Source organism: Pandoraea communis (assembly GCF_902459745.1).
GTDB classification, from domain to species: Bacteria; Pseudomonadota; Gammaproteobacteria; order Burkholderiales; family Burkholderiaceae; genus Pandoraea; species Pandoraea communis.
This window is the reverse complement of the sequence record NZ_CABPSJ010000004.1, coordinates 1-57,452: the sequence shown is the minus strand read 5'-3', so window position 1 is coordinate 57,452 and position 57,452 is coordinate 1. Positions and strand designations below refer to the sequence as shown.

51 protein-coding genes, 1 tRNA gene and 2 pseudogenes (1 of these 54 running past the window's edge) are annotated in these 57,452 nt (G+C 62.5%); 18 read left to right on the top strand and 36 right to left on the bottom strand.

The window, feature by feature from the left end; all coding sequences use genetic code 11:
- The 5 genes from PCO31110_RS14905 to PCO31110_RS14885 form a co-directional block, all read right to left on the bottom strand.
- Positions 1 to 1,398, bottom strand: the start of a protein-coding gene (locus PCO31110_RS14905) for a ribonucleoside-diphosphate reductase subunit alpha (protein WP_150585718.1). The gene continues 1,557 nt to the left of window position 1, outside the view; the window shows 1,398 of its 2,955 coding nt (coding positions 1–1,398); its start codon is at positions 1,396 to 1,398; the stop codon falls past the left edge of the window.
- Positions 1,399 to 1,773: 375 nt separating this feature from the next.
- Complete coding sequence (gene ampD / locus PCO31110_RS14900; protein WP_010803943.1) at positions 1,774 to 2,373, bottom strand: 1,6-anhydro-N-acetylmuramyl-L-alanine amidase AmpD; 600 nt, start codon at positions 2,371 to 2,373, stop codon at positions 1,774 to 1,776.
- Positions 2,374 to 2,836: 463 nt separating this feature from the next.
- Positions 2,837 to 3,349 (bottom strand): DUF1269 domain-containing protein, encoded by a 513-nt coding sequence (locus tag PCO31110_RS14895; protein ID WP_010803942.1) that lies wholly within the window; start codon positions 3,347 to 3,349, stop codon positions 2,837 to 2,839.
- Positions 3,350 to 3,524: 175 nt separating this feature from the next.
- Positions 3,525 to 3,830, bottom strand: coding sequence for a PP0621 family protein (locus tag PCO31110_RS14890; protein WP_150690773.1), 306 nt, complete (start codon positions 3,828 to 3,830; stop codon positions 3,525 to 3,527).
- A 6-nt stretch (positions 3,831 to 3,836) separates the two neighbouring features.
- Complete coding sequence (locus tag PCO31110_RS14885; protein ID WP_010803940.1) at positions 3,837 to 4,721, bottom strand: cytochrome C assembly family protein; 885 nt, start codon at positions 4,719 to 4,721, stop codon at positions 3,837 to 3,839.
- 111 nt (positions 4,722 to 4,832) lie between these two features.
- On the opposite strand from PCO31110_RS14885, the gene ffh reads away from it, so the two are divergent.
- On the top strand, positions 4,833 to 6,197 hold the full coding sequence (gene ffh, locus PCO31110_RS14880) for a signal recognition particle protein (protein ID WP_010803939.1): 1,365 nt from the start codon (positions 4,833 to 4,835) through the stop codon (positions 6,195 to 6,197).
- A 107-nt stretch (positions 6,198 to 6,304) separates the two neighbouring features.
- Positions 6,305 to 6,853, top strand: a complete 549-nt coding sequence (locus PCO31110_RS14875; RefSeq protein WP_010803938.1) for a hypoxanthine-guanine phosphoribosyltransferase — start codon at positions 6,305 to 6,307, stop codon at positions 6,851 to 6,853.
- Between the two features lie 99 nt (positions 6,854 to 6,952).
- Here the strand turns inward: PCO31110_RS14875 and PCO31110_RS14870 are convergent, their stop codons facing one another.
- Together PCO31110_RS14870 and PCO31110_RS14865 are read right to left on the bottom strand one after the other, a co-directional pair.
- The gene (locus tag PCO31110_RS14870; RefSeq protein ID WP_010803937.1) at positions 6,953 to 7,546 is read right to left on the bottom strand and encodes a MarC family protein; all 594 of its coding nucleotides are present in this window, start codon (positions 7,544 to 7,546) and stop codon (positions 6,953 to 6,955) included.
- A 128-nt stretch (positions 7,547 to 7,674) separates the two neighbouring features.
- Positions 7,675 to 9,414, bottom strand: a complete 1,740-nt coding sequence (locus PCO31110_RS14865) for a proline--tRNA ligase (protein WP_010803936.1) — start codon at positions 9,412 to 9,414, stop codon at positions 7,675 to 7,677.
- 212 nt (positions 9,415 to 9,626) lie between these two features.
- On the opposite strand from PCO31110_RS14865, the gene PCO31110_RS14860 reads away from it, so the two are divergent.
- Entirely contained in the window at positions 9,627 to 10,274 is a 648-nt protein-coding gene (locus PCO31110_RS14860; protein WP_010803935.1) for an RNA pyrophosphohydrolase, read from the top strand.
- A 228-nt stretch (positions 10,275 to 10,502) separates the two neighbouring features.
- Positions 10,503 to 10,988 carry a CNP1-like family protein gene (locus tag PCO31110_RS14855; RefSeq protein ID WP_174979582.1) on the top strand — a complete coding sequence of 162 codons (486 nt, stop codon included), beginning with the start codon at positions 10,503 to 10,505 and terminating at the stop codon, positions 10,986 to 10,988.
- 114 nt (positions 10,989 to 11,102) lie between these two features.
- On the opposite strand, the gene proB is transcribed toward PCO31110_RS14855, so the two are convergent.
- The 4 genes from proB to rplU all read right to left on the bottom strand — a co-directional run bounded on the left by proB (position 11,103) and on the right by rplU (position 14,295).
- Positions 11,103 to 12,236, bottom strand: a complete 1,134-nt coding sequence (gene proB, locus PCO31110_RS14850; RefSeq protein WP_150690771.1) for a glutamate 5-kinase — start codon at positions 12,234 to 12,236, stop codon at positions 11,103 to 11,105.
- 168 nt (positions 12,237 to 12,404) lie between these two features.
- Positions 12,405 to 13,544, bottom strand: a complete 1,140-nt coding sequence (cgtA, locus tag PCO31110_RS14845; protein ID WP_150690770.1) for an Obg family GTPase CgtA — start codon at positions 13,542 to 13,544, stop codon at positions 12,405 to 12,407.
- A gap of 150 nt (positions 13,545 to 13,694) precedes the next feature.
- Positions 13,695 to 13,955 (bottom strand): 50S ribosomal protein L27, encoded by a 261-nt coding sequence (gene rpmA / locus PCO31110_RS14840; protein ID WP_010803931.1) that lies wholly within the window; start codon positions 13,953 to 13,955, stop codon positions 13,695 to 13,697.
- Positions 13,956 to 13,983: 28 nt separating this feature from the next.
- On the bottom strand, positions 13,984 to 14,295 hold the full coding sequence (rplU, locus tag PCO31110_RS14835) for a 50S ribosomal protein L21 (RefSeq protein ID WP_010803930.1): 312 nt from the start codon (positions 14,293 to 14,295) through the stop codon (positions 13,984 to 13,986).
- A 276-nt stretch (positions 14,296 to 14,571) separates the two neighbouring features.
- Here rplU and ispB point away from each other — a divergent pair, with 276 nt between their 5' ends.
- The 9 genes from ispB (at position 14,572) to yacG (ending at position 22,416) form a co-directional block, all read left to right on the top strand.
- Entirely contained in the window at positions 14,572 to 15,552 is a 981-nt protein-coding gene (ispB, locus tag PCO31110_RS14830) for an octaprenyl diphosphate synthase (protein WP_036664345.1), read from the top strand.
- A gap of 22 nt (positions 15,553 to 15,574) precedes the next feature.
- Positions 15,575 to 15,651, top strand: a tRNA-Pro gene (locus PCO31110_RS14825).
- A 250-nt stretch (positions 15,652 to 15,901) separates the two neighbouring features.
- Positions 15,902 to 17,191, top strand: a complete 1,290-nt coding sequence (locus tag PCO31110_RS14820; protein ID WP_150690769.1) for an HlyC/CorC family transporter — start codon at positions 15,902 to 15,904, stop codon at positions 17,189 to 17,191.
- 113 nt (positions 17,192 to 17,304) lie between these two features.
- Entirely contained in the window at positions 17,305 to 18,531 is a 1,227-nt protein-coding gene (locus PCO31110_RS14815) for a GspE/PulE family protein (RefSeq protein WP_246189853.1), read from the top strand.
- A 117-nt stretch (positions 18,532 to 18,648) separates the two neighbouring features.
- Entirely contained in the window at positions 18,649 to 19,869 is a 1,221-nt protein-coding gene (locus PCO31110_RS14810) for a type II secretion system F family protein (protein ID WP_150690768.1), read from the top strand.
- Positions 19,866 to 20,708, top strand: a complete 843-nt coding sequence (locus PCO31110_RS14805; protein ID WP_010803924.1) for a prepilin peptidase — start codon at positions 19,866 to 19,868, stop codon at positions 20,706 to 20,708. The genes PCO31110_RS14810 and PCO31110_RS14805 overlap by 4 nt, the downstream gene beginning before the upstream one ends.
- Positions 20,705 to 21,319 carry a dephospho-CoA kinase gene (gene coaE / locus PCO31110_RS14800; protein ID WP_150690767.1) on the top strand — a complete coding sequence of 205 codons (615 nt, stop codon included), beginning with the start codon at positions 20,705 to 20,707 and terminating at the stop codon, positions 21,317 to 21,319. Before PCO31110_RS14805 ends, coaE begins: the two co-directional genes overlap by 4 nt.
- 142 nt (positions 21,320 to 21,461) lie before the next feature.
- A complete protein-coding gene (gene zapD / locus PCO31110_RS14795; protein WP_010803922.1) occupies positions 21,462 to 22,217 on the top strand; it encodes a cell division protein ZapD in 756 nt (251 codons plus the stop codon).
- A 4-nt stretch (positions 22,218 to 22,221) separates the two neighbouring features.
- A complete protein-coding gene (gene yacG, locus PCO31110_RS14790; protein ID WP_010803921.1) occupies positions 22,222 to 22,416 on the top strand; it encodes a DNA gyrase inhibitor YacG in 195 nt (64 codons plus the stop codon).
- 121 nt (positions 22,417 to 22,537) lie between these two features.
- Here the strand turns inward: yacG and PCO31110_RS14785 are convergent, their stop codons facing one another.
- The 5 genes and pseudogenes from PCO31110_RS14785 to secA all read right to left on the bottom strand — a co-directional run.
- Positions 22,538 to 22,972: an NUDIX domain-containing protein gene (locus tag PCO31110_RS14785; protein WP_150690766.1), complete on the bottom strand. Its 435-nt coding sequence runs from the start codon at positions 22,970 to 22,972 to the stop codon at positions 22,538 to 22,540.
- Positions 22,973 to 23,059: 87 nt separating this feature from the next.
- Positions 23,060 to 23,941 carry an ATP-binding protein gene (locus tag PCO31110_RS14780; protein ID WP_010803919.1) on the bottom strand — a complete coding sequence of 294 codons (882 nt, stop codon included), beginning with the start codon at positions 23,939 to 23,941 and terminating at the stop codon, positions 23,060 to 23,062.
- Between the two features lie 219 nt (positions 23,942 to 24,160).
- Positions 24,161 to 25,390: a bifunctional glutamate N-acetyltransferase/amino-acid acetyltransferase ArgJ gene (argJ, locus tag PCO31110_RS14775; RefSeq protein WP_010803918.1), complete on the bottom strand. Its 1,230-nt coding sequence runs from the start codon at positions 25,388 to 25,390 to the stop codon at positions 24,161 to 24,163.
- 161 nt (positions 25,391 to 25,551) lie between these two features.
- Positions 25,552 to 25,641: pseudogene (locus PCO31110_RS26275) on the bottom strand (SEC-C metal-binding domain-containing protein); the annotation flags it as partial.
- A gap of 104 nt (positions 25,642 to 25,745) precedes the next feature.
- Positions 25,746 to 28,350 (bottom strand): annotated as a pseudogene (secA, locus tag PCO31110_RS14770) (preprotein translocase subunit SecA); the annotation flags it as partial.
- A gap of 304 nt (positions 28,351 to 28,654) precedes the next feature.
- Between secA and PCO31110_RS14765 the strand changes: the two are divergent.
- On the top strand, positions 28,655 to 29,122 hold the full coding sequence (locus PCO31110_RS14765) for a DciA family protein (RefSeq protein ID WP_010803916.1): 468 nt from the start codon (positions 28,655 to 28,657) through the stop codon (positions 29,120 to 29,122).
- Between the two features lie 146 nt (positions 29,123 to 29,268).
- On the opposite strand, the gene lpxC is transcribed toward PCO31110_RS14765, so the two are convergent.
- From lpxC to coq7, 17 genes are all read right to left on the bottom strand, one after another.
- A complete protein-coding gene (lpxC, locus tag PCO31110_RS14760; protein ID WP_010806903.1) occupies positions 29,269 to 30,183 on the bottom strand; it encodes a UDP-3-O-acyl-N-acetylglucosamine deacetylase in 915 nt (304 codons plus the stop codon).
- A 564-nt stretch (positions 30,184 to 30,747) separates the two neighbouring features.
- Entirely contained in the window at positions 30,748 to 31,938 is a 1,191-nt protein-coding gene (gene ftsZ / locus PCO31110_RS14755; RefSeq protein ID WP_010806904.1) for a cell division protein FtsZ, read from the bottom strand.
- A 104-nt stretch (positions 31,939 to 32,042) separates the two neighbouring features.
- A complete protein-coding gene (gene ftsA, locus PCO31110_RS14750; protein WP_010806905.1) occupies positions 32,043 to 33,275 on the bottom strand; it encodes a cell division protein FtsA in 1,233 nt (410 codons plus the stop codon).
- A 22-nt stretch (positions 33,276 to 33,297) separates the two neighbouring features.
- A complete protein-coding gene (locus PCO31110_RS14745; RefSeq protein ID WP_010806906.1) occupies positions 33,298 to 34,134 on the bottom strand; it encodes a cell division protein FtsQ/DivIB in 837 nt (278 codons plus the stop codon).
- Between the two features lie 56 nt (positions 34,135 to 34,190).
- Complete coding sequence (locus PCO31110_RS14740) at positions 34,191 to 35,174, bottom strand: D-alanine--D-alanine ligase (RefSeq protein ID WP_150690764.1); 984 nt, start codon at positions 35,172 to 35,174, stop codon at positions 34,191 to 34,193.
- A gap of 1 nt (position 35,175) precedes the next feature.
- Complete coding sequence (murC, locus tag PCO31110_RS14735; RefSeq protein ID WP_010806908.1) at positions 35,176 to 36,585, bottom strand: UDP-N-acetylmuramate--L-alanine ligase; 1,410 nt, start codon at positions 36,583 to 36,585, stop codon at positions 35,176 to 35,178.
- 1 nt (position 36,586) lies between these two features.
- Positions 36,587 to 37,690, bottom strand: coding sequence for an undecaprenyldiphospho-muramoylpentapeptide beta-N-acetylglucosaminyltransferase (gene murG, locus PCO31110_RS14730; RefSeq protein ID WP_010806909.1), 1,104 nt, complete (start codon positions 37,688 to 37,690; stop codon positions 36,587 to 36,589).
- A complete protein-coding gene (ftsW, locus tag PCO31110_RS14725; protein WP_010806910.1) occupies positions 37,687 to 38,955 on the bottom strand; it encodes a putative lipid II flippase FtsW in 1,269 nt (422 codons plus the stop codon). The genes murG and ftsW overlap by 4 nt, the downstream gene beginning before the upstream one ends.
- On the bottom strand, positions 38,952 to 40,478 hold the full coding sequence (murD, locus tag PCO31110_RS14720) for a UDP-N-acetylmuramoyl-L-alanine--D-glutamate ligase (RefSeq protein ID WP_010806911.1): 1,527 nt from the start codon (positions 40,476 to 40,478) through the stop codon (positions 38,952 to 38,954). The genes ftsW and murD overlap by 4 nt, the downstream gene beginning before the upstream one ends.
- 162 nt (positions 40,479 to 40,640) lie before the next feature.
- Positions 40,641 to 41,810, bottom strand: a complete 1,170-nt coding sequence (gene mraY / locus PCO31110_RS14715) for a phospho-N-acetylmuramoyl-pentapeptide-transferase (protein WP_010806912.1) — start codon at positions 41,808 to 41,810, stop codon at positions 40,641 to 40,643.
- Positions 41,811 to 41,825: 15 nt separating this feature from the next.
- Positions 41,826 to 43,232 carry a UDP-N-acetylmuramoyl-tripeptide--D-alanyl-D-alanine ligase gene (locus PCO31110_RS14710; protein WP_150690763.1) on the bottom strand — a complete coding sequence of 469 codons (1,407 nt, stop codon included), beginning with the start codon at positions 43,230 to 43,232 and terminating at the stop codon, positions 41,826 to 41,828.
- A complete protein-coding gene (locus PCO31110_RS14705; protein ID WP_150691028.1) occupies positions 43,229 to 44,767 on the bottom strand; it encodes a UDP-N-acetylmuramoyl-L-alanyl-D-glutamate--2,6-diaminopimelate ligase in 1,539 nt (512 codons plus the stop codon). Before PCO31110_RS14705 ends, PCO31110_RS14710 begins: the two co-directional genes overlap by 4 nt.
- Positions 44,768 to 44,799: 32 nt before the next feature.
- Positions 44,800 to 46,575: a peptidoglycan D,D-transpeptidase FtsI family protein gene (locus PCO31110_RS14700; protein WP_150690762.1), complete on the bottom strand. Its 1,776-nt coding sequence runs from the start codon at positions 46,573 to 46,575 to the stop codon at positions 44,800 to 44,802.
- A complete protein-coding gene (gene ftsL, locus PCO31110_RS14695) occupies positions 46,572 to 46,916 on the bottom strand; it encodes a cell division protein FtsL (protein WP_010806916.1) in 345 nt (114 codons plus the stop codon). The genes PCO31110_RS14700 and ftsL overlap by 4 nt, the downstream gene beginning before the upstream one ends.
- Complete coding sequence (gene rsmH, locus PCO31110_RS14690) at positions 46,913 to 47,866, bottom strand: 16S rRNA (cytosine(1402)-N(4))-methyltransferase RsmH (protein WP_036664352.1); 954 nt, start codon at positions 47,864 to 47,866, stop codon at positions 46,913 to 46,915. Before rsmH ends, ftsL begins: the two co-directional genes overlap by 4 nt.
- A gap of 22 nt (positions 47,867 to 47,888) precedes the next feature.
- Positions 47,889 to 48,317, bottom strand: a complete 429-nt coding sequence (mraZ, locus tag PCO31110_RS14685) for a division/cell wall cluster transcriptional repressor MraZ (RefSeq protein WP_010806918.1) — start codon at positions 48,315 to 48,317, stop codon at positions 47,889 to 47,891.
- A gap of 421 nt (positions 48,318 to 48,738) precedes the next feature.
- On the bottom strand, positions 48,739 to 49,386 hold the full coding sequence (coq7, locus tag PCO31110_RS14680; protein WP_150690761.1) for a 2-polyprenyl-3-methyl-6-methoxy-1,4-benzoquinone monooxygenase: 648 nt from the start codon (positions 49,384 to 49,386) through the stop codon (positions 48,739 to 48,741).
- A gap of 318 nt (positions 49,387 to 49,704) precedes the next feature.
- Between coq7 and PCO31110_RS14675 the strand changes: the two genes are divergently transcribed.
- Positions 49,705 to 50,892, top strand: a complete 1,188-nt coding sequence (locus PCO31110_RS14675) for a porin (protein WP_150690760.1) — start codon at positions 49,705 to 49,707, stop codon at positions 50,890 to 50,892.
- A gap of 175 nt (positions 50,893 to 51,067) precedes the next feature.
- A complete protein-coding gene (locus PCO31110_RS14670; RefSeq protein WP_010806921.1) occupies positions 51,068 to 51,547 on the top strand; it encodes a MarR family winged helix-turn-helix transcriptional regulator in 480 nt (159 codons plus the stop codon).
- A 92-nt stretch (positions 51,548 to 51,639) separates the two neighbouring features.
- Here PCO31110_RS14670 and PCO31110_RS14665 read toward each other — a convergent pair whose 3' ends face one another.
- Positions 51,640 to 52,704, bottom strand: a complete 1,065-nt coding sequence (locus PCO31110_RS14665) for an aminopeptidase (RefSeq protein WP_246189852.1) — start codon at positions 52,702 to 52,704, stop codon at positions 51,640 to 51,642.
- Positions 52,705 to 52,822: 118 nt separating this feature from the next.
- Positions 52,823 to 54,898 carry a molybdopterin-containing oxidoreductase family protein gene (locus PCO31110_RS14660; RefSeq protein WP_150690759.1) on the bottom strand — a complete coding sequence of 692 codons (2,076 nt, stop codon included), beginning with the start codon at positions 54,896 to 54,898 and terminating at the stop codon, positions 52,823 to 52,825.
- A 214-nt stretch (positions 54,899 to 55,112) separates the two neighbouring features.
- Here PCO31110_RS14660 and PCO31110_RS14655 point away from each other — a divergent pair, with 214 nt between their 5' ends.
- On the top strand, positions 55,113 to 56,309 hold the full coding sequence (locus tag PCO31110_RS14655; protein ID WP_150690758.1) for a M20 aminoacylase family protein: 1,197 nt from the start codon (positions 55,113 to 55,115) through the stop codon (positions 56,307 to 56,309).
- A gap of 90 nt (positions 56,310 to 56,399) precedes the next feature.
- On the opposite strand, the gene PCO31110_RS14650 is transcribed toward PCO31110_RS14655, so the two are convergent.
- Positions 56,400 to 57,242 carry a DUF3047 domain-containing protein gene (locus PCO31110_RS14650; protein WP_174979580.1) on the bottom strand — a complete coding sequence of 281 codons (843 nt, stop codon included), beginning with the start codon at positions 57,240 to 57,242 and terminating at the stop codon, positions 56,400 to 56,402.
- 52 nt (positions 57,243 to 57,294) lie between these two features.
- On the opposite strand from PCO31110_RS14650, the gene PCO31110_RS25690 reads away from it, so the two are divergent.
- Positions 57,295 to 57,450: a hypothetical protein gene (locus PCO31110_RS25690; RefSeq protein ID WP_174979578.1), complete on the top strand. Its 156-nt coding sequence runs from the start codon at positions 57,295 to 57,297 to the stop codon at positions 57,448 to 57,450.
- Positions 57,451 to 57,452: the final 2 nt, after the last annotated feature.

Here is a 57,452-nt window from a genome sequence, read left to right as displayed (position 1 = left end):
GTCCAGGTGCCACGTTTCCAGGTACGCGCAGACAGCGCCCTTGCGCTTGCCGCCCTGGTTCACGGCCACGGCCGTGTCGTTGACCACCTTCAGGAACGGCACCACGCCCTGGCTCTTGCCGTTCGTGCCCTTGATGTGCGAGCCAAGTGCGCGAACCTGCGTCCAGTCGTTGCCCAGACCGCCCGCGAACTTCGAGAGCAGCGCGTTTTCCTTGAGCGCTTCGTAGATACCTTCCAGATCGTCCGAGACCGTCGTCAGGTAGCACGACGAGAGCTGCGAGCGACGCGTGCCCGAATTGAACAGCGTCGGCGTCGAACTCATGAAGTCGAAGCTCGACAGAATCTGGTAGAACTCGATCGCACGCGCTTCGCGCTCGACTTCATTGAGCGCCAGACCCATTGCCACACGCATATAGAACGCCTGCGGCATTTCAATACGATGGCTGTCGATGTGCAGGAAGTAGCGGTCGTACAGCGTCTGCAGGCCCAGGTAGTTGAATTGCAGGTCGCGCGACGCGTCGAGCGCGGCGCCCAGCTTGGCCAGATCGAACGAGAGCAGTTGCTCGTCGAGCAGTTCGGCCTCAACCCCTTGCTTGATGAAACGCGGAAAGTACTCGATGTAGCGCGCAGCCATTTCGCCCTGCGGCACTTCTTCGCCGAGAATTTCGCGGCGGATCGTGTGCATCAGGATACGGGCCGTGACCTGGCTATACGCCGGTTCCTTCTCGATGAGCGTACGCGAAGCGAGAATCGCCGAATCGTAGACCTGCGACAGCGGCACGCCGTCGTACAGATTCTTGATGGTCTCCGTCAGGATCGGATCGGCTTTGACTTCATCGCCGAGATTCTCGCAGGCGGCTTGCACCACGCCGCGCAGCACGGCCATGTCGAGCGTACGCGTCACACCGTCGTCGGTGACACGCAGCACCGGCGCGTCGGGCGCAGCGGCTTCCTGCGTGGTCTCGACCGCCTGAGCACGCTCTTGCGAACGCTTCTCGCGGTACAGCACGTAGGCGCGAGCCACGTTGTGCTCACCTTCGCGCATGAGCGCGAGTTCGACCTGATCCTGAATATCTTCGATGTGGAACGTACCGCCGTTCGGACGGCTACGCACCAACGCGCGCACGACGTTCTGCGTCAATTGCTCCACGAGTTCGCGCACGCGCGCCGAAGCCGCACCTTGACCGCCGTTCACGGCAAGAAACGCCTTGGTCACAGCGATGGCGATCTTCGACGGCTCGAAACCCACCACCGCGCCGTTGCGTCGAATCACTTTGAAGTCGGCGTTGGTGGCCGGCTCGAATGCGCCCGTCGTCTGGGGCGCCGACGCACCCGCGCCACTGCCAGCAGTTGCGGCGGGCGTGGGGTTCGGGCGGGTGAGGTTTTCGTTAGTCTGCATGTAAAAACTCCCGTTCCAATGAGATGGTGCTGTTAGCGCGTCTCTACCAGTTTTATTGCCGGCAAAAATGCGCCCTGGGGGCGCCGATGGAGCGAAGTGCTGAACACCGCACGACCGACGGACGGCCAAGGGTTCGAGGTGTCCGCTGCACGGCTTTGCTGCTGTGCCGCCCCACTAAACGCCGCGGGACAAGCACGGTATTGATGGTTATTGCATCCTGGGCCGAACCCGACATCAACCACTAGATGTAGTGGTCGGCACTGGAATTGGCACTAAGTATAGTGGAGATGACGCACTCCGCAAACCCAAAAATTTCACGCGCCGGGGACGCCCGTGCCATCGCCCTGTCAAGCAAAACCTGTCCCCGGATGGGGATTAATCGGCCGGCTGAAACGGCAATGCTTCGGGGCTCAGATCCGCCATGCGGCGCAATCGCTGCCACTCGAAATGCGGTCCCGGATCGGTCTTCCGGCCCGGGGCTATGTCGGCATGTCCGGCCACGGCTTGAATCGGATAACGCTCACACAACGCACGCGTTAGCGCCGCCAACGTTGCATACTGCGCCGCAGTGAACGGCAGTTCGTCGGTGCCTTCAAGCTCAACGCCGATTGAAAAATCGTTGCAGCGCGAACGGCCTTCGAACGACGACGCCCCCGCATGCCACGCCCGTGCATCGCACGACACGAACTGCTGCAACGCACCATCGCGTCGCACCAGAAAGTGCGACGAGACGTGCACGCCACGAATCTCGTCGAAGAACGGATGCGCATCGTGGTCGAGCCGATTCTGGAAAAATGCCGCAATTTCATCGCCGCCGAACTGACCCGGCGGCAATGAGATGTTGTGTACCACGAGCAGGTCGGTCGGCATCCCGTCGGGCCGCGTGTCGAAATTGGGCGACGGCAGACGTTCGGCTTCGCGCACCCATCCGTTGGCATCGAGGGTGAGCGACGGACGTTGATCCGGCGCGTTCATGCGCGACCTCGCGGCATCGGCAAGGTGCGCCGCTCAACACGATCACACGACCGAGGCGCAACGTTAGGGGACGCAAATGACTGGAGCATGACGGGCATGGCGAACTCCCGTAGAGCGAGGGGCGCCATTGTAGCCCACTTGGCCCGCGCCTGCCGCCAGCATGCCCGGCATGCCGGATGCGAGCGGTGCGTCGACATATCGCCTGTTGCCGGGTGCCTGCGGGCCACTGGGCGATAGCGATGGCGAATTCCCAAAGAAGAAGCCTCCCGCCGTGCTTGGCCGAGAGGCTTCTGTGGGCGTGACCACGCCCTGGGATGGCGTCGTACTCGTGTCATACGACACGCGCACCACCCCGCGCCGCTCACAGGTGCGGCGCTATTGGCCGTTCCCGGCCGGTGATACTCGTCTCCTGCGTCAATCCGGTATTCGATGTCGATCCGATCGCCTCGTTCGTTGCCATCCATCACGGAAATGCCGGAATTGCCGACTCCACCCCTTCCATATGCGCTTCAGGGTGATGCTCCTTGAGCATGTCGCGAATCTCGTCAACACGACCGTCGCGCACATCCACCATGAGCAGGATCATGCCGCGCTCGAGCGGTTCGCGAAACGCCTTGAGCCGGGAGTTCGGCACCGACACACCGATCATGCTCGACACCCAGGCGCCGAAGAGCGCGCCGAGAGGTGCGGTCACGATCATCAATTCCCATTGGGGACGTGTGCCCACGATGGGGAAAAACGCGGCGACTGCACCGACTGCCAAACCACAGAACCCGCCGATCACGAGTCCGGCTTCTGCGCCGTGCACGATATCGGAAGTCTGAAGCAGGTTAGCCTCGTGCAGTCCCTCCAGGTCCATTTCGTCACGTGCCATAAAGTGGATGTGACGCTCGTCGATCCGGGCGAGCAGCAAATCGCTCATCGTGCGCCCGGCACTGGCCAGATCGGGAAGAAGAAAATACATCCGTCTGCGCATTAGCATGTTGCGCCCTCCTGTCATCTCGTCTCTGTTGTTATGGTTCTTTTATACAGAGCCGGTTACTGTGTTTTAGTGCATGCGACAGGCATGCGCAAGGCGGCCCATTCGAGCGCCATGCCAGAGACGAGGGGGAAATTCGGAATCGCTGCGCAGTCTGGCTGCGCAGCGGGACTCAGACGCGGTGTTCGCGCGTGAGATAGGCGTCGCGGTGCGCAGCGCTGCAAAAATGTTTGCCGCCTGAACCGCCGATGGCTTCGCTCTCGGGAAGGTAGGTATCGCACTCGATGCATTGCACCATACGCTCCGCCGGCGGCAGCGCTTCGCGCACGGTCGGGCGCGGACCGTTCGCCGGCGGCGGACGCCGCTGTTCGTTGCGCTCGTTGCGCTCATCGCGCTCGGTGTTGCGCTTACGCTCGTTGTACCGCATCCACCATGTGCCAGCCACCAACAACACCAGTAACAGCAGGATATTGCGCATCGCGCTTCAAGTCTCCGTTATGCGATGCAGCACCACCTCAAGCACGAAGCGAGAGCCGACATACGCCAGCAAAAGCGCCACGAACGACGCCAGAACCCAACGCAGCGCGACCTTCCCGCGCCACCCATAAAAGTGCCGGCCCAGCAGCACCGCGCCGAACATCAGCCACGACACCACTGCGAACACGGTCTTGTGATCGATGCGCACCGCGCGCCCGAACAGCGCCTCGGAGAACATCACACCGGAAATCAGCGTCAGGGTCAGCAATACGAACCCGGCACCGATCAACCGGAACAGCAATTTCTCCATCGTGAGCAGCGGCGGCAACGTCTCGAGCCAGCGCGAAAGCCAGCCGGTCGCCTCATTGCTGCGCGACGGATGCAGTTGCCGCTCGGCATAAATCATCAGCAGCGCGTGCAGCGCGGCCAGTGCGAACAGCCCGTAGGCCATGTTGGCGATGATGAAGTGCACCTTGAAAATCGGATCTGCGGCAAAACCGAGAATGCGCACATCCGGAAAAATCATCGGCAACAGACACGCAACGGCGGCCACGGGTGTGACCATCAGTCGCAGGCTGTCGAGCGGGAAGAAGAAACTCTCGATCCAGTAAATACCGACCGAGAGCCACAGCATGGCCGAGAGCATGTACGCGAAACCGAAGTGCATGCTGTCCGCGCGGAAGATAGTCTGATGCAGCAACACCCCGTGCAGCAGCAGCGCAGCGAGCAGCGAAAGCTGCATCGGCCAGCGCGACGGGGTGCCCGTGACCGGCACAGGCGCGACCCGCCCGCCCGCCAGAGCGAGCGCGGCATCGCGCCGGTATCCTTGCCACGAACAAACCGCCAGCCCGGCGTAAAGGATGGCGGTCAGCGCATACAGTAAAATAGTCATATTTGAAGTTTACACCAGCCCATGACGGGCGCGCTGCCACACCCACTACGCCCCCTCCGGGGCCGCGGGACAGGCCGCCGGGGCCACTGCGAGTCTTACAGGATACGTTTCATGCTCGACAATCTCACTACGCGCCTCGCCAAAGTCGTCAAGACGCTGCGCGGCGAAGCTCGCCTGACCGAGGCCAACACGCAGGAAATGCTGCGCGAAGTGCGTCTCGCCCTGCTCGAGGCCGACGTCGCCCTGCCGGTGGTCCGCGATTTCATCGCCAAGGTGAAAGAAAAGGCACTGGGTGAGGAGGTGATCTCCAGCCTCTCGCCGGGCCAGGCACTCGTGGGCGTGGTGCAGCGCGAACTGACCGCGCTCATGGGCGGCGACTACGAAGGCCGTGCCGCCGAACTCAATCTCGCGACCACGCCACCCGCCGTCATCCTGATGGCCGGCCTGCAGGGCGCGGGTAAGACGACCACGGTCGGTAAGCTCGCCAAGCTGCTGCGCGCCCAGAAGAAGAAAGTCCTCACAGTTTCCACCGACATCTACCGCCCCGCCGCTATCGCCCAGTTGCAGACGGTGACACAGCAGGTCGACGCCGACTTCTTCCCGTCGCAACCCGATCAGAAGCCCGTGGACATCGCCCGCGCGGCCGTCGACTGGGCCCGCCGCCATCACCATGATGTGCTGCTCGTCGACACGGCCGGCCGTCTGGGTATCGACGAAGTAATGATGCAGGAAATCAGTGCCCTGCACGCCGAACTCAAGCCGATTGAAACGCTGTTCGTCGTCGACGCCATGCTCGGCCAGGACGCCGTGAACACTGCCCGCGCCTTCAACGACGCACTGCCGCTCACCGGTGTGGTGCTCACCAAGCTCGACGGCGACTCGCGCGGCGGTGCAGCGCTGTCGGTGCGCCACATTACCGGCAAGCCGATCAAGTTCGTCGGTGTGGGCGAAAAGCTCGACGGCCTCGAAGTCTTCCACCCGGATCGCATGGCGAACCGGATTCTCGGCATGGGCGACATTCTGGCGCTCGTTGAGGAAGCGCAACGCGGCGTCGACGTGCAGGCCGCGCAAAAACTCGCCGACAAGGTCAAGAAAGGCGGCGACTTCGATCTGAACGACTTCAAGGCGCAGATCGGCCAGATGAAGAAGATGGGCGGCCTGTCGTCGCTCATGGACAAGTTGCCCGCCCAATTCCAGGCCGCAGCCAGCCAGACCAACATGGATCAGGCCGAGAAGCAGGTGCGCCGCATGGAGGGCATCATCAATTCGATGACGCCGGCCGAGCGCGCCAAGCCGGAACTGATCAAGGCGAGCCGCAAGCGCCGTATTGCCGCCGGTGCCGGTGTTCAGGTGCAGGAGGTCAACCGCATGCTCAATCAGTACGACCAGATGCGCACCATGATGAAGAAGCTCAAAGGCGGCGGCATGATGAAGATGATGCGCAGCATGAAAGGCATGATGCCCGGCATGCGCTGAGCCAGGCTTACCGGTCGCGGTCCGGGCATTCCTACGGATTTTCCGTATATACTCCGGGCCGCACTTAGCGACATCCCCCAGCAACACGTTCCACAGGGTCGCCCCATATGAACCGCGAAGAAGCCCTCGAAGTATTCCGTAATTCCGAAGAAATCGTCTCGGCCGACGAGGTGAACCGGTCCGTCGACACGATGGCCAAGTCCATCAGGGACGCCATCGGCGACGAATTCCCGATGGTGCTGTCGGTCATGGGCGGCGCGGCCGTCTTCACCGGCATGCTGCTGCCGCGCCTGGACTTCCCGCTCGAGTTCGACTACATCCACCTCTCGCGCTACAACAACACCACCACCGGCGGTGCGATGCAGTGGCGCGTGGCGCCGCGCGACTCGGTGCGCGATCGCGTGGTGCTCGTGCTCGACGACATTCTCGACGAAGGTGCCACGATGGCGGCGATTCGTGACCGGATTCTGGAGATGGGCGCCTCGAAGTTCTACAGCGCCGTGCTGTGCGAGAAGATCCTGACGAAGGAAAAGCCGTCGCGCCCGGATTTCTGCGGCTTCACGGTGCCGGATCGTTATGTCTTCGGCTGCGGCATGGACGCCAAAGGCTACTGGCGTAACCTGCCGGCCATCCGTGCGCTGACTACGCCGCGCTAAGCGCCGCGGCGGGATACCCTCCCGCACCGCAAGACAGTCCGAAGGGGCCCGTTCAGACGCGGCCCCTTTTTCATGGTTGTCGCGGCACGCACCACGCCATCAGAATTGGTGCACGAAGGTCTTCACGCCCTTGAGGATCATCTCGACCGAGATCGCCACCAGAATCAGCCCCATCAAACGCTCGAATGCCGCCACCACGCGCGAGCCGACCCATCGTTCGATGCGATCGGCAAGAAGCAGCACCACCGCGCAAACGGCCATCGTCACGCACAGTGCAGTGATCCACTCGAGCATGCGTCCCGGTTGCTGCGACACGAGCAGCATGACGGTCGCGAGCGCCGACGGCCCCGCAAGCGCCGGTATCGCCAGCGGCACGATGAGCGGCTCGCCCGCATCGGGCAACGAGCCCTGATCGGGACGGGGAAAGATCATGCGCAGCGCGATCAGGAACAGCACGATGCCCCCGGCCAATTGCAACGACAGATCGGTGAGACTCATCATGCGCAGAAAGCGATCGCCCGCCAGCATGAAGAGCAGCAGGATGACAAACGCAATCAGCACCTCGCGCAAGATCACCCGCGGCCGTCGATGGGCCGGCACATTCTTCAGGGCATTCACGAAGATCGGGATATTGCCGAACGGGTCGGTGATGAGCAGCAACAGCACCGTCGCTGACGCGAACGTATATTCCATACCGATAACGCTTCCAGATATGACAACGGCAGCCGCCAGGGCGACTGCCGTCAGGTATTGCCTCATGCGTCTGCGCTCGCGCGACGTTTCACCGGCAGACGTTCACCGGCGCACCGCGCGCTCCTCGCTCAGATCGCTTTGGCTGCGCGCACCTTGCCTGTGACGACTTCCGCCACGACGGCGGCGTCGAGCAACTGAGCTTGCGCGTCGCGGCGGCCCTGATACTCGATCTTGCCTTCCTTCAGGCCACGGTCGCCGATCACCACGCGATGCGGCACGCCGATCAGTTCCCACTCGGCGAACATCACGCCGGGACGCTCGCCACGGTCGTCGAGAATCACGTCGACGCCGGCCGCCAGCAGCGCTTCGTAGACCTTATCGGTGGCAGCACGCACGGCGTCGCTGCGGTCGTAGCCCATCGGGCACAGCACCACTTCGAACGGCGCGATCGACTCCGGCCAGATGATGCCTTTATCGTCGAAGTTCTGCTCGATGGCCGCACCGAGAATACGCGTGATGCCGATGCCGTAGCAGCCCATCTCCATCGGTGCCGGCTTGCCGGTCTCGTCGAGGAAGGTGCCGCCCATGGCGTCCGAGTACTTGGTGCCCAACTGGAACACGTGGCCCACTTCGATACCCCGGCACAGCGCGATCTCGCCCTTGCCGTCCGGCGAGAGATCGCCCGGCACGACGTTGCGCAGATCAGCCACGACTTCGGGCTCGGGCAGATCGCGGCCCCAGTTCACGCCGGTAGTGTGGAAGTCGACCTCGTTCGAGCCGACCACGAAGTCGCTCATCTTCGCGACCGTGCGATCGACCACGAGCTTGACCGGCTTCTTTGTACCGAGGGGGCCCAGATAGCCCGGCGGCGTGCCGAACCATTCGACGATCTCGGCTTCGCTCGCGAAACGGAAGTCGGACAGCCCCGGCACCTTGCTCGCCTTGATCTCGTTGAGTTCATGGTCGCCGCGCAGCAGGAGCAGCCACACGGTGGTGCCGGCGTCTTCGCTGTCGGTAGCGAGCACGATCGACTTGACCGTGCGCGCCAGCGGGATCGACAGCAATTCCGCGACGGCTTCGCACTTGGCCTTGCCCGGCGTGGCGGTCTTGGTCAGTGCCTCGGCAGGGGCGGCGCGCTCGCCCTGCGGCGCGAGCGCCTCGGCCATTTCGACGTTGGCTGCATAGTCGGACGTCGGGCAGTAGGCGATAGCGTCTTCGCCGGTGTCGGCGATCACATGGAATTCATGCGAACCGGAGCCGCCAATGGAGCCGTTGTCGGCCACCACGGCGCGGAACGTCAGACCCAGACGCGTGAAGATGCGAACGTAGGCGTCGAACATCTTCTGATAAGACACCTGCATGCCCGCGCGGTCCTTATCGAAGGAGTAGGCGTCCTTCATGATGAATTCGCGACCGCGCATCACGCCGAAACGCGGACGGATCTCGTCGCGGAACTTCGCCTGCACCTGATAGAAGTTCACCGGCAGTTGGCGGTAGCTCTTGATTTCGCGGCGGGCAATGTCCGTCACGACTTCCTCGTGCGTCGGGCCGACGACGAATTCGCGGCCGTGGCGATCCTTCAGACGCAGCAGTTCCGGGCCGTATTTCTCCCAGCGCCCCGACTCCTGCCACAATTCGGCCGGCTGCACAGCCGGCATGAGCAGTTCAAGCGCGCCTGCGCGGTTCATTTCTTCACGAACGATGGCTTCGACCTTGCGGATCGAGCGCAAGCCGATCGGCAGGTAATCGTAGATACCGCCGGCGACGCGGCGAATCATCCCGGCGCGCATCATCAGCTTGTGGCTGACGATTTCAGCGTCGGTGGGCGCTTCCTTGAGGGTGCCGATGAAGAAACGAGAAGCTTTCATGCAGATTTCCGGAAAAATGAGGGTCAACGGCGCGCACAGCGCTCAGGTCGGTGACCAGAAGCGAGGCCGGGGCGCGCCAAAACGTCGTCGCAGCCCCTGAGACACCCGCCGGCCGTACACGCCGCCCCGGTCACCCGAGCCGCCGCCGGCCGCCGCGCCGGTGATTATCTGTTTATAATCGAAGCAATTTTAAAGGATTCAAGGGTGGTTGTATGCTTGACCGTGAAGGCTTTCGCCCGAACGTCGGCATCATCCTCTTAAACGCACGCAATGAAGTGTTCTGGGGCAAGCGGCTGGGCGAGCACTCCTGGCAGTTCCCGCAAGGCGGCATCAAGTACGGCGAAACGCCTGAACAGGCCATGTTCCGAGAATTGCACGAGGAAACCGGGCTAAAGCCAGAACACGTCAAAATCATCGGTCGCACACGCGACTGGCTGCGTTATGAGGTGCCGGACAAATTCATCAAGCGCGAAGTGCGCGGACATTACCGGGGCCAGAAGCAAATCTGGTTCCTGCTGCGCATGGTCGGTCGCGATTGCGACATCTGCCTGCGCGCCACCGATCATCCCGAGTTCGACGCCTGGCGTTGGAACGAGTACTGGGTGCCGCTCGACGCAGTCATCGAGTTCAAGCGCGAGGTGTATCAGCTCGCCCTGAACGAGCTATCGCGCTATCTGCGACGCTCGGCCGCACGCGCGCAGCATGACCGGCGGCGGTTTCCGCGCGCCGGCGCCCGGATCGAAGACATGCCGCCCGGCGGCACCGACGCGCATGACGACAGGTGCAACAGCGAGAACTGCGGCGGCCCCGGCGAAGCTGCCGACACCGCCAGCTCGGGCATGCCGCCCCGGGAGCACTGAACCAGGCCGCGGCCGGCTTGTCCCATCATCGGTCGCGGGCGTCATGCCCGCGCCCTTTTTTGACCTGGCGTCCTCCGGGATGCCGCGCGGATTGCCCGCTTTCGTTCATCCGCCGTCCAACCGACTTCTCATCCACATCTCATGCGTCCTTTCTTTGCCCGCCGCGCCCCGCGCCTGGCCGCCCTGGCTCCTCTGGCCGCTCTGGCGCTGATTGCCGGCTGCAGCAGCATGTCGCAACCCGTCCAGGATTTCGACGAATACCTCGCCCAGCAGGAAGCCGCCAAGGGCAAATGGAAGGAAGCGGAGTACGCTCTGCCGACAACGCCGCCGCAAGACGCCGACCTCGTGAGCTTCCCCACCTTGCCGAACGCGACGCTCGACTACGCCATCGACGCGAAGTCGGTGCAGGTGACGGATGACGGCGTGGTCCGCTACATCGCGGTGATTCGCAGCAAGCAAGGCGCGCGTAACGTGTCGTACGAAGGCATTCATTGCTCGTCGTTCGAATCGCGTCTGTATGCCACGGCTCGACCGGACGGCACCTGGATACCGGCGCGCAACAGCGAATGGCGCCCGATCCGGCCGTATGGCTCGACGGCCTATCAGGGCATTCTGTACCGCGATTATCTTTGCCAGGACAAGACGCCAGCAGGCAACGCCAAGGCCATCGTTCAGGGCTTGCGCTTCCCGACGACCAATCCGACCTACCGCTGAGCGCAGCAGGCGGGTCTCACCTGCCACGCTTCATCGAAAAAAACGCCGGTCACGCATTGCGTGCCGGCGTTTTTCACGTCCGATGCGAGGGGGCTTCCCCCCACCCCGGAGCTCTCAGCGCAGAATCAGATTGTCGCGATGAATCAATTCCGGCTCGTTCGCAAAGCCCAGCACCTGCTCGATATCGCTGCTCGGGTGACGGCGAATCAGTCGTGTCTCGGAGGCACTGTAGTTGGACAGGCCCCGCGCGACTTCGTGACCGGCTTCGTCCATGCAGGCAATCACCTCCCCGCGCGCAAACGTGCCTTCGACGTCGATCACGCCGATCGGCAACAAGCTCTTGCCCTCTTCCACCAGCTTCTTGCACGCGCCCGCATCGATCACGACACGGCCGCGCACTTGCAAATGGTCGGCCATCCACTGCTTGCGTGCCGTGAGCACCGCCGTACGGGCGACCAATTGCGTGCCGATCGCTTCGCCGCCAGCCAGACGCAAGAGCACGTCGGCTTCGCGCCCCGACGCGATCACGGTATGCGCGCCGCTCGTGGCTGCGCGCTTGGCCGCAAGGATCTTGGTCAACATGCCGCCGCGTCCGATGTTGGTCCCGGCACCCCCGGCCATCGCTTCCAGACGCTCGTCCCCCGCTTCGGCCTCGTGCACGAACTCGGCGTCGGGATGCTTACGCGGGTCGGCTGTGTACAGGCCGGATTGATCGGTCAGGATGACCAGCGCGTCGCCGTCGATCAAGTTGGTCACGAGCGCGCCCAGCGTGTCGTTGTCGCCGAACTTGATTTCGTCGGTCACCACCGTGTCGTTCTCGTTGATGATCGGCACCACGCCGAGTCGCAACAACGTCAGCAAGGTCGTCCGCGCATTCAGATAGCGTTCGCGGTCTGCCAGATCGGCATGCGTGAGGAGAATCTGCGCGGTTCGCACGCCGTGCTCGGCGAAGCGGGTCTCGTAGACCTGCGCCAGCCCCATCTGGCCCACGGCAGCCGCCGCCTGAAGTTCATCGATGGCCTTCGGGCGGCGCGCCCAGCCCAGACGCTGCATTCCCTCGGCAATGGCGCCCGAGCTGACGAGCACCACCTGCTTTGGCGCACGTCCGTCGCCACCGTGCCGCAGCGCGGCGATCTGTTGCGCCCATCGCGCAATGGCAACATCGTCCAGACCGCGACCGTCATTGGTCACGAGACTGGAGCCCACTTTCACCACAAGCCGCTTGGCATCGGCGATGACCGAACGCATGGACCTGGATTCTCCTGCGGATATATTGGGAAGACGGGCAGCTGCAGTCGCCGGGAGGCGGCGGGAAGTGACGTAGGACCGCCCTTCCCTTACATGGCTACAGCAGCCGGTTCACGAGGGGTGACGCGATCTGGCGCGACAGCACCCCGCATTTGAGTGACGAGAAGTTTACGCCTTCGGCGCGTCGTCCGGGGGCGTTTGTGGCGTGTTCTCGGCTGCCGGCTCGGCCGGGGCGGCACTGCCAGCGCGAAAACGCGGGTCCAATGCGGCATCTTCAAGCGCCTCTTCGACGGCACCACGTTGCTGGTAAAGATATTCCTGCACCGCCAGGCACAATTTCTCGCAGCCTTCGCCCGTCAGCGCGGAAATCTCGAACGTGGGGCCACTCCAGCCGAAGCGCGTCTTGAAGTCGGCCACGCGTTCGGCACGCTCCGCTTCGGGCACCATGTCGACCTTGTTGAGCACCAGCCAGCGAGGCTTCTGGAACAGCTCCTCGTCGTACTTCTGCAATTCGAGAACGATGGCCTGTGCATCGACCACCGGGTCGACGCCTTCGTCGAACGGTGCGATATCCACGATATGGAGCAACAGGCCGGTGCGCTGCAAGTGACGCAGGAACTGGTGACCCAGCCCCGCACCTTCCGCAGCGCCTTCGATCAGGCCGGGAATATCGGCGATCACGAAGCTCTTGCCCGGCGCGGTGCGCACGACACCCAGATTCGGGTGCAACGTCGTGAACGGATAATCCGCAATCTTCGGACGTGCATTCGATACCGATGCGATGAATGTCGACTTGCCTGCATTCGGCATGCCGAGCAGACCGACGTCTGCGAGCACCTTCAGCTCAAGCTGGAGCATACGGCGCTCACCGGGCTTGCCATCCGTCTTCTGACGCGGCGCACGGTTCGTGCTCGACTTGAAATGGAGGTTGCCCAGACCACCTGCGCCGCCTTGCGCGAGCACGACTTCCTGACCGTGTTCGGTCAGGTCGGCGATGGTCTCGCCGGTTTCCATATCGCTGATGATGGTGCCGACCGGCATGCGCAGGAAAATGTCCTCGCCGCCTTTGCCGTAGCAATCTGCGCCGCGACCGGATTCGCCGTGCTTCGCCAGATGCTTCTTCGAATAACGGTAATCGATCAGGGTGTTGATGTTGCGATCCGCCACGGCATACACACTGCCGCCGCGACCGCCGTCGCCGCCGTCAGGTCCACCGAACGGCACGAACTTCTCACGGCGCATCGATGCCGAGCCATTGCCGCCATTCCCGGCGATCACCTCGATACGCGCTGCGTCAATGAATTTCATGTGGGTTCGTTCCGCTCAATCGACCGTCCGCAGACGATCCAAATACTGTTCAATGATCCGGCCGGGCGCGCGATGCTTGCGGCGCACAGGCGGGACAAACAAAAAAGGCTCCGCATGAGAGCGGAGCCTTTTGGTGGCAAAAGGCTTAGCTTACGCTGCCGGCACCACGCTAACCACTTGCTTCTTCGCTGCGCCCTTGACGGCGAACTGCACGTGGCCGTCGGCCAGTGCAAACAGCGTGTGGTCCTTACCGATACCGACGTTTTCGCCGGCATGCATACGAGTACCACGTTGGCGAACGATGATGCCGCCAGCCAGGATTGCCTGACCGCCGTACACCTTCACGCCGAGGCGCTTCGACTCAGAATCGCGGCCGTTACGGGACGATCCGCCTGCTTTTTTGTGTGCCATGACTTAACTCCTTACCTAGCTCGATCGATTAGCCGTTGATGCTGTCGATGCGCAGCTCGGTGTAGTTTTGGCGATGGCCTTGACGCTTTTGGTAGTGCTTGCGACGGCGCATCTTGAAAATCTTCACCTTGGGGTGACGACCTTGGGCGATAACGGTAGCCTTGACGGAAGCCCCACTGACCAACGGCGCACCGAACTTAATCGATTCGCCCTCGCCAACGGCGAGAACCTGGTCGATGGTGATTTCAGCGCCAATGTCAGCCGGTATCTGTTCTACTTTGAGCTTTTCGCCAGCAGCAACTTTATATTGCTTACCGCCGGTTTTTATGACCGCGTACATTGTTGAACCTCACTCATAAACAAGAGAATTTCCGCGCCGGCCGAGGGCCCCAAAAGGACTCGACTTACCGGCCGATCACACCGCTGCGGACCGTCATACCGAAGTATTTTCGGACCTGACGCAACGAATGCGCGCACGAAAACCGGGAATTATACAGACTTTCTCCTTTTGAGTCAAAGACTTCCGTGAAACCAGCCTTTACGCGGGGCTGGTCCCCGAAAGTCGCCCCGCGCACTATATAATTTGGGGCGAATTTTTCCTCACCCGAGCCTTGTCTTGACTGCTTCGACTTCTCCCCAGAACGTACTGGCCGCCATCGCCGACGACATGCGTGCCGTCGACCAGCTTATCCGCCACCGGCTGGCCTCCGAGGTGGTCCTGATCAATCAGATCTCGGAATACATCATCAATTCGGGCGGCAAACGGCTGCGTCCGGCATTGCTGCTGCTCGTCGCCGGCGCGCTCGGCGTGAGTTCGCCGCACCGCTTCGAACTGGCCGCGGTCATCGAGTTCATTCACACCTCAACGCTGCTTCACGACGATGTCGTCGACGAATCCGACCTGCGCCGCGGCAAACAGACCGCCAACGCGCTGTTCGGCAATGCGGCGTCGGTGCTCGTGGGCGACTTCCTGTATTCGCGCTCCTTCGAAATGATGGTGAGCGTGGACAACATGCGTGTGATGCAGATTCTTGCGCGCGCAACCAACGTGATCGCCGAAGGCGAAGTGCTGCAGTTGCTGAACATGCATGACCCGGACGTTGACGAAGCGCGCTACCTGCAAGTCATCCAATACAAGACGGCCACGCTGTTCGAAGCGGCCACGCAACTCGCTGCCGTGCTCGCCAATGCCGACGCGCAGACCGAAGCCGCCGTGCGTGAATACGGCGGCCGTCTGGGGACGGCGTTCCAGTTGATGGACGATTGGCTCGATTACGCAGGCGACACCGACGCGATGGGCAAGAACGCGGGCGACGACCTGCGCGAGGGCAAGCCGACGCTGCCGCTCATTCATGTGCTGCAACACGGCACGGATGAAGAGCGCGCCCTCGTGCGCGAAGCCATCGAGAATGGCGGCACCGACAAGTTCGAGCCGATCCTCGCGGCAATCACGCGCACGGGCGCACTCGACTACACGCTCGCACGCGCGAAAGAAGAGGCGGATGCGGCAGCGCAAACAATTTCTGCACTCCCCTCTTCCCAATATAAAAATAGCCTGCTAGAATTGTGTTCTTACTCGATAGCGCGACGCACTTAACGGCGAAGCAGCAGTATCGAAGCGGGGTGTAGCTTAGCCTGGTAGAGCGCTACGTTCGGGACGTAGAGGCCGGAGGTTCGAATCCTCTCACCCCGACCAGGATTTACTTTGCTCTCAAGCAAAGCAAAAAAACCGCCGGACGTGTCCGGCGGTTTTTTTATGTCCGCCGCATTTGTTGTCCGTACGGTTCGCACCGTGCCGTCCTGGCGAAGCGGGCTCGAATGTCATGCAGTCCGTCGCATTCGATCTGGCGCATCATGCGCCCCCAGCCCATATGACGGGTGCCTCATCCCCTCTGCTATAGTGGCGACTCATTGCCACCCCACGCGCCATTCGCGCGCCCAAACGCTTGGAAGCCTTGCCCTTATGGGCGCAGATTTGCGCCGTCGCCCTCCTGATCGTCTGCTCGGGATTCTTTTCCATTTCCGAGACGAGCATGATGGCACTCAACCGCCATCGCCTGAAGCATCTGGTACGGATGAACGTCCACGGCGCCCAGGCCACTCAGGGCCTGCTCTCGCGCACTGAAGCGCTGCTCTCCACGATTCTCGTCGGCAACAACGTCATCAATACCGTCGTGCCGGTGCTCACCACATCGATTGCGGTGCGCTATTTCGGTAACGACGCCGTCACGCTGTCGATCGCGACCGCACTCATTGCGCTGCTTATCATCATCTTCGCCGAGATCGGCCCGAAGATCGTAGGGGCTACGTATCCCGAGCGCATCGCGTTACCGGCCAGCACGCTGCTCAAGCCGATCGTGAAAGTGGCCACGCCGCTCGTCTGGGTGCTCAACGGCTTCGTGCGCGGCATGCTGCGCGTGCTGCACATCGATACGCGCCGTGCAGCAAACGAAGCTCGCCTCACCACGGAAGAATTGCGCACCATCGTGCTCGAGGCCGGCAATTACATGCCGACCAAGCCGCGCAGCGTGCTGCTCAATTTGCTCGATCTCGAGAACATCACCATTGACGACGTGATGGTGCCGCGCGCGCGCATCGAGGCGCTCGACATCTCGGCGCCGCTCGACACGATCCTCACGCAACTCGAGACGTGCTATCACAACAAGCTGCCGGTCTATGACGGCGACATCGATCGCATCGTCGGCATTCTTCCGGTACGTCGCACGCTTGCCGCGCTACGACACCCCGACGACCTCACCGTCGACACCTTGCGCGCGCTGCTCGTCGACCCGTACTTCATCCCGAGCGATACGCCGGCGCTGCGCCAGTTGCAGTACTTCCAGGAGAACCACCGGCGCGTAGGGCTGGTCGTCAACGAATACGGCGAAGTCGAAGGGCTGGTCACCACCGAGGACATCATCGAAGAACTCATCGGCGAATTCACGACGAGTGTGCCTGGCACGGGCGGCAGTCGCTCAGGCTGGACGACGAACGACGATTGCATGGTCAGCGGCGGCGTGGGACTGCGCGATCTGAACCGGCGCTTGAATCTGCATCTGCCGACCGACGGCCCGAAGACCCTCAACGGTCTGATCCTGGAAGTGCTACGCGAGATTCCCGAAGCCGCCGTCAGCTTGGAAATCGGCGGTGTGCGCATGGAAATCGTGCAAATCGACAATCAGGCCATCAAGATGGTGCGTCTGTTCAAGCCGGCCACACGCTCGCCGCACGATTGAGCCGCACTCGCTCACTGCCAGTGACATCGCCCCATTTTTCGGGCAATTCCGATTGAGCCTCCCCAGGGTTTTGACGAGACTGAAGCTTCACCCAGTCCTCGCCAAACCCTGTCATGTCATTTCACGCATCCGAATCCGCAGACGCGGCGCGCACAGTCGATAGCCACGCGACTGTGCCGGTCACTGCCGGGCCGCTCACCGCACCACTCACCACGTCACGCAGCGCTGCTACGCCGTTACAGTTCCTCGAGCAGATGCTGAGTGAAGCCATTCGGACAGGTGCGTCCGACGTGCATTTCGAACCGATGGCGCAACGCTTTCGCATTCGGCTGCGCATCGATGGCGTTCTGCAAGAGCACCGCGACGTGCCCATGCCGTGGCGCGACATGCTCGTCTCGCGTATCAAGGTGCTCGCCAATCTGGATATTGCACAGAAGCGTCTGCCTCAGGACGGACGTATGGTGTGGCGCGAAGCGGGCGAACCGGTCGAGTGCCGCGTCAGCGCGCTGCCGACGCTGCACGGCGAAAAGGTGGTTGTGCGCTTGCTCGACGGCGCGAAGGTCCCGCTCTCGCTGGAAGGTCTCGGGTACACACCGAAGCAGTACCTTGCACTCGCCCGCGCGATCGCTCAACCGCACGGCATGATTCTGCTAACCGGCCCGACGGGCAGCGGCAAGACGGTCTCGCTCTACAGTTGCCTGCGGCGGCTCAACGACACGTCGCGCAACATCGTCACCATCGAAGACCCGGTGGAAATTCGCTTGCCGGGTATCACGCAGGTCAATCTCAACGAACGTGCCGGGCTCGACTTTGCAACGGCTCTGCGCGCGTTTCTGCGGCAGGACCCGGACGTGCTCGTCGTTGGCGAAATCCGCGATCCGCAAACCGCCGAGATCGCCGTGCAGGCAGCACAGACCGGGCACCTCGTCTTCGCGACCGTTCACGCGAACGACGCGCCCAGCACACTCGCCCGGCTATTCGACCTCGGGGTTGCGCCATTCAATCTTTCGTCGACGCTGCTGGTCATCAGCGCACAGCGGTTGCTCCGAAGACGCTGCCCGGCGGGTTGCGAACCCGGTACTGCATCCGAAGGCACAGCACCGCCCGGACATCGCTGCATGCGCTGTCATGGCACCGGCTTTGCCGGGCGCATCGGTGCCTTTCAGGTAATGCCGATCAGCGCGACACAGGCGATCAACATTGCGCAGGGCCGTAGCCCACATGAACTTGCGGCACAAGCCCGAAGCGAAGGCGTTATGACATTGCGCGAAGCCGGACTCTGGCATGCCTCAGCAGGCACGGTCCGCGAGGAGGATGTCGATGCGACAACGCCTGCCTGACTCACGCTCGCAACATGCGTGGCACCACGCACCGCCTGCCTCGTCATGCACAACGCGCCGGCGTTCAATGGAAGTGCATCGATCTCGGCCGCTCACCTTTTCGAAGAGGAATAGGCCATGCCATCGATGACGCACTCCCGCCGCTGGCAATGGCAAGGTACGGATGCCGATGGGCGGCGTTGCCGCGGAGAAGTGATTGCTCCCGGTGAAGCTGTTGCGCGCCTGATGCTTCGCGACCAGCGTCTGACCATCACGCATATCCGTGCGGGCCGCAGACACACGCCGGCGGGGCGAGTCGGCGCGGCAGACGCCACCGACCTCGTCCGGCGTCTTGCCACGTTACTGGGTACGGGCGTGCCACTCACGGCCGCACTCGATGTGCTCGCACGCGGCGCCCATACACGAGGGCTCAAACGGCTGGCCTCTGCCGTCGGGTCGGACGTCGCGCAAGGGCATCCGTTAGCGCAAGCCATGGCACGAACCAGCCGCCGATTTAGCAGCGTCGACTGTCAACTGATCGCCGCCGGAGAATTGAGCGGTCAACTTGGCCCGACGCTGGCGCGGCTTAGCGCGCAATACGACCACACACGAGCCGTCAAGGAAAAGCTCCAGCGTGCGCTTGCCTATCCGTCGACGGTACTGGTGGTTGCCGTCACCGTCGTGATCGCGCTGCTGCAATGGGTGATCCCGGAGTTCGAGCGGCTATTCGCCAGCGCCGCCGGTGGCGGCGTGCCGTTGCCGCCCCTCACCCGGTGGCTCATCGACATGTCACGCGCCTCGCTGACCAACGGGCCGTGGCTGCTGGCCGGTCTCGGCGCGACGGGGTTAGTCGTCACGGCGGCATGGCGTCGCAGCGCGCGCATACGGCGGCTACGGGATCGTCTGATATTGCGGCTACCGGGCGCTGGCCGGATCATTCGCATGATGAGCGCCGCGAGGTGGGCCAGAACCCTCGGCACACTGGTCGACGCAGGCGTCGCGCTGCCCGATGCGATGGACGCCGCCGCGAGCGCATGCGGCAACCTCGTCATGCAGCAAGCGGCACACGACGTGCATCGGGCGGTTGCCCGCGGCGCACGACTCGCAAGCTCGCTCGAAGCCCACACGCGTTGGCCGCTGGTGATCGCTCAACTGGTCGTGATTGGGGAGGAATCGGGTACACTCGGGCGCATGCTCAACCAGGCCGCCGGCCTGCTCGACGAAGAGGCCTCGCATGCGCTGGTCAGTGCCTGCGCGACGCTGGAACCCATGATGATTACGTTTCTTGGACTGCTGATCGGTGGCATGGTCCTCGCCATGTACCTGCCGATGTTTCAACTCGGATACGGTGTCGCATGAACGGTGACGCAGAACTGCTTCTTGTCGACTGGCTAGCGCAACTGGAACCTCACTGGCGCCTTTTGCTGTTCGCGGCGTTGGGCATCGTCGCCGGGCTCGGCCTCGATGTCGTCGTGCGGCGCGTGCCGCTCGCCGTCGAACAGGCTTGGCTCGAAGAGATGCAGGCCACCGATGCAACCGGCACCCCACCGCTTCACGCCCCCTCGCATCCGGCCGCCCTGCCGTCTGCCGCGATGACGCGGGCGGGTTCTCTCGCCTCGCCACACCTCGCGCGACTTGATACTGCCCCGTCACGCCGCTGGCAGCTATCGCTACTAAGCAGCGTGCTCAGTGCCGCGATCAGTTGGCGCTTCGGCCCGACCTGGCAGAGTATCGGTGCACTCGGGCTTGTCTGGACACTGATCGCGCTCGCCTACATCGACTACGACACACAACTCCTGCCCGACATGCTGACGCTGCCCTTGCTCTGGGCCGGACTGCTCTGCAACCTCGGTCACTGGTTCGCCGCACTGCCTGCGGCGGTCGTTGGCGCCGCCGCGGGCTACATGAGCCTGTGGGCGTTGTATTGGGTGTACTGGTGGCTGCGTCGCCGCGAAGGCATGGGTTTCGGCGACTTCAAACTCTATGCGGCGCTGGGTGCGTGGTTCGGCTGGACGGCGTTATTGCAAATCCTCACGCTCGCTTGCCTGCTGGCGATCGTTGTGGCCGGCGGCGCATGGATCGCCAGACGCCTGCGTGGCGACCAGATGTTTCCGTTCGGCGCTTTTCTCGCAGCGGCGGGCATCGCTACGCTGTTCTGCGGCAACGGTCTGATGATCTGGATCGGAGGAACTCCATGACTTACGCCATCGGCCTGACCGGCGGCATCGGCAGCGGCAAGACGACCGTCGCCAATCTGTTCGCCACCCATGGCATCGCCATCATCGACACCGACGCCATCGCGCACAGCATCACGGCACCGGGGGGCGCCGCCATGCCCGCGATCCGGCGCGAGTTCGGCGACGCCTTTGTCGCCCCGGACGGCTCGCTCGACCGCGCACGCATGCGCGAGGCGGTCTTCACCGACGACGCGGCAAGAGCGCGTTTAGAGGCGATTACCCATCCGCTGATTCGCACTGAGTGTGAGCGTGCCGCCGCCGAGGCAGAAGGGCCATATCTGATTTTCGTCGTACCGCTGCTTGTGGAGTCCGGTACGTGGCGCGAGCGGGTACAGCGGGTGCTCGTCGTCGACTGCACCGAGGAAACGCAGATCGCGCGAGTGATGTCCCGTAACCGCTTCACACGTGAGCAGGTGCAGGCGATCATGGCGCGGCAGGCCACCCGCGCGCAACGGCTCACTGCGGCCGACGACGTCATCGACAACGATGTTCAGCACGCACCGCTGGCGCCACAGGTCGACCGTTTGCATGCGGCTTATCTGAAGCTCGCGGCGCAGGTGGAGGGCAATTAATCGACGTTGGCGGCCGCGTTTCCTGCGTAACTGACGCACATCGCCTTCGATTGAGCGCCCACTCGCGTTGCACCCCGACAGATTCCGGCATTAGAATGTCGCCATTACGCTGAAAAGCGCCAACTCTCTTGGGCCAACGCGCTTGATCCTGTACGAATATCCGCTCAACGAACGCATTCGCACGCTGCTTCGGCTAGAAGAGCTGTTCGGGCGCTTTGCCTTTTTCGTCGGACAGGATCAGCCGCTCGATCACCATGCGGCGCTGATCACGATGTTCGAGATTGCCGACATCGCCGGGCGCACCGACCTGAAGAACGATCTGGTCAAGGAACTCGACCGGCAGCGTCAAACGCTTCATACCTATCGCGGCAATCCCGATATCGCCTCCGACGCGCTCGAGCAGTTCATCGGCGAAGTCGAGCTGGCGATCGCGAACCTCAACCAGATTCCCGGCAAACCCGGCCAGCACCTGAACGACAACGAATGGCTTGCAAGCATCCGTAGCCGCTCGGTGATCCCAGGTGGCACGTGCCGTTTCGATCTGCCGTCGTATTACGCGTGGCGTCACAATGACGCAGAACAGCGCCGTCACGACATCGACAAATGGATCGGCCCGCTGCTTCCGCTGCGTGAGGCCATTGGCATCGTGCTGGGCCTCGCTCGCGAGTCTGGCCACGCCAGCAAGGCGATGGCACAGCAAGGCAGCTATCAGCAAATGCTGACCGGACGCGTCTATCAGCTCATGCAAGTGCGTGTCGCGGCCGATCTGCGCGTCATTCCCGAAGCCAGCGCCAACAAGTACATGCTGTGGGTGCGCTTCACGACGCAGGACGGCGATCTGAAGCCGCGTCCCGTCGACAGCGACGTGCCGTTCCTGCTGACGCTCTGCAATCTTTAAGACCATGACGACGGTCATTAACTGTCCGACCTGCGGCAAGAAGGTGGTATGGGGACCGCAGGCCAAGTTCCGCCCGTTCTGCTCCGAGCGTTGCAAGCAGATCGACATGGGTGCCTGGGCGGCCGAGAAGTACACGATCCCCGCCGAATCGCCGGACGATCCGTCGCAGGACGCACCGCTCGATCCGACACAGCGTTAAACCGGACGGTCACTCGGAAGCGAAATCCGTCGAACCTAATGAAAAAGGCACCCTCACGGATGCCTTTTTTCATTTCTGGAAGCGCCTCTCGTCGCCGGCCCGCCGGCAACGCCCGTCCTCGTTATAATTTCGCCGCCAATTCCTCGGCGAGCCACGTCAACGGCGGTAGCGCGGCCGGTAGCAGCGGCTCAACGCTCACCGGCGGGCGCTCCCACGCCAGCGCCTGACCTTCCTTGCCGTGGGGCTCCCCCTGCCATGCCGTCACCTTGCAGAAATGTAGACGGACATACGCATGCGGGTAATCGTGTTCGAGAACGCGCCACGGCGCGCAACGCTGCACCGTCACGCCGAGTTCCTCATGCAGTTCGCGCGCCAGCGCCGCAGCCACCGACTCGCCCGCTTCGAGCTTGCCTCCCGGGAATTCCCAGTAGCCCGCATACGGCTTCCCCGCAGGACGCTGCCCGAGGAGCACCGAGCCATCCGGGCGCACCATCACACCAACGGCCACTTCCGTGACGGGACGCCCATCGGGCGCAAATCGTTTCGAGTCTCTCATATCACTGCACAATGCCTGCGGAATTTCCTGACTGGCAATCGGACGGGTGCGGCCCTTTGGCACGCCCCCCACCCGTTTGCCGGATCGTTACGATGCGTGCGACGCACCACGCTGTTTGCCCGCCCAATCGCGGGCAAACTGAAACGCCACGCGGCCTGAACGCGAACCACGCTCCAGCGCCCAGATCAGCGCGTCGTGACGCGCACTCTCCGTCTCGCCGGCCGGCACACCGAAGTGCTGCAGCCAGTGGCTGACAATCGTCAGATAGTCATCTTGCTTGAATGGGTAGAAGCTCACCCACAGCCCGAAACGCTCTGACAGCGAGATCTTTTCCTCGATCACTTCGCCCGGATGAATCTCACCGTCTTCGGTGTGGCGATAGCTCTCGTTGTCCTTCATGTACTCGGGCAACAGGTGACGGCGGTTCGACGTGGCGTAGATCAGCACATTGTCCGACTGCGCGGCAACCGAGCCATCGAGCGCGACTTTCAGCGCCTTGTAGCCCGACTCACCGTCTTCGAACGACAGGTCGTCGCAAAACACCACGAAACGCTCGGGACGCTGCGAAATCAGGTCGACGATATCGCCCAGATCGACCAGATCGTCCTTGTCGACTTCGATCAGACGCAGGCCTTCCGAGGCGTATTGGTTCAGGCATGCCTTGATCAGCGACGACTTGCCCGTGCCGCGCGCACCGGTGAGCAGCACGTTGTTGGCGGGCTCACCGCGCACGAACTGGCGCGTATTCTGCTCGATCAGCCCCTTCTGGCGCTCGATGTTCTGCAGATCGCCCAGCGTAATCTCGGATACGTGCGCCACCGGTTGCAGGAAGCCACGCCCCTGCTTCTTGCGCCAACGAAACGCCATCGCGGCGCTCCAGTTGATCTCGGGGGCGGCCGGGGGCAACATCGCCTCCAACCGAGCCAGCACGCCTTCCGCGCGCGTCAGGAATTGCTCCAGTTTGTCCATGCTTCGAAATCCCCGCGCCGCTGATGGGCGCCTGTGTCGATGCTTCGTCTGTTATGGTTTCCCTTCGCTTTGCGCCACGGTGCTTTTGCCACCTGCCGGCGACGCGCCGACACTGCTGGTCACGTCTGCCGGCGCGTGGCCGATGCCGGTCCGGCATCGGCCCTCTGCGCCGACGGCCCACGCCCCCGGTTGGGAGGTGCGCGGCCGTCGCGTCAGGGCTCAGGAACGGTAATCTGCGTTGATGCTCACGTAGTCGTGCGAAAGGTCGCACGTCCACAAGGTCGTGGCAGCGTCGCCGCGGCCGAGCACTACACGTACCGTGATCTCGCTTTGCTTCATCACGCGTTGGCCATCTTCCTCGCGGTAGTCGGCGTTGCGGCCACCCGCGCGGGCGACCAGCACGTCGTCCAGATAAAGGTCGATCTTGCTGACGTCGAGGTCGTCCACGCCGGCATAGCCGATCGCGGCCAGGATACGGCCCAGATTCGGATCGGATGCGAAAAACGCGGTCTTCACCAGCGGCGAATGGCCGATAGCATAGGCGATCTGACGGCACTCGGCCACGTCACGCCCCCCTTCGACCTTCACGGTGATGAACTTGGTCGCCCCCTCGCCGTCGCGCACGATGAGTTGTGCCAGTTCCTGCGAGATCGACAGCAGGGCATCGCGGAATGCGGCAAAGGCCGGGGTGTCCGTGCTGGCAATTTCCGGCAGGTCGGTCTGGCCCGTAGCCGCGACGATGAACGAGTCGTTGGTCGACGTATCGCCATCGATCGTGATGGCGTTGAACGAACGGTCCGCGACGTACTTCACGAGCGCATCGAGCACCGGTTGCGCCACGCGCGCGTTGGTGCCGACGAAACCGAGCATGGTTGCCATGTTCGGCTTGATCATGCCGGCGCCCTTGCTGATACCCGTGAGGACGATGGACTTGCCGTCGATCAGAATTTCGCGTGACGCGGCCTTCGGCAGCGTGTCGGTCGTCATGATCGATTGGGCCGCCTCGTACCAATGCGCAGGCGCCAGATTGGCGATGGCCTGCGGCAGACCGGCAACCAGGCGGTCGACCGGCAGCGGCTCGAGAATCACGCCCGTCGAGAACGGCAGAATCTGGTTCGGCGCGACCGACAGCAACTCAGCCAGTGCGTTGCACGTCGCACGCGTAGCGGCCATGCCCGGCTCGCCGGTACCGGCGTTGGCATTCCCCGTGTTGACGACGAGCGCGCGAATACCTGCATGCGCGGCCAGGTGCTCTTTACACACCGTCACCGGCGCGGCGCAAAAGCGATTCAACGTGAAAACGCCGGAGACCGTGCTACCGGCGGCCAGTCGCATGACCAGCACGTCCTTGCGGTTCGGCTTACGGATATTGGCTTCGGCCCAGCCCAGCTCGACGCCGGGAATGGCGCGCAGTTGGGAGGCTTCGATCGAGGGGAAATTGACGGCCATTAGGGTTCGCCCGCGAGAGGTAAGGGTTGCAGCTCCCGCCCTGGCGATGTCGGCACGACACTCCGCCGGGGCGGCGGTTGATCGGTGCGGCCGGTTGAAAACCCGGCGCTATAAACGACGCGGCGCCGATTGAGTCGGCGCCGCGTCGATCGGTTCACATCTTAAGACAGTTTGCCGTGGCAGTGCTTGAATTTCTTACCGCTGCCGCACGGGCACGGATCGTTGCGGCCGACCTTCGGCAACAACTCGCCATCGACCGCCGCGGCGGCGCTCGCCGCGTGAGCGAGTGCCGCGACCACCGGACGACCGGCGTCCTCGTCGATCTCGCCTTCGCCGCCCACGGTCTCGAGTTCGTCGTGCTTGAACTCGATGTTGATCAGACCGCCGGTACTGTCGTCGAGCGACTCGGTTGCCTGCTCAAGCTCTTCTTGCGACTGAATACGCACGTTCATGATGACGCGCGTGACCTCCAGCTTGATGGTCTCGAGCAACTGAGCGAACAGTTCGAACGCTTCGCGTTTGTATTCCTGCTTCGGATTCTTCTGCGCATAGCCGCGCAGATGGATGCCCTGACGCAGGTGATCCAGCGCCGCCAGATGCTCACGCCAGTTCGAATCCACACTCTGAAGCATGACCGAGCGTTCGAAACCGGAGAACGACTCGCGTCCCACCAGTTCGACCTTGGCGTTGTAGGACGCTTCGGCCGCGTCCATCACTTCCTTGACGATATCCTCGTCGTCGATCTCGTCCGCACCTTCGATGCGCGACTGCAGCGGCAAGTCGAGCTGCCACTCTTCGCGCAGCGTCGTCTCCAGCCCCTTCAGATCCCACTGCTCTTCCACGGTGCCCACCGGCACGTAGGTGCGCGCCAGATCCTCGAACACGCTCTGACGCATGCCCGCGATGGTTTCCGAGACGTCATTCGCTTCGAGCAATTCGTTACGCTGCTGGTAGATCACCTTGCGCTGATCGTTGGCAACGTCGTCATACTCCAGCAGTTGCTTACGCACGTCGAAGTTACGCGCTTCCACCTTGCGTTGCGCCGACTCGATCGAGCGCGTGACGATGCCCGCTTCGATGGCTTCGCCTTCCGGCATCTTCAGACGATCCATGATCGCGCGCACGCGGTCACCCGCGAAAATGCGCAGCAGCGGATCTTCCAGCGAGAGATAGAAGCGCGACGAACCCGGATCGCCCTGACGGCCCGAACGGCCGCGCAATTGATTGTCGATACGACGCGATTCGTGGCGCTCGGTGCCGATGATGTGCAGGCCGCCAGCGGTTTTCACCTGCTCGTGCAGACCTTGCCACTCGTCCTGCAATTGCTTGATGCGAGCGGCCTTGTCGGCGTCGGACAGCGCGGCATCCACTTCGATGAAGCTCGATTGCTTCTCGACGTTACCGCCCAGCACGATGTCGGTACCGCGACCGGCCATGTTCGTGGCGATAGTAATCACGCCCGGACGGCCCGCCTGCGCCACGATCTCGGCTTCGCGCTCGTGCTGCTTCGCGTTGAGCACCTGATGCGGCAGCTTTTCACGCGTGAGCAACTGCGAGAGGTATTCGGACGTTTCGATCGACGTCGTGCCTACCAGCACCGGCTGGCCACGCTCCACGCAATCGCGAATGTCCTTGATGACGGCGTCGTACTTCTCCTTGGCCGTCTTGTAAATCTGGTCCTGACGGTCGATCCGCTTGGGAGGACGGTTCGTCGGGATCACCACCGTCTCGAGACGGTAGATTTCGTTGAATTCAAACGCTTCGGTATCCGCCGTACCCGTCATGCCCGAGAGCTTGGCGTACATGCGGAAGTAATTCTGGAAGGTAATCGAGGCGAGCGTCTGGTTCTCGTGCTGGATCGAGACGCGCTCCTTCGCTTCCACCGCCTGATGCAAACCTTCCGACCAGCGGCGGCCAGCCATCAGTCGGCCGGTGAATTCGTCGACGATGACGATCTCGTCGTTTTGCACCACGTAGTGCTGGTCCTTGTGGAACAGCGTGTGCGCGCGCAGTGCGGCATAGACGTGATGCATGAGCGTGATGTTCTGCGGCGCGTAGAGGCTGTCGCCCTCGGCGATCATGCCCCACTCGGCGAGCAGTTGCTCGGCCTTCTCGTGGCCGCGCTCGGTCAAGAACACTTGACGCGCCTTCTCGTCGAGCGTGTAGTCGCCCGGCACTTCGACGCCCGTGCCGTCCGACTTCTCTTCACCGATCTGACGCTCGAGCATCGCGGGCAGGCGATCCATCTTCACGTACAGTTCGGTGTGATCCTCGGCTTGGCCGGAGATGATGAGCGGCGTACGCGCCTCGTCGATCAGGATCGAGTCCACTTCGTCGACGATGGCGTAGTTGAGCGTACGCTGCACGCGCTGCTCGGTCTCGTAGACCATGTTATCGCGCAGGTAATCGAAGCCGAACTCGTTGTTCGTGCCGTACGTGATGTCGGCCGCGTAAGCCGTCTGCTTCTGATCGTGCGGCATCTGCGACAGGTTGATACCCACCGACAGGCCCAGGAAGTTGTACAGACGCGCCATCCACTCGGCGTCGCGCTGCGCCAGATAATCGTTGACGGTCACCACGTGCACACCCTGGCCCGAGAGTGCATTCAGATAGGCGGGCAGCGTCGCAACGAGCGTCTTGCCTTCACCCGTGCGCATTTCGGCGATCTTGCCGAAGTGCAGCACCATGCCACCGATCAACTGGACATCGAAGTGGCGCATTTTGAGAACGCGCTTGCCGGCTTCACGGCACACCGCAAAGGCTTCGACGAGCAACGAATCTATGGTCGCCCCCTGGGCGATGCGTTGCTTGAATTCCTCGGTCTTGCCGCGCAGTTGCTCATCGCTCAGTTCGGCGATCTGCGGCTCGAGGGCGTTAATCGCCGTGACGGTTTTCTGGTACTGCTTGATGAGCCGCTGGTTGCGGCTGCCAAATACTTTTTTGAGAAGACCGGGAATCATCGGATCACTGGTTAGGGCGGCAAATGTCGATCGCAATCGCACAGCCTGTCATCGGGTGGAGCACGCACTCCGGCGCCATGCCCCGGAAATGCCAACCGCCCGATGCGCCTGCGCGCTGCGGGTCACCGGTGTTTGGCACGCTGGCCTCACTCCGGTTCGATACCTGTACTGAAAAATGGATTCTAGCATGCTGCGGTTACACGTCCCGGCGGTACCCAACGCCGGCAATCCGGTGATTTCACGGGCCGGGCAGAGGTGACGCCCGATGGCGAGGTAAAATATGCGGCGACATCTGTCTCATCATATGAAACGACCCAAAGCAAATCGCGTCGCCCGCCCCCTGACTACCCTCCTGTCCGCATCCGACGGCGCCGGTTCGCTGCTGGTCGCCGCCGAACAGTTGGGCCGGCTGGAGCGGGACGTTCATGCGTTGCTGCCCCCCGCGCTTACCGCCAGTGTGAAGGTCACACCGCCGCGCGAGGGAGCGCTGGTCTTTCTCGTCGCCAACAATGCGCTGGCCGCACGTCTGCGCCAGCAGACGCCGTCATTGATTGACGGCCTCGCCAAACGCGGCTGGCTGATTCGTACGATCCGGATCCGGGTCAGCATCGCCGCCCCCGAACCCCAGAAGCCGCCCAAGGAGGCCCGGCTGCCTCGGCAAGGGCTCGTCAGTCTGCGAGACCTGCGCGACGCACTGGAGCCCTCGCCGCTGCGCGACGCCCTCGCCCGTCTCGTCGCCCGTCATTCATACGGCGGGTCGCGCAAGCCGTAAGAGGCGCCATCGCGACTTTCATGTCCCGATGAATCTCATCGTTGGCACAACGCCGATATTTATTGCGCGTCAAATAAAAAAGCGCCGGGAACCCGACGCTTTCGTTTTGTTACATCCATGCGGCAGCGTGCCGCCATTTGCGCGATTTACGCGAACTGCGTTTGCGGATCGAACTGGAAGCCGCGCGGAGCGTCTTCGGCGTGCTCGAACGTGACGATTTCGTAGGCGTCTTGTGCGAGAACCTCGCGCAGCAACTGGTTGTTCAGACCGTGTCCCGACTTGTATGCGGTGTATGAGGCGAGCAACGGGTGACCAATGACGTACAGATCGCCGATCGCGTCGAGCATCTTGTGCTTCACGAACTCGTCGTCGTAGCGCAGGCCGTCGTTGTTCAGGATGCGGTATTCGTCGAGCACGATGGCGTTGTCCATGCTGCCCCCGCGCGCCAGGCCCAGTTCGCGCAGCATCTCGACTTCATGCGCGAAGCCAAACGTACGGGCGCGCGCAATTTCCTTCGCGTAGGACGTCTCGGCAAAATCGATTTCGAGCGCCTGGCCGGTGCGATCCACGGCCGGGTGGCGGAAATCGATAGTGAACTTGAGCTTGAAACCGTCGTACGGCTCGAGACGGGCGAACTTGTCGCCTTCGCGAATCTCGACCGGCTTCGTCACACGGATGAACTTCTTGGCGGCAGCCTGCTCTTCGATGCCTGCCGACTGAATCAGGAAGACGAACGTCGCTGCACTGCCATCCATGATCGGAATTTCTTCGGCCGTCACGTCGACATACAGATTGTCGATGCCCAGCCCCGCGCATGCCGACATCAGGTGTTCCACAGTGGACACCCGCGCACCATCCTTCTGCAACACCGACGCCAGACGCGTGTCGCCGATCGCCATCGCCGACGCCGGAATCTCCACAGGAGGATTCAGATCGGTGCGACAGAAAACGATACCCGTGTTGGGCGGTGCCGGACGCAACGACAACTCGACCTTGCGACCGGAGTGCAAGCCGATGCCGACTGTCTTGGCGATGGATTTGAGTGTGCGCTGCTTGAGCATGCTATTTATTAAAGCTATCAGCCGCTAATGATCATAGATGCAATTATATCAGATCGATGCCTTCATCGCTGTGCCACAAACACAACGCTTCGTTACTAAACATTCCGAATTTTGCCTCATCGGTATGTCCGCCGCCCATCTCGCGTTACGAAATAGGTCATTGCGTCGTTCTGCCGTTCCATCATTTTGTGCGTCGCCGTCTGGCCACACGCCGGACGTCATGCACTTTCGGGGCACCCCGGCCGCCGCGACGGAGGCATGCCGCAGCGGTCGGGGGACAGATCCGCGAGACCGGGTCCGGGATCACAAACGCTTACCCGTAACGTTCGTTATCTGCGATGCGTTGACGCCTATTGCGACTCTGGTTGTCGCAGCCACAAGGCATTTCCCGCGATCACAACCTTGCCGTATCGCCATTCGGACTCGCATTGCGGCGCGCCTTCCCCACGCCACTTGGCATGGTAGATGGGGCGACGGCGAATCCTCACGACGACCTGCGTAGGTCTCGCGATTCCCAAGGTGCGGCGGCGCCAGGCACTGGCACCCGGCCCGCGCGCAACCCTGTCAGTCGGCTTGCTTGCGCAGGAAGGCCGGAATGTCGTACGTGTCGACACCCTTTTCCTGCAACGCGGCAACGTGCGAAGCTGCGGTCTCGCGCGTGCTGCGCCACACGGCCGGCGTATCGAGCGCGCCGTAATCCGTACCGCCCGCCTGACCAACGTTCGGCACATGGCCGGTCGCGATCGGCATGTTGTCGGTACCGGTCTTGAGCAGCGTCATCGGTGCAGCGGCCTTCTTCGCAACCGCACGGCCCAGGCCGGTTGCCACGACGGTCACGCGCAATGCATCGCCCATCTTGTCGTCGTAGACGGTACCGAAAATCACGGTCGCGTCTTCGGCGGCGTAGCTCTTGATGGTGTTCATCACTTCACGCGTTTCCGACAGACGCAGCGAACGCGATGCCGTGATGTTGACCAGCACGCCACGGGCACCCGACAGGTCCACGCCTTCGAGCAACGGGCTCGCCACGGCTTGCTCGGCAGCCAGACGCGCACGATCGACACCGGCAACGGTTGCCGTGCCCATCATCGCCTTGCCTTGCTCGCCCATCACCGTCTTCACGTCTTCAAAGTCGACGTTCACCAAGCCGTCGACGTTGATGATTTCGGCGATGCCGGCTACGGCGTTATGCAGCACGTCGTCGGCGCACTGGAAGCACTTGTCCATCTCGGCGTCGTCGCCCATGACTTCGAACAGCTTGTCATTGAGCACAACGATCAGCGAGTCGACGTTGTCTTCCAGTTCCTGCGCGCCCGTCTCGGCCACACGCATACGCTTGCCACCTTCGAACTCGAACGGCTTCGAGACCACGCCCACGGTCAGAATGCCCATTTCCTTGGCAATCTGCGCCACGACCGGTGCCGCGCCCGTGCCCGTGCCGCCGCCCATACCGGCGGTGATGAACACCATGTGCGCGCCACGCAGGGCGTCGGCGACGCGCTCGCGGGCTTCTTCAGCCGCGGCGTGGCCCATTTCCGGCTTGGCGCCAGCACCCAGACCGGTCTTGCCGAGCTGAATGGTAACGCTGGCCTGCGAGCGGCCCAGCGCCTGAGCGTCGGTGTTCATGGCGATGAATTCCACGCCTTGCACACCACGGTTGATCATGTGCTGGACGGCATTGCCGCCAGCGCCACCAACACCCACCACCTTGATGATGGTGCCGTTGGTTTCCGTTTCCAACATTTCAAAGTTCATAGCGCCTCCAGTGAATTAAAAGCAGATCCGGTACTGCGGGTCACGTGTGGCTCGGGTAAGCCTCGCGTGTTTTCAATGCCGAATCCGCGCCCCTCAAAAACACCTCAAAAATTGCTGAAGAACCAGTCGCGCATGCGCGTCCAGACTTGATTCGCTTGCCCCGACTGCACGGCGACCTTGCGGCCGCGCATGCGCTGGGAACGTCCTTCGAGCAGCAGCCCCATCGCCGTCGCGTAGCGCGGACTGCGCACCACATCGGCCAGACCGCCTGCGTACTCCGGCACGCCGATGCGCACCGGCTTGAGGAAGATGTCCTCGCCCAGCTCGACCATGCCCGGCATCATTGCCGCGCCGCCGGTGAGCACGATGCCCGAGGACAGCAATTCTTCGTAACCCGACTCGCGCACCACCTGCTGCACGAGCGAGAACAGCTCTTCGACGCGCGGCTCGATCACCGCCGCCAACGCCTGACGCGAGAGCGTGCGCGGACCGCGCTCGCCCAGCCCCGGCACTTCGATCATCTCGTCGGGGTCAGCCAGCGACTGCTTGGCGATGCCGTGCTGAATCTTGATGTCTTCCGCATCCGGCGTCGGCGTGCGCACGGCCATCGCGATATCGCTCGTGATCTGATCGCCGGCAATCGGAATCACCGCCGTGTGACGAATCGCGCCTTCGCTGAAGATCGCGATATCCGTCGTGCCGCCGCCGATGTCGATCAGCACTACGCCGAGTTCCTTCTCGTCTTCCGTAAGCACCGAAATGCTCGACGCCAGCGGTTGCAGAATCAGATCGTTGACTTCAAGGCCGCAACGGCGCACGCACTTCACGATGTTCTGCGCGGCCGAGACGGCGCCGGTCACGATGTGCACCTTCACTTCGAGACGGATGCCGCTCATGCCGATCGGCTCGCGCACGTCTTCCTGACCGTCGATGATGAATTCCTGCGTGAGGATGTGCAGCACCTGCTGATCGGTCGGAATGTTGATCGCCTTGGCCGTCTCGATGACGCGCGCCACATCGGCCTGCGTCACCTCCTTGTCCTTGATGGCCACCATGCCGCTCGAATTGAAGCTGCGGATGTGGCTACCGGCGATGCCCGTGAACACATTGGTGATCTTGCAGTCGGCCATCAGCTCCGCTTCTTCGAGCGCGCGCTGAATCGACTGCACGGTGGCCTCGATGTTCACCACGACGCCTTTTTTCAGGCCCCGCGACTCGCTCTGGCCAAGGCCGATCACTTCATACCGGCCTTCAGGGCGCAGTTCGGCCACCACCGCCACGACTTTCGACGTGCCGATATCGAGGGCGACCAACAGATCCTTGTAATCTTTGCTCATAGCGTGTGTAAGTCCTGAAGTCTCACTGGCTTCGCTTCTGCCGTGCGGCAGGTTGCGCAACTGCCGGCTTTCGCGAATCCCGATTTTGCGCAGGTGTCGCGGCTAGCTTCTTGGCTTGTTCCTCGCTCAAAAAACGCATACCCGCGGCCCGCACCGCAAAACCGTTCGGGTACCGCAGATCGGCATACTCGATCTGATTTCCCCAGCGCGCCGCAACCTGCGGATACGCTTGTACGAAACGCCGGCTGCGCGTGGCGAGGGTTTCGGGCGTACGCTCCCGTCCCAGCGCCAGTTGCACGCCCCCTGCGAGCCGCACGCCCCATGCGTAACGATTCGACAGCGTGACCGCTTCGGGTTTCATATTCAGCGGCGCGAACCACTTCACGAAGTCGTAGTACCGCGCCGTCACATCTTTCTCGCTGCCCGGCGGCCCCGCAAACTCGGGCAACTTGCCCTCGTCCTCGGCTTCCGCCAGATTCGCTGCGAACAACTCGCCGTCCGCACTCACCAGACGGCCGTCGTTCCAGGTGGCCAACGGCTTGTATTCCTCGATTGTGATGGCCAGTTGATTCGGCCAGACACGCCGCACACTCGCATGACGCACCCAGGGCACCGCCTCGAACGCTGCACGCGTCGCGTCCAGATCGATCGTGAAGAAGTTGCCCTTCAGACGCGACACCGCATTTGCGCGCAAGGTCGGTCCATTGATGTGCGACACGTCCCCATCGATCTGGATCGCCTTGAGCGTGAAGATCGGCCGCTGAATCAGCCAATGGCCGCCCGCCGCGAGCGCCGCCAGCACGACGAGCGCGACGAGCGCACTCGCGATGGCGTTGAGCAGGCGTACGTTGTGCCACATGGCGATTTGCTTTCCGTATCAGGGCGTTCTTCAACGCGTTCAAGGTTTGACTCGGCTCACTCTGGCTTCCACTGCGCGTTCGGATGCAGATCGAGCGTCGCAGTTGCCAGAATTTCGACCACCAGGTCTTCGTACGACAGGCCCGCCGCCCGCGCCGAGATCGGCACCAGCGAGTGACCGGTCATGCCCGGCGACGTATTGATCTCCAACAGGAACGGCTTGTTGTCGCGCTTGCGAAGCATCACATCCGCGCGAGCCCACCCACGGCAGCCCAGCACGAGGTAGGCGCGCAACACGAGGCGCTGCACTTCCTCCTGCAAGGACACCGACAGCGGCGGCGGGCATTCGTAGCGCGTGTCGTCCTTGAAGTACTTGTTCTGGTAGTCGTAGTTCGCTTCCGGCGCCACGATGCGGATCACCGGCAGGGCACGCGCGGCGGCAGCCCCCTTCGTGCCGACGCCGAGCACCGGCACGGTCAGTTCGTCGCCGTCGATGAACTCCTCGGCGAGTACGTCCGGGTCGAGCGCGGCGGCCTTCTCGTACGCGGCCTTCATCTGCGACGCTTCGGTGACCTTCGTCAGCCCGATGGTCGAGCCTTCGCGCGACGGCTTGACGATCAGCGGCAGGCCGAGATCGTTCGCCACAGCATCGAAGTCGCTGTCGGCGCTGAGCATCACGAAGCGCGGCGTTGGCAGCCCCTCGTTGATCCACACACGCTTGGTCATTTCCTTGTCCATCGCCAGTGCGGAGGCCAACACGCCACTGCCGGTGTAAGGAATACCCAGATGTTCCAGTGCGCCCTGGAGCGTACCGTCTTCGCCGTAGCGGCCATGCAGTGCGATGAACACGCGATCGAACTTCTGCGCGGCCAATGCGGCAAGGTCATGCAGGCCGGTGTCGAAAGCATGCGCATCCACGCCACGCGAGCGCAGGGCTTCGAGCACACCATTGCCCGAAATCAGCGAGATCTGACGCTCAGCCGAGCGCCCACCCATCAGGACGCCAACCTTGCCGAAACGTTTCGGATCGAAAGCACTCACGTCAAACTCCTTGCTGAACTTGCAACTTGCCGGGCACCGCGCCGATGGAGCCGGCACCCATGGTGATCACGATGTCGCCCGCACGAGCGACCTGCAAAATGGCGTCGGGCAATTGCGCAACGTCTTCCACAAAAACCGGTTCGACCTTGCCCGCCACGCGCAATGCGCGCGCCAGCGCGCGGCCGTCAGCCGCCACGATGGGCGCCTCGCCCGCCGAATACACTTCGCCGAGCACCACGGCATCGGCATCGGACAACACCTTCACGAAATCCTCGAAGCAATCTCGCGTACGCGTGTAACGGTGTGGCTGGAAGGCCAGCACGATGCGGCGTCCGGGGAACGCACCACGCGCGGCAGCCAGCGTTGCGGCCATCTCGACCGGGTGATGCCCGTAGTCGTCGATCAATGTGAACGTGCCGCCGCCGCTTGCCTTCGGCAGCTCGATTTCGCCGTAGCGCTGGAAGCGTCGGCCAACCCCGTTGAATTCGGCCAGCGCTTGCTGGATCGCGGCGTCGGGCACTTCGAGTTCGGTGGCAATGGCAATCGCCGCCAGCGCGTTGCGCACGTTGTGCTCGCCCGGCAGATTCAGCGTGATGTCGAGCGGTGCGGCACCGGCGCCGAACTGGCGCAGCACGGTGAAACGCATTTGCCCGGCGTCGGCACGCACGTCGATGGCACGCACCTGTGCGTCCTCCGACAGGCCATAACGCACGATCGGCTTCGAGACGAACGGCAGGATCTCGCGCACGTTCGGGTCGTCCACACACAGCACGGCAATACCGTAGAACGGCAGGCGCTGCGTGAAGGCCACGAACGACTGTTTCAGACGGGCGAAGTCGTGCCCGTAGGTATCCATATGATCCGCATCGATGTTGGTGATGACTTCGATGACCGGATTCAGATTCAGGAACGAGGCGTCCGACTCGTCGGCCTCGACCACGATGAAGTCGCCGGTGCCGAGCTTGGCGTTCGCCCCGGCGCTGTTCAGGCGGCCGCCGATCACGAACGTCGGGTCCAGCCCGCCCTGGGCAAGCACGCTCGCCACGAGGCTCGTTGTGGTCGTCTTGCCGTGCGTGCCGGCGATGGCGATGCCCTGCTTCAGACGCATGAGTTCCGCGAGCATCAGCGCGCGCGGCACGATGGGAATCTGACGGGCGCGGCCCGCCAGCACTTCCGGGTTGTCAGCCGTGATGGCGGTGGATACGACGATCGCGTCCGCGCCTTCGATATGCTCGGCCGCGTGGCCGCGAGCGATACGCGCGCCGAGGCCCGCGAGGCGCTGGGTCACCGCGTTGTCGCCGAGATCGGAGCCGCTCACCTGATACCCCAGGTTGAGCAACACCTCGGCAATGCCGCTCATGCCCGAGCCGCCAATGCCGACGAAGTGAATGTGTTTGACGATGTGTTTCATTTCAATCCTTGGCCAGAGCCGCGCACACGCGCGCCACTTGTTCGGTGGCGTCCGGCTTGGCGAGCGCCCTGGCTTTCTCTCCCATCGCGAGCAGCGATTCGCGCGTCTGACGGCGCAGCCACTCGGCCAGGGCCTCGACCGACAGCTCTCGCTGATCGATCAGCGTTGCCGCGCCCTTGTCGGCGAGGAAACGCGCATTCGTTGTCTGATGGTCGTCTACCGCGTGCGGGAACGGCACGAAGAGCGCCGCCACGCCAGCCGCGGCCACTTCGGCCACCGTCATCGCTCCCGCCCGGCAGATCACCAGATCCGCCGCCGCGTAGGCCTCGACCATGTTGTCGATGAACGGCACCGCGTCGACCGTCACCCCCGCTGCGGCGTAGTTCGCCTGCAGCGTCTGAATATGTTTGACGCCCGCCTGATGCGTGACCCGCGGACGATCTTCGCGCGGCAGCTTCGCCAGCGCCTTCGGCACGATCTCGTTGAGCACAGTCGCGCCCAGGCTGCCGCCCACCACCAGAATCTGCAGCGGCCCGGTGCGCGCGTTGTAACGCTCGGCCGGCGGTGCCATCTCGTCGAAGTCGGCACGAATCGGATTGCCAACCCATTCGCCGCCCTCGATGGTGTCGGGGAACGCGAGCAGCACCTTGTCGGCCACGCGTGCGAGCACCTTGTTCGCCATCCCCGCCACCGAGTTCTGCTCATGCAGCACAAGCGGACGCCCCAGCAGCGACGCCATCATGCCCGCCGGGAACGTGATGTAGCCGCCCATTCCGAGCACCACATTCGGCTTGGCGCGACGAATCGCGCCAATGCTCTGCCAGAACGCGCGCAGCAAGTTGAGCGGCAGCAGCAGCTTGGTCATGAGCCCCTTGCCCCGCAGGCCGCCGAACGTCACGAACGCCATCGGAATGTCGTACTTGGGCACCAGCGTCGCTTCCATGCCGTTCGGATTGCCGAGCCAGACCACGCGCCACCCCTGCACACGCAGGAAGTTGGCAACCGCGAGCCCCGGGAAGACGTGACCGCCCGTGCCGCCGGCCATCACCAGCAGCGTGCGTGTCTTCGTTTCCGGTGCCGGCATCGCGGTAGCGCGCTCGGTCATACTTTTCCTCCCCGCATCAATACGCGGTTCTCGTAGTCCACCCGCAGCAGAATCGCCACGGCCACACAGTTGAGCAAGATGCCCGAGCCGCCGTAGCTGACCAGCGGCAACGTCAGCCCCTTGGTCGGCAGCAGGCCCAGATTCACGCCCATGTTGATGAAGGTCTGTGCACCGAGCCACACACCTACGCCCTTCGCGAGCAACCCTGCGAACGTGCGCTCGAGCGCCAGCGCCTGACGGCCGATCTCGAACGCGCGGCGCACCAGCCAGTAGAAGAGCAGAATGACGACCAGCACCCCCAGGAAGCCGAACTCTTCGCCGATCACCGCGAGGATGAAGTCGGTGTGTGCTTCCGGCAGGTAGTGCAGTTTTTCGATGCTGCCGCCCAGCCCCACGCCGGTCCATTCGCCGCGTCCGAACGCGATGAGCGAGTGTGTGAGCTGATAAGCCTTGCCGAGCGCATAGTCTTCGCGCCACGGATCGAGATACGCGAAGATCCGCTCGCGACGCCATGGCGACAACCAGATCAGCATGGCAAACGTGCCGACAGCCGTGAGCGCCAGCCCGCCGAACAGACGGCCGTTCACGCCACCGAGGAACAGAATGCCCATCGCGATGGCCGCGACCACCATGAACGCCCCCATGTCCGGCTCGAGCAGCAGCAACATGCCGACGAACACCACGGCGATACCCATCGGCAGGAAGCCCTTGCCGAAGCTCTGCATGAATTCCTGCTTGCGTACGGTGTAGTTCGCGGCGTAAAGCGTGACGGCAAGCTTCATGATTTCCGACGGCTGGAGGTTGAGCACGCCGAACGGAATCCAGCGCTTCGAGCCGTTCACGCCCTTGCCCACGTGCGGGATCAGCACGATCACCAGCAGCAGCAGCGCCAGCAGGAAGACCTTGGGCGCGAGCTTGTCGAGCGTCTTGACCGGAATACGGAACGTGATCGCCGCCGCAGTCAGCCCCATCGTGAGCGACACGATGTGACGGCCCAGGAAGTGATACGTCGAATAGCCGCTATATTTCGGCGAGTCCGGCAACGCGACCGACGCCGAATACACCATCACCAGCCCCAGCGACAGCAACGAGATCACCACCCACATGAGGGCGTGGTCGTACTCGAGCATGCGCGAGCGCGTCGGCTTGATGCTGCCGAGCGTGCGGCTCGCTGCCTGGGTCGCGGCGCCCGGCGCGGTAGCCGTGCCGGCACCGGCAAAGCCCGCCTGACGCTTCTTGCTGAAGAACGACTTGATACGGTTCATAGCATCACCCCCGCGTCGGCGGCCAGATCAACCACGGTGTCGCGAAACACCTGCGCGCGATGCTCGTAGTTGCGGAACATGTCGAGGCTCGCGCAAGCGGGCGAGAGCAGCACCGCATCGCCCGGCTGGGCCAGCTTGGCGGCTTCTCTCGTCGCGTCTTCGAGCGTCGGGGCATCGATCAGCTCGACGCCCGTATCGGTCAGGGCTTCGCGCAGCAGCGGCGCGTCGCGGCCGATCAGCAGCACGGCGCGCGCGTGATGCGCCACGGGATTGGCCAGCGGCGAGAAGTCCTGCCCCTTGCCCTCGCCGCCCAGGATCAGGAGCAGCGTCTTCTGCAAGCCCGTGATGGCCGCGACGGTCGCGCCAACGTTGGTGCCCTTGCTATCGTCGTAATACTCGACTTCGTTGAGCGTGCCGATGAGTTGCACGCGATGCGGCTCGCCCGGATATTCGCGCAGGCCATGCAGAAGTTTGGCCATCGGCAGATCGATGGCGCGGGTGAGCGCGAGCGCCGCCAGCGCGTTTGCAGCGTTGTGCTGACCGCGGATGCGAAGCGCATCGGCAGGCATGAGACGCTTGCCATACACCTCGACCGCCGCTTCCACGGCCCCCGCCTTGCGGCGCTTCGGTGCGGGCGGCGCCTCGTCGCGCGTGATGCCCTCGACGAGCCACCACATGCCGCCTTCCATCTCCAGACCGAAGTCGCCAACGGCCTCGGGCTTGTTCGTACCGAAGGTCACGACATTGGCCTCGGGCGCGGCAAACGCCATGACGCGCGCATCCTCGCGGTTGAGCACGCGTACGGTCTGCTCACCGAAAATGCGCGCCTTGGCCGCCGCGTAGGCGTCCATGCCGCCGTGCCAGTCGAGATGGTCTTGCGTGATATTGAGAATCGCGGCCGCATCGGGCGCGAGCGAATACGTCGTCTCGAGCTGGAAGCTGGAGAGTTCGAGTACCCAGACGTCGGGCAGCGTGGCGTCGGCAATGCACTCGGTCAGACGGTCGAGCGCCGTCGGACTGATGTTGCCCGCCACGGCAGTCCGCTTTCCGGCACGACGGCACAGCAGCCCGGTCAGACTCGTGGTCGTGGTCTTGCCGTTCGTGCCGGTAATGGCCAGCACCTTGGGGGCGTAGCCGCTGGTCGCCTGCATGTGACGCAACGCCTGCGCGAAGAATTCGATCTCGCCCCACACGGGAACGCCGCGCTCGGCCGCTTCGGCCAGCAGGGCCGCGACATCGGGTGCGTTCGGCGAAAGACCGGGGCTGATACCGATCAGTTCGATATCGTCGAGCAATGCATCGACTTGCCCGGCAAACGCGCCACCGATGAACTCGGCCTGCGGCGCGTCGACGCGCAACGTCACAACGTTCGGCGGTGTCTCCGACGACGCAAAGCGCGTATCGGCTGCGCGAACGCGGCAGCCGTAACGCGCGCACCAACGCGCCATCGCCAGGCCGGACTCTCCCAGACCCAGGATCAGGACACGCGGTTGCCAGGATTCACCAAACTTCTCGCCGAACACGTCGCTCTTTCCCTTTTTATCGATTCAAACAACCTACGAATGCATCGCTTCAACGACACCGATATTCCGCTATCGGCGCGAGCGGCCCTTCCTTTAGTGCTGCGCTGCGAGAAGGCGGCTTCTCCCGTGCGCGACGCCGCTCGCTCGTCTTCTTTCGTCCTGTCAGCGCAGCTTCAGCGTCGACAGGCCGATCAGCACCAGCATCAGCGTGATGATCCAGAAGCGGACCACCACCTGCGTTTCCTTCCATCCCGACAATTCAAAGTGGTGATGCAGCGGCGCCATCTTGAAGATCCGCCGCCCTTCGCCGAAGCGTCGCTTGGTGTACTTGAACCACGTCACTTGCAACATCACCGACAGCGTCTCCGCGACGAACACACCGCCCATCACGAAGAGCACGACTTCCTGGCGCACGATCACCGCCACCGTGCCGAGCGCGCCGCCCAGCGCCAACGCGCCGACATCGCCCATGAACACTTGTGCCGGGTGTGTGTTGAACCATAGGAACGCCAGCCCCGCGCCCGACATTGCCGAACAGAACACGAGCAACTCGCCCGCGCCCGGAATATGGGGAAACAGCAGGTACTTCGAGTAGACAACGTTGCCCATCACGTAAGCGAACACGCCCAGCGCCGCGCCGACCAGCACGACGGGCATGATGACCAGGCCGTCGAGACCGTCCGTGAGGTTAACGGCGTTGGACGAGCCGACGATGACAAAGTAGGTCAACGCGATGAAGCCGAACACGCCCAGCGGGTAGCTCATCGTCTTGAAGAACGGCACGATGAAGTCGGCCTTCGGCGGCAAATCGAGCGGGAAACCGTTGCGCACCCAACTGATGAACAACTCGATCACTTTCAGGTTGCTCGTCTCCGACACCGAGAACGCCAGATAGATCGCCGCGAACAGGCCGATGATCGATTGCCAGAAATACTTCTCGCGCGACGACATGCCGCGCGGGTCTTTGTAGACCACCTTCCGATAGTCGTCGATCCAGCCGATGATGCCGAAACCCAGCGTGACGGTCAGCACGATCCAGATGAAACGGTTGCTCAAATCCGCCCAAAGCAACGTGGCGACGGTAATGCCGATGAGAATCAGCACGCCGCCCATCGTGGGCGTTCCCGACTTCACAAGGTGAGTCTGCGGGCCGTCGGTACGCACGGCCTGACCCACCTTCAATTCGGCGAGCTTGCGGATGACCATCGGCCCGAACGAGAGCCCGATCACCAGCGCCGTGAGGCTTGCCATCACGGCCCGAAACGTCAGGTAGTTGAACACGCGCAAATAGCTCGCATCCGCTTGCAGCCATTGCGCCAACGTCAGCAGCATTCCATCAATCCTTTATCACTTGGCCGGGGCGTCGACGCCCCCGCCTTCACTCGTCGCGCGCAACTGCTCGAGCACGCGCTCCATCCGCATGAAGCGGCTTCCTTTCACCAATATCGTGGCCGGCGCACTCAACGTGGCTTTCAACTCGGCCACGAGGGGGGCGACATCGGTCACGTCTGGAAAATGCTCGCCGCCGTCGCCGAAAGCGGCAACGCTGGCTTGCGTCTGCTCCCCGATCGCCAGCAAGCGGTCGACACCGCGCTGCGCGGCGTATTCGCCCACTTCGCGATGAAACGCCGGTCCGTTGCCGCCAACTTCGCCCATGTCGCCCAGCACCAGAACACGCGGCGCCGGCGTTTGAGCCAATACGTCGATAGCGGCCCGAACGGAATCGGGGTTCGCATTATAGGTGTCATCGATCAGGGTGACACCGGCGAGCGGTCCCTTCGAGAGCGTTGACACCTGAAGACGGCCTTTGACGGCGGAAAACGCTTCGAGTGCCCGCACGATCGAACCAATATCGACATGTGCGCCCACGGCACACGCAATGGCGGCCAAAGCGTTGCGCGCGTTGTGCTCGCCGAGCAGCGGCAACGCGACCGAGAAGTCGCCGGCCGGCGACGCCACACGCAGCACACGTGTGGCCACGTCATAACGTCCCGATACCGCGGCGCGCGTGTCGAGCGCGAAGTCGAGCACACGGCGCGTGCCCGCGATCTCGCGCCACATCGGCGCAAATTCGCTCTCGGCCGGGAACACTGCCGCGCCGTCGGCGGGCAGCGCCGCCAGCACGGCCGAATGCTCTTTCGCAACGGCGGCCACGCTCACCATGAACTCCTGATGCTCGCGCTGCGCGTTATTGATGACGGCAACCGTCGGCTGCGCGATCTTCGCGAGATACGCCGTCTCGCCGGGGTGATTCATGCCCAGCTCGAGCACCGCGAGCTTGTGGCCGTCCATCAGACGGAACAGCGTAAGCGGCAAACCGATGTCGTTGTTGAGGTTGCCGGCGGTCGCGAGACGCGCCTCCGCCCCCACCGCCTCGGCGAAGATCGCCGAGATCATTTCCTTGACCGTGGTCTTGCCGTTGCTGCCCGTCACGGCCACCACGGGAATCGCAAAGCGGCGGCGCCACGCGGCAGCCAGCTCACCCAGCGCAATACGCGTATCCGGCACGATCAGTGCCGGCACTTCGAACCCTTCCGGCACGCGCGACGCGACCACAGCGGCAGCACCTGCGCGCGCCACGTCGGTCAGGAAGTCGTGCGCGTCGAACCGCTCGCCCTTGATCGCCACGAAGAGATCGCCCGGCTGCACCGAACGGCTGTCGGTCACGATGCGCATGAAGGCGGTCGACGGTGCCCCCATCACGCGCGAATCGGTGACGGCGGCTTGGGCGTCGCTCAGTTGCCACATCGTCATTCGCCACCTCCGCGCACAGTGGTGGCACGCGCAGCGAGTGCCAGACGCGCATGCTCCTGATCGGAGAACGGCCGCTTCTTACCCATGATTTCCTGTGTACTTTCGTGTCCCTTGCCCGCAACGAGCACCACATCGGCGGCCTGCGCACTGCGCACGGCTTGCAGAATCGCGCTCGCCCGGTCTTCGATGTGCCTTGCGGCGCCAGGGTGCGCAAGCCCTGCGGCGATCTGCGCCATGATGTCGGCCGGCACTTCGGTGCGGGGATTGTCGCTCGTGAGCACGATGGCGTCTGCCAGACGTTCGGCCACGGCGCCCATTTGCGGACGCTTACCCGCGTCGCGATCGCCACCGCAACCGAACACGCAGACGAGCTTGCCGCCGCGCGCTGTCGCCACCGGACGCAGCGCTTCGAGCGTCTTGTCGAGCGCATCGGGTGTGTGCGCATAGTCGATGACGACCAACGGCTGTCCCGGTTGTCCGATCTGCTCCATACGGCCGGACACGGGAGTGAGCGTCGCCAGTCCGGCAATGGCCGCGTCTTGCGGCACACCGGCAGCCAGCGCGGCGCCCAGCACGGCAAGCGCGTTGCTCACATTGAACTCGCCGATGAGCGGCACCGTGATCTGCTGGCTGTGATCGTCGATATGCAGCGTGAAGCGCGTGCCCGCCGTCGTCGCGCGAATATCTTCGGCGCGCAACACTCGGTTACCGTGCGCGGACACCGCATCGCCGTGCACGCCATATTCGTATACCGGGGTCTTCCCCGCCAGACGCGCGAGCAGGCGTTGCCCCATCGCATCGTCCCGGTTGATGACGGCGGCCTTCAGGGTCGGCCAGTCGAACAGGCGCGTCTTGGCCGCTTCATATTCGGCCATCGTGCCGTGGTAATCGAGGTGGTCTTGCGTCAGATTGGTGAAGACGGCAACGTCGAATGCCACGCCGTTGACGCGACCTTGATAGAGGCCATGCGACGACACTTCCATCGCGACCGCCTTCGCCCCCTGGGCGCGCAGGTCGTCGAGGCTGCGTTGCAACTGGACGGCGTCCGGCGTAGTGAACCCCGTCACCGTCAGATGCCCGGGGAAGCCACTGCCCAGCGTGCCGATCACGGCGCTGCGGGTGCCCGTCTTCGACAGCAGTTGCGCGAGCCACTGGCTGCACGACGTTTTGCCGTTCGTCCCGGTCACGCCCAGCATCGTCATACCGGCGCTCGGCTCGCCGTACCACAGCGCCGCCAACGGACCGGCGAGCCAGTCGAGTCGCGGCACACCGAATTCCGGCACGTTTGCCACACCGGCCTGCGACGCCGGCCAGACAAAACCATCGCTCTGCCACAGCACGGCGGCGGCGCCCCGCTCGACCGCATCGGCAATGAAACCACGGCTGTCCGCCCCCTTCACGGCGTACGCAACGAACACGTCGCCCGGCGTCACACGGCGGCTATCCGCGTGTAGCGTTGCGCCGGCCGGCACCGTGCGGCGCAGCCAATCCCATGCCTGCGCGAGCGTCGCGCGCTCGGTGGCGTCCGCGATCATGGCGAGCGTGACGGGGTTCTGAGGCGTCGGGGTCACGGTGCCCATGGCTCGCTCTCCTCCACCTTGTCGCTCACAACGAGCTTCGTCACCGGCGAATCCGGCACCACATTCAACGCACGCAACGTACCGCCCACAATCGCGGCAAACGCCGGACCGGCGGCCACGCCGCCGAAGTGCGAACCGCGGTCCGGCTCATCGAGCGTGACGGCCACGATGATGCGCGGCTCGGACATCGGCGCCATGCCGACGAACGACGCGCGGTACTTGCTCTTGTCGTATCCCTTGCCCGATTGCTTATAGGCCGTGCCGGTCTTGCCGCCCACGCGATAGCCGACCACCTGGGCACGCGTGGCGGTGCCGCCGGGCGAGGTCACCATTTCCAGCATCTTGCGCACTTCGCGGGCCGTCGCCGGCGAGATGACCGGCGTGCCCTTCACGACACCGCCATCCGTCTTGTAGATGGAGATCGGCAGCAGTTCGCCGTCGTGCGCGAACACCGTGTAGGCGCGGGCAAGCTGAATCAGCGAGGCCGACAGCCCATAGCCGTAGCCCATCGTCGCCTGCTCGATCGGACGCCAGCTCTTGGCCGGACGCAAACGCCCGGCCACGGCGCCGGGGAAACCGATTTTCGGCGCCTGACCGAGGCCGACGCTCGTGAACATGTCCCACATTTCCTGCGACTTCATCTGCAGCGCGATCTTGGCCGTGCCGATGTTGCTCGAGTGCTGGATGACGCCCTGCACGGTGAGCAGACCATAGTCGCGCGTATCCGTGATCGTCGCACCGAAGAAGTTGGCCCGGCCGGTGGTCATCACCGTCGACGTCGGCTTCACATAGCCGTTCTCGATGGCAGCCGCAATGGTGATCGGCTTCATGATCGAACCCGGCTCGAACGTGTCGGTGATGACTCGGTTGCGCAGCTGCGCGCCCGTGAGATTCGTGCGGTTGTTGGGGTTATACGTCGGTAGGTTTGCGAGCGCGAGCACCTCGCCCGTGCGAACGTCGAGCACCACGGCGCTGCCGGCTTTCGCGCCGGTACGCTCGATGGCGTCCTTCAGTTCGCTGTAAGCGAGGAACTGGATCTTGCTGTCGATCGAGAGCGTAATGTCGCGGCCGTCACGCGGCTGCGCCAGGATGTCGATGTCTTCGACAACGCGCCCCAGGCGATCCTTGATCACGCGGCGGCTACCGGGGGTTGCCGCCAGATCCTTCTGCATCGACAGCTCGACGCCTTCCTGCCCGATATCCTCGACGTTCGTGAAACCCACCACGTGCGCGGCGATCTCGCCTTCCGGATAGAAGCGCTTGTACTCCTTGCGCTGGTATATGCCGGGGATGTCCAGATCGGCAACCTGCTTGGCCACGTCCGGTGACACCTGACGCTTCACGTAGACGAAGCTCTTTTCCTGATTGAGCTTGCGGCGCAAATCCGGCTCCCCCATTTCGAGCAGACGCGCGAGTTGGCGGACCTGCTGCGCCGAGACGTCGTCGGGCACGTCCTCGGGGATGGCCCAGATCGCCTTGACGGGCAGACTGGTGGCAAGCACTTGTCCGTTACGGTCGAACACTTTGCCGCGCGTGGCGGACATCTCCAGTGTGCGTTCGTAACGGCTCTCGCCCTGACGTTGATAGAAAGCGTTGCCCGGCCCCTGAATCCAGAAGGCACGCGCGACCAGCGACGCAAACGCGCCGAAGATCACGAAGACGAGCATCTTCGAGCGCCACATCGGCAGACGCACGGACAGCACCGGGCTGGCAGAGAACTGCACATCCTTGGTTTTGGCCTTGGCGTCTTTGCGGCGAATCATCGCTTGCCTCCGCTCGCTGGGGCAGACGCGGCGCTCGCGCTCGGCACCGGCACATCCACCATCGCGCCGGTGCTACCGGCCGGCGCGGACAGATATTGCGTGCGGCCCGGCGAGACGGCCTGCATCTTCAGGTCGCTGCGGGCCACGCTTTCGATACGGGCACTCTTGCTCTGCGCGCTCTGCTCGTACTGGAGACGATCCCAGTCCTGCAACAGTTGATGCTCGAGCGCCTGCTCGCGATTGAGTTCGACGAACGTCCCGCGCGCCCGGTACTGGGCATTGATCAGCGACAACGCGCAGCCAATGAGCAGCGCGAGCAGAAGCACGTTGAGCCGGCTCATGTTGCCACCCGCTCCATGACCCGCATGATCGCCGAGCGCGCACGCGGGTTCGCCTCCACCTCTTCGGCGGACGGCTTGATCTTGCGGCTGGATTTGAAGGGCGGCTCGGGAATTTCATGGGCGCGCAAAGGCACGCGGCGATCCACCACCGGCGCACTGGTGCGCGCTTGCATGAAGCGCTTCACGATGCGGTCTTCCAGTGAATGAAAGCTGATCGCCACGAGTCTGCCTCCCGTTTCGAGGACATCGGCCGCCACGTCGAGTGCTATCTGCAAGTCCGCAAGCTCTTGATTGACGTGAATCCGTAGAGCCTGAAAGGTGCGTGTTGCCGGATCCTTGCCCTTCTCACGGGTCTTGACGGCGCCCGCCACGATCGCGGCAAGCTCGCGAGTGCTGACGAGTGGACCGAGGTGTTCGGCGTTTGCCCGGCGAGCAACAAGCGCCTTTGCAATCTGAAAAGCAAACCGTTCTTCCCCATAGTCCTTGATGACCTCCGTCATTTCTTCCAGCGTTGCCCGGGCCAGCCAGTCGGCGGCCGACTCACCGCGCGTGGGATCCATGCGCATATCGAGCGGGCCGTCGAAACGAAAACTGAATCCGCGCGCGGGGTCGTCAAACTGCGGCGACGACACGCCCAGGTCCAGCAATACCCCCGACACCTTGTCGATGCCGCGCCGGGCCAGCGCCTCGCGCAATGTCGCGAAGCTCTCGTGCTCAATCGAAAATCGCGGATCGGCAATTTTTGCCGCCTCCGCGATCGCTTGGGGATCCTTGTCGAATGCGATCAGCCTCCCCCTGGGACCCAGTCGCTCGAGAATCCTGCGACTGTGCCCGCCTCTGCCGAACGTGCCGTCGACGTATACGCCGTCGTCGCGCCACAGCAAGGCATCCACGGCCTCCTCGAGCAGGACCGTGCGGTGCTGCATTACCGTTTCCACCGCGTGCGCCATGCTCGTCGGACCACCTGATCTGTCAAAAAGTGAAGTTTTTCAGCGCTTCCGGCATGCCCTGCGCCATCGCCGCCTGTTCCTTGGCGGCATACGTCGCGGCATCCCAGAGTTCAAAGTGACTGCCCATGCCCAGCAGCATGACTTCCTTATCCATGCCCGCAGCCGCACGCAACTCGGGCGCCACCAGGACACGGCCCGCCGAATCCATCTCGACGTCGGCTGCGTTGCCCAGGAAGATGCGTCGCCACCAGTGCGCGTCCATCGGCAGTGCGGCGATCTTGCCGCGGAAGATTTCCCATTCGGGACGCGGAAACAGCAACAGACATCCGTCTGGGTGCTTGGTGATGGTCACCTTGCCTTCAGCGTCGCCCTGCAGCACGTCACGATGCCGGGCCGGAATTGACATCCGTCCCTTCGCATCGAGTGAAAGTGCCGAGGCTCCCTGAAACACGTGCGCTCCCGTGAGGTTTCGTCCGCCTGCCCGCTATACCGAAAGAGAAAGATTTTGTGCCCTACACCACACAAAAATACACTTTCTCACACTATTTCCCACTTTAGAGGAGAGTGTTTGGCCGGTCAAGCCTTTCGCCCTTTTTTAGGAGCGAATTTGTTAGGCAGAACAATGACTTAGCTCACTTTCCTAAAGCAAGAAAACGGAATTTTGTCAGAAAAATTAAAGACATAACTGCGATAGTGAAAGTGGAACCTCAAACTTTGGGTATCGCCTCGCGGGAGGCCCGTCAGCGCTATCGATACCCGGTAGTGCGCGCTCACGCCGTGACAAAGCCGGGCGATCACCGGCCGGCACGCGTCTCGCAGAGGAAGATCGATCGGTACGTGGGGGGTCGTTCGGGGAGGGCGTTGCAGACGTTCTATATATAGTAGGCGGTCGTCGTCATGACCTTGGCGGCAGCACGCATCACACGCTGCACCGGCACCGGCAGTTCGATACCGCCAGCGTCGCGTGCGGCTTGGCCGTGTTCGATTTCGTCGATTCGCATCTGGTCCACGATGGCTCTCGAGCGCAGATCGTGCGGGGGCAGGTCGTCCAGGTGGCTCTCCAGATGATGCTCCACCTGACGCTCCGTCTCTGACACGAAACCCAGACTGACCTTGTCCCCGCACTTGCCGGCGACAAAACCGATGGCAAATGCACCGGCGTACCAAAGCGGGTTGAGCAGACTGGGGCGCGAACCCAGTTCCGAGAGACGGTGAGCCGTCCATGCGAGGTGATCCTCTTCTTCCTTACCCGCATGCTCGAAGGCGGCCCGCAGCTCCGGGCGCGTCGTCGCCAGCTTCTGCGCCTGATATAGCGCCTGCGCGCAAACTTCACCGACATGATTCACGCGCATGAGGCCCGCCACGTGCCGACGCTCCTGCGGCGTTAACGCATCGTCGCCGACCAGGGCATCACCATTTGAAGCAGATGCCATTACGGGCGTCGGGCGCGAGGCCCGGGTGACGCCGGCGATCGCTCGCAGGCCGCGGTCAAGTTCGGAGATCAGGCTGTCGGAGAACATCGTACTTTCAACTTACCTCGATATTTCACAATGCGGAATAAAGGACAGTTCATTCGCGTCCGCTGCCGATGATACGCCCCTTTATCCGGCGTGCCTTGCGCGGGCACAAACGCACGAAATCCCCGCCGGACGCTGGTTTCCGGGCTGTTGCGTAAACGAAACAAAGGGGGCCGCAAACCCGCGTAAAACCGGCCTTTTCCTTTGCCGCCCACATTGAATTTGTTACATTACGTCCAACTTCTCGCGAAGTTGATTAGCAAGGACGTTATCACTAGTGACCTTGTTAAACAAATCTCACAATCCTTTGGAGATCACTCAATGAAAAAGTCGCTTCTCGCTCTGGGTGTGCTCGGCGCATTCGCAGGCGCTGCTCACGCTCAAAGCAGCGTGACCCTGTACGGTATCATCGACGCTGGCCTGAACTACACCAGCAAGACTGGCGGCAACATCGCTGGCACGGCTACCAACGCCTCCAAGAACTTCCAGTTCGCCAACGGCAACCTGCAAGGTTCGCGTTGGGGCCTGAAGGGCGCTGAAGACCTCGGTGGTGGTCTGAAGGCGATCTTCGTGTTGGAAAACGGCTTCAACCTGGGCAACGGCACGCTGGGCCAAAACGGCCGTATGTTCGGTCGTCAAGCCTACGTTGGTCTGAGCAGCACGACGGCTGGTACGTTCACCATCGGTCGTCAGTACGACTCCGTGGTCGACTTCGTTGGTCCGTTCGCTGTCGGCAGCCAGTGGGCCACGTCGGCGGGCGCTCACCCGTTCGATAACGACAACTTGAACAACTCGTTCCGCGTGAACAACGCTGTCAAGTACACGACGATCAACTACGGTGGCTTCAGCGCTGGCGCGTTGTACAGCTTCTCGAACTCGGCCAACAATGGTACCGCCGGTACGGGCTTCGGCAACAACCGCGCATATTCGGTTGGTGCTGGCTACGCTAACGGCCCGGTGGCATTGGGTGCTGGCTTCCTGTACATCAACTCGGCTGGTAGCAACAACTCCGGCTCGCTGATGAACAACAACCTGCCGGCGCCCGCTACTGTCAACGACACCAACACGCCGATGACGGCTGGTGGTGCCAACGACAAGGCATGGATCGCATCGGCAGGCGGTTCGTACGCCTTCGGTCCGGCAACGGTCGGTCTGGTGTACTCGCACAGCGTGTACCAGTACGTCGGCGGCGGCAGCTGGAAGTTCGACAATGCAGAACTGAGCGCCAAGTACATGCTGACCCCGGCGCTGCAAGTGGGCGCATCGTACGCGTACACTTGGACGACGATCAACGGTACGGTTGGCACCAAGAACGGCACGTCGCCGAAGTACCACCAAGTCAACCTGGGCACCGACTACTTCCTGTCGAAGCGCACGGACCTGTACCTGGTTGGTCTGTGGCAACACGCCAACGACGACGCTCCTGGCGGTGCATCGCTGAGCGGTCTGGGCTACTCGCAAAGCTCGAACCAGTTCGCCGTTACGGCTGGTATCCGTCACAAGTTCTAAGCTGACAGTTTCTGTCACTTAGGCTTTGTTTGACGAAAGGGCACCTTCGGGTGCCCTTTTTTTGTCCCAATCTCCGATTTGCAGGCATGTTACGCGACCTCGTAACGTCCCCAGCTTGACCGAGCGTTTATTTCAAACCTAAAATTTCCATACTGTAAATTTCACTCCTCCGACCATGAGCCTCGCCGACTCCGACTCTCTCGATCTGGAAACGCGAGCCCGCGATCGTGAGCACGATGCACTGCGCCTCTGGTTGCGGTTGCTCACCTGCACCAACATGATCGAGACGGATATCCGTTCGCGCTTGCGCCAGGAATTCGATTGCACGCTGCCGCGCTTCGACTTGCTCGCGCAACTCGACCGCCACCCCGAGGGGTTGAAGATGGGCGAGTTAAGCAAGCGGATGATGGTCACTGGCGGGAATGTCACAGGAATCACCGATCAGTTGGAGAAAGAAGGCTGGGTGACGCGTGAGACGGTCGTCAACGACCGGCGCGCCTTCCTGATCAAACTCACCCCACGCGGCAAGAAAGCCTTCTCCAATATGGCTCGCGCGCATGAAACATGGATCGAGCAGCGCTTGGGACAGCTTCCGGAAGACCGGCAACACCAGCTTTACCTGCTGTTGGGAGACTTGAAGTCGGTGATCGGGTAACGCACGAGAATCACCGCTTTCAATTTGACGCGGCGTGTCGCGCGCTTGACCGCGCTATCTGACAGGAAAGCCTGGTGGACGTTGCAGTTGGCTTATCGCCCCGCCTGCATCGGAGTGTCCAGCGAGGCTCGCGCCGTAGCCGCTTCATAGGTTCTGTCCAAGGCGGCGAGCGCCTCGTTACGCTCGGGTTCTGGCCGTTTCGACATGGTTTTGACGGCAGCGTAGAACTTGGGCAAATCGCCATGCACTTGCGCAAGCAGCGCCATGAATGCCGGCACCCATTGGTTGTATGTCGCGAAGGACCCGATTTTGGCGTTGTTCAAATCGGCGGCAAACCAGAGATCGAAGCCTTTGTATCCTCCCAAGGACGTTTTCAATGCCTCATAGTCGGCACGCATGCGGGTGAATATGACCTCTTTGCCGGCCGTTTTCTCGGCATCCGTCTCCGGGCCGGCATAGAGCGCTTCCAGACGTTTTCGATAGCTGTCCACCAGTTTTCGAAACTGACGCCGGTGCGCGTCATATCGCTCATACTCCATCGCGGCATCGGGATGTGCGGCAAGCCAGCGCTGGACGCCCACGGTTTCCACTGTCACGGCAAAAGACTCGTTGAACGCGGTGTCCCCTCGAGCAAACAAAATCTGATGGGCGAGTTCGTGGAAGATCATGCGCGCGACTTCCGCTCGCGGTAGATAGATGAAAGTGTTCAGCAGCGGATCGTCGAAATACCCCAACGTCGAATAAGCCGGGATTCCTGCAACGAACGTCTCCCACCCATCCCTATGCAACTCGGCCGCGTAAGCCTCGGCGGATTCACGGGAGTAGTAACCGCGATACTCGACGCATCCAACAACCAACAGGCACGACTCTCGTAGCTTCAGCGACAGCGAGGGGGCAGCGAAGACGTTGTAGACGACGAACGGACGCTTCAGGTCGGCATAGCTGCGATAGCTACCGTTATCCGGCTCGCCGAGCGCCGATACCGCATAACTACGAATTTGCTCCGCTTCGATTAGCCGCGAACGCAACCGCGGATCGATCGATGGGTCCGCAAGCAGATCGGACACGGGCTGCGCCTCGTGCAATACCGTGAAATGCCCGTTGATCGATTGCGCGTAATAGCCGACCTGACTACATCCGCCGAGACCGAACAGCAAGCCGCATCCCAGCACCATCACCGCAAGCGTCTGCAACCGGCAACGGCAAAACGTCGTAACCATCGCAAACAAGGTCGGCATCGTGGGCTCCTCGGCGTTAGCCTGAAATCGACCGCGCTTATATCGGTGCGACGTCGACCAGGCAGTCGTAGAACGTCGGTGCCCGGCCAAGATCAGTGAGTTGCTGGCTCGTGACTTCGTTGGCATTTTTACCGTCCGGTGCGAGCTTTTTCCACCAGATGGACAGCCCGACGACGACGCCCTCACGTGCTTTCTCCGTAACGCGGGCCCTCGCGTTCAACGTACCTCGATCGTTGAAAATTCGTACCCCCATGCCGTCCGCAATGCCACGCGCGGCGGCATCCGACGGATGGATATCCAGTGTTGGCTCGCCGACCGATGCCCGCAGGCTATCAACGTTCACGAAGCTCGAATTCAGGAAATTACGAGCTGGCGGAGAGATCATTGCCAACGGATAGCGCGCCGCAAGCTCGGGGTTACTGGCGACAGACTCGTATGGCGGCACCCAGTCCGGCAATGGATCAAAGCCTTCCTGCAACATACGCTCGGAATAGAACTCGCATTTCCCCGATGGGGTATAGAACTGTCCGTTTGCAAACGGCGCTTCGGGAAGGTCGTAGCGAATCCACCCATCGCGCTTGAGGGTTTCCCAGTCGCTGTTTGCCATACGGGCATCGCGCCAACGGATCGACTGTTCCGCAAGTTGATCGTCGGTGTCGGAGAAGCATGCGTCCTGCCACCCCATGCGCTTGGCCAACAGACGGAATATCTCCGAGTTGGGTTTGGCCTCGCCGAGCGGCGCAATCGCCGGATTGTTCGCCAGCAGATAGGTATGTCCGTACGCTTTGTGAATATCCAGATGCTCGAGCTGCGTCGTTGCCGGCAGCACAAAGTCTGCGTGGTCTGCGGTATCGGTCTGGAAGTGTTCCAACACCACCGTGAAGAGATCCTCGCGGCCGAACCCGGCCGCCACCTTGCCCGACTCGGGAGCCACGGCAACAGGGTTGCTGTTGTAGACCACCAGCGCCTCGATCTTCGGACCGAACAACTCGTCGCCCTGGTGGCAAAGCGCGTCGCCGATTGCACTCATGTTCACCACACGCGTGGGCTTGTCCTGCCGTGGCCGCAGATCAGGACGTGCTTGCGCCACCGCATCGACGGGTGCATAGCCGGATGTCGACATCAGCATCCCGCCCGCCGGATCTCGCCAGGCGCCAGTCAATGCAGGAAGACACGCGACCGCGCGCGTCGCCTGACCGCCGCCTTTGGCACGCTGCATACCGTAGTTCAGCCGGATCGCTGCGGGCTTCGCGCTCGCATACTCTCGCGCCAACGTCGTGATCGTCTCTTCGCTAATGCCACAGATTTCCGCGACGCGAGCCGGCGTATAGCGGCTCACGCGATCCTTGAGTTCGGCGTAACCGACCGTATGCCGCGCAATGTATTCGTGATCGACCAGATCCTCGGCGATCAGGACATGCATCATACCCAACGCCAACGCGGCATCCGTGCCTGGCAGCAATGCAATATGCTGATGACACTTCTCGGCGGTAAGCGAGCGATAGGGATCGATGGCAATCAGCTTCGCGCCGCGCCGCTTCGCTTCCTGTGCAATCGCCCAGAAATGGACGCTCGACGTAATCGGGTTGCTGCCCCAGATAAGAATCAGCTTGCTGTCGACGAAGTGCTCGACATGCATACCGACGCCGGCACCGTATGTGTATCGCAGACCCGCAGCCCCCGCACTCGCACAGATCGTGCGATCGAGATCGGACGCGCCCAGTTTGTTGAAGAAGCGCGCGGCCATCGATTCGCCCTGAACGAATCCCATCGTGCCCGCATAGCTGTACGGCAGAATGGCTTCGGGGTCGCGCGCGGCAATGGCTCTCAACCTGCAGGCAATCTCGTCGAGGGCTTCGTCCCAGCTGACTCGCACGAACTGTCCGCTACCTTTCGGGCCAACACGTTTGAGCGGGTGCAACAAGCGATCCGGATGATAGGTTCGCTCGGTGTAACGCGAAACTTTCGTGCACAAGACGCCATTGGTGGTGGGATGGTCCGGGTCCCCCTGGACCTTGATCGCGACGCCATTTTCCACGGTTACGTGCAATGCGCATGTATCGGGACAGTCATGCGGACATGCAGCCCGAACGACATGGGTATTGGTCGTCATGAATCTACTCCTCTCTCTACCGAATGGCTGCGTCAAGCAATGGTGGGACGCTGGCGATATTGTATTACGTTCATTTGCGCCTCGCCCCCGCCACACGGGCATTCACGGCATCTTCCAGACGTATCCGAGATCACGCTCGGGCATTTCTGCCAAGATGCCAGACCTGGCCATTAGGGGTAAGATGAGTCATTGCGCCCTGCAGGAATCCCCCGTCATGAAGCTCATTCCAGAAATCGACGCCGCTCGCGGCGAAATCCAGACCATCCGACGTGACATTCACGCGCACCCCGAACTTTGTTTCGAGGAAAAGCGCACGTCCGACGTCGTCGCAGAGACGTTGACCCAATGGGGTATCCCCATCCACCGTGGACTCGGTAAAACCGGGCTCGTCGGCATCATCAAGAATGGCAGCAGCGACCGCGCGATCGGTCTGCGCGCCGATATGGATGCCCTGCCGATTCACGAAGCCAATACGTTCGAACACGCGTCAAAACATGACGGCAAGATGCACGCGTGCGGTCATGATGGCCATACGGCCATGCTGCTCGCCGCAGCGCAATATCTTCAGAAGCATCGCCATTTCGACGGCACCGTATATCTGATTTTCCAACCGGCCGAGGAAGGTGGCGGCGGTGCTCGCGAGATGATCAAGGACGGGCTGTTTGAGCGCTTTCCCATGCAGGCCGTGTTCGGCATGCACAACTGGCCGGGGGTGCCGACAGGCACGTTCGCCGTAACGCCGGGGCCGATGATGGCCTCAAGCAACGAATTCAAGATCACGATTCGCGGCAAGGGTACCCACGCCGGCATTCCAAATGCGGGGATCGACCCGGTCATCGCCGCCGTTCAGGTCGCTCAGGCCCTGCAGAGCATCATTACCCGAAATAAGCGCCCGATCGACGCTGCGGTGCTGTCCATTACCCAGATCCACGCTGGTGATGCGACCAATGTGGTGCCCGATCTGGCATGGTTGGGCGGTACGATTCGCACGTTCTCGATTGAAGTGCTGGATCTTATTGAAACGCGCCTGCGCGAGATTTCCGAGTTCGTCGCGAAAGGACTTGGCTGCTCGGCGGAGATCGAATTCCAGCGCAACTATCCGCCGACGATCAACGAGCCAACCATGGCCGCACTGTGTGCGGATGTCATGCGCGAAGTGGTCGGCGACGCGAACGTCAACGACAAGGTCGAGCCGACGATGGGCGCGGAGGATTTTTCGTTCATGCTCCTCGAGAAGCCTGGCGCGTATGCGTTCATCGGCAACGGCGACGGCACGCACCGAGACACGGGACATGGCCTCGGACCGTGCAATCTGCACAACGCCAGCTACGACTTCAACGACGATCTGCTCCCGCTTGGCGGCACCTACTGGGTGAAGCTGGTTGAAATGTATTTTGGGCGGGATCAATAAGCTGTCGTGATCTAGTCTTCCGGGTCGCAACAAAAAGGCCGGCAAATAGAATTTGCCGGCTTTTTTGTTTTTGATGTCGCGAGAAGTCCGCTATTTCGCGGCGGTAGTCGTGGGGACGCGGTCCGTCTCCAAGTGGATGTCACCGTACCAGGCGGTGAATTTCGATTGCGTATTGTCGCCATCGCTCATGATGGCAATGCCAATCAGACGCCCCGGAGGCTCGCCAAACGCTTTCTCATAATCCTTGGCGACGTCGCGAGAATACGTCCGCCACTTCCCAAGATTGGCTTCTCCGCGTTCGACAACGACAGAGCGGATACGGCCGGTATAAGGATTTTCGACGACCTCATCTGTAGCGAATTTATCGTCACCCCAGGTATACATCAGCGTGGCGAACGGCAATTCCCTGCCACTCACCAGCCTGGCTAGCTCGCGATGCATATGATCTTGTACGGTGAGCTTTGCCGGATCGCCATCGAATGCGAGCGCGATGCGTACAGGTGCATCATCGAATCGCTTCGTGCGAATGTCGGCGCTGATCGGCATGCTGTCGGCACGCCAGCGCCACGTTAACTTGGCACCGGGGTACACCGGTACATCCAGTTTCTGAGCGATTCCAGACGCGGATCCGTCAACAGTCGCTCGGATTACGGCAATTCCGTCGTCATCGGTGGTCTGTTCGTAGTTGGTGAGCCGCTTTTTGCGGGTGACAAAATAAGTCTCCCAATGCGGAGGCAGGCCATCCGAATTTACTGCGGCCGAAAGGGGGGCAATTTCGTCTCGCTGTCCCGGCACAGCTATTGTCGAAACCTGCGTCGAAGACGGTCCGGGTGAGGCACACCCACCAATTCCCCAGATAACGACAGCGGCACCGACATACGCCGCACCTGCACGCCACTTTGCATGGCACTTGCCCCGATCTTGATTCACCACCTGTTTCACTCCACGAACTTCACTAACCCCGTGGCCAAATGCTAAGCGAGAAATGAATATCGATCTATCTGTAATTTCACGTCATGACGATGGTGCAACACCGACAGCTTCGAATGATGCGCATAAATCCCTTGCCGGGATGAAAAAAGCGAGGATGGAGGAAGCGAGAGAGAAGCGAGAGGCAGCCGCCAAAACAGGCCAAGTGTGAGC

Excerpts from the sequence above, each read along its gene's own strand:
- PCO31110_RS14890 (WP_150690773.1), bottom strand. The coding sequence starts at position 3,830 with ATGCGCAATATCCTGCTGTTACTGGTGTTGTTGGTGGCTGGCACATGG.
- yacG (WP_010803921.1), top strand. The coding sequence starts at position 22,222 with ATGACGACGGTCATTAACTGTCCGACCTGCGGCAAGAAGGTGGTATGG.
- PCO31110_RS14660 (WP_150690759.1), bottom strand. The coding sequence starts at position 54,898 with ATGACGACCAATACCCATGTCGTTCGGGCTGCATGTCCGCATGACTGT.
- proB (WP_150690771.1), bottom strand. The coding sequence starts at position 12,236 with ATGCGTTCGGTCATCGCCGATGCCAAGCGGCTTGTGGTGAAAGTGGGC.
- ftsW (WP_010806910.1), bottom strand. The coding sequence starts at position 38,955 with ATGAACCGTATCAAGTCGTTCTTCAGCAAGAAGCGTCAGGCGGGCTTT.
- rsmH (WP_036664352.1), bottom strand. The coding sequence starts at position 47,866 with ATGGCGCACGCGGTGGAAACGGTAATGCAGCACCGCACGGTCCTGCTC.
- PCO31110_RS14865 (WP_010803936.1), bottom strand. The coding sequence starts at position 9,414 with ATGAAAGCTTCTCGTTTCTTCATCGGCACCCTCAAGGAAGCGCCCACC.
- murC (WP_010806908.1), bottom strand. The coding sequence starts at position 36,585 with ATGAAACACATCGTCAAACACATTCACTTCGTCGGCATTGGCGGCTCG.
- coq7 (WP_150690761.1), bottom strand. The coding sequence starts at position 49,386 with ATGTTCTCCGACAGCCTGATCTCCGAACTTGACCGCGGCCTGCGAGCG.
- ftsL (WP_010806916.1), bottom strand. The coding sequence starts at position 46,916 with ATGAGCCGGCTCAACGTGCTTCTGCTCGCGCTGCTCATTGGCTGCGCG.
- ftsZ (WP_010806904.1), bottom strand. The coding sequence starts at position 31,938 with ATGAACTTTGAAATGTTGGAAACGGAAACCAACGGCACCATCATCAAG.
- PCO31110_RS14745 (WP_010806906.1), bottom strand. The coding sequence starts at position 34,134 with ATGTGGCACAACGTACGCCTGCTCAACGCCATCGCGAGTGCGCTCGTC.
- PCO31110_RS14765 (WP_010803916.1), top strand. The coding sequence starts at position 28,655 with ATGAAACGACCCAAAGCAAATCGCGTCGCCCGCCCCCTGACTACCCTC.
- ffh (WP_010803939.1), top strand. The coding sequence starts at position 4,833 with ATGCTCGACAATCTCACTACGCGCCTCGCCAAAGTCGTCAAGACGCTG.
- PCO31110_RS14780 (WP_010803919.1), bottom strand. The coding sequence starts at position 23,941 with ATGGACAAACTGGAGCAATTCCTGACGCGCGCGGAAGGCGTGCTGGCT.
- PCO31110_RS14705 (WP_150691028.1), bottom strand. The coding sequence starts at position 44,767 with ATGATCGCGGACGCCACCGAGCGCGCGACGCTCGCGCAGGCATGGGAT.
- PCO31110_RS14875 (WP_010803938.1), top strand. The coding sequence starts at position 6,305 with ATGAACCGCGAAGAAGCCCTCGAAGTATTCCGTAATTCCGAAGAAATC.
- PCO31110_RS14805 (WP_010803924.1), top strand. The coding sequence starts at position 19,866 with ATGAACGGTGACGCAGAACTGCTTCTTGTCGACTGGCTAGCGCAACTG.
- mraY (WP_010806912.1), bottom strand. The coding sequence starts at position 41,810 with ATGCTGCTGACGTTGGCGCAATGGCTGCAAGCGGATGCGAGCTATTTG.
- rpmA (WP_010803931.1), bottom strand. The coding sequence starts at position 13,955 with ATGGCACACAAAAAAGCAGGCGGATCGTCCCGTAACGGCCGCGATTCT.
- PCO31110_RS14675 (WP_150690760.1), top strand. The coding sequence starts at position 49,705 with ATGAAAAAGTCGCTTCTCGCTCTGGGTGTGCTCGGCGCATTCGCAGGC.
- murG (WP_010806909.1), bottom strand. The coding sequence starts at position 37,690 with ATGACCGAGCGCGCTACCGCGATGCCGGCACCGGAAACGAAGACACGC.
- rplU (WP_010803930.1), bottom strand. The coding sequence starts at position 14,295 with ATGTACGCGGTCATAAAAACCGGCGGTAAGCAATATAAAGTTGCTGCT.
- PCO31110_RS14785 (WP_150690766.1), bottom strand. The coding sequence starts at position 22,972 with ATGAGAGACTCGAAACGATTTGCGCCCGATGGGCGTCCCGTCACGGAA.
- PCO31110_RS14895 (WP_010803942.1), bottom strand. The coding sequence starts at position 3,349 with ATGCGCAGACGGATGTATTTTCTTCTTCCCGATCTGGCCAGTGCCGGG.
- coaE (WP_150690767.1), top strand. The coding sequence starts at position 20,705 with ATGACTTACGCCATCGGCCTGACCGGCGGCATCGGCAGCGGCAAGACG.
- ftsA (WP_010806905.1), bottom strand. The coding sequence starts at position 33,275 with ATGAGCAAAGATTACAAGGATCTGTTGGTCGCCCTCGATATCGGCACG.
- ampD (WP_010803943.1), bottom strand. The coding sequence starts at position 2,373 with ATGAACGCGCCGGATCAACGTCCGTCGCTCACCCTCGATGCCAACGGA.
- PCO31110_RS14860 (WP_010803935.1), top strand. The coding sequence starts at position 9,627 with ATGCTTGACCGTGAAGGCTTTCGCCCGAACGTCGGCATCATCCTCTTA.
- PCO31110_RS25690 (WP_174979578.1), top strand. The coding sequence starts at position 57,295 with ATGAATATCGATCTATCTGTAATTTCACGTCATGACGATGGTGCAACA.
- PCO31110_RS14710 (WP_150690763.1), bottom strand. The coding sequence starts at position 43,232 with ATGACGATGTGGCAACTGAGCGACGCCCAAGCCGCCGTCACCGATTCG.
- PCO31110_RS14855 (WP_174979582.1), top strand. The coding sequence starts at position 10,503 with ATGTCGCAACCCGTCCAGGATTTCGACGAATACCTCGCCCAGCAGGAA.
- PCO31110_RS14885 (WP_010803940.1), bottom strand. The coding sequence starts at position 4,721 with ATGACTATTTTACTGTATGCGCTGACCGCCATCCTTTACGCCGGGCTG.
- argJ (WP_010803918.1), bottom strand. The coding sequence starts at position 25,390 with ATGGCCGTCAATTTCCCCTCGATCGAAGCCTCCCAACTGCGCGCCATT.
- PCO31110_RS14815 (WP_246189853.1), top strand. The coding sequence starts at position 17,305 with ATGTCATTTCACGCATCCGAATCCGCAGACGCGGCGCGCACAGTCGAT.
- PCO31110_RS14700 (WP_150690762.1), bottom strand. The coding sequence starts at position 46,575 with ATGATTCGCCGCAAAGACGCCAAGGCCAAAACCAAGGATGTGCAGTTC.
- PCO31110_RS14810 (WP_150690768.1), top strand. The coding sequence starts at position 18,649 with ATGCCATCGATGACGCACTCCCGCCGCTGGCAATGGCAAGGTACGGAT.
- PCO31110_RS14670 (WP_010806921.1), top strand. The coding sequence starts at position 51,068 with ATGAGCCTCGCCGACTCCGACTCTCTCGATCTGGAAACGCGAGCCCGC.
- lpxC (WP_010806903.1), bottom strand. The coding sequence starts at position 30,183 with ATGCTCAAGCAGCGCACACTCAAATCCATCGCCAAGACAGTCGGCATC.
- PCO31110_RS14870 (WP_010803937.1), bottom strand. The coding sequence starts at position 7,546 with ATGGAATATACGTTCGCGTCAGCGACGGTGCTGTTGCTGCTCATCACC.
- cgtA (WP_150690770.1), bottom strand. The coding sequence starts at position 13,544 with ATGAAATTCATTGACGCAGCGCGTATCGAGGTGATCGCCGGGAATGGC.
- PCO31110_RS14655 (WP_150690758.1), top strand. The coding sequence starts at position 55,113 with ATGAAGCTCATTCCAGAAATCGACGCCGCTCGCGGCGAAATCCAGACC.